Source organism: Anaerosphaera aminiphila DSM 21120, from assembly GCF_900129925.1.
Classification (GTDB): Bacteria; Bacillota; Clostridia; order Tissierellales; family Peptoniphilaceae; genus Anaerosphaera; species Anaerosphaera aminiphila.
This window is the reverse complement of the sequence record NZ_FQXI01000007.1, coordinates 57,672-98,061: the sequence shown is the minus strand read 5'-3', so window position 1 is coordinate 98,061 and position 40,390 is coordinate 57,672. Positions and strand designations below refer to the sequence as shown.

Genomic DNA, 40,390 nt, shown 5'->3' with positions numbered 1-40,390 from the left:
CTCTGCAATAACACAATCAGTAACAATAACATCAAGACCTAAAACATTAAAAACCTGCTCGATAGCAAAGTATTTATCCTCTGTATAAAGTAGCTCCATTTCCTTTGCTGATAAATCTGAAAAAGTTGTTTCTCGACCTCGTTGCCTTTTCAGCTCATCATAATAATCCCTTGCCTCATGTTTAAGTATCTTTTTGCAAAAGCTGTCAAAAGCATGTTGCTTGTCCTGCTCATGGCTGTTAGATTTCACATTCTCACCCCCTTTCGGGTGGTGACTCCGCTGTTTCCCTTTCACCACTATTACGGTGAGAATTGCAAAACTGCCAAACTTTTGAGAAACATTTTGAAATAATTTAAAAAAAGACATAAAAATGCCCGACTGAAAATACAGTCGAGCATTAGTTGAACTATTTACATTTATTAGATGATGTGTGTGATCATATCGAGAGCAATAATATTCCGTTGGGGGATATAGGCTTTTTTTAATGCATAGAATTTGTATTTCCTATGATAATTAAAAATAGACACGGCGATACCGCCGTATCCCTATAAAGAGTAATTTTAACAAACCTTCCGTTACTCTATTTTTAAAAAAGAAAAACGGCGGCTTTGAATTTTAATTTCAAAACCGCCGTTCGTTATTACGTACTTAATTTCCAAAACAACGGTTTTGCAGTCGTTGTAATTGTCAGAAATCACCTATAGTAGGTTATTATCACAAAGAACAAAGAAAAAACCGACAACTATGATTTCACTCACGGTTATCGGCTCTGCGTCTTAGCGTCTGGCTCATTGATAACTGACACATTTATTTTTAGTACATTGATTAAGGTTTCATGTTTGCACTTCGGACAGAATAACGGAAAGTTTTTAAGTATAGTATCTTCTCGAATTTTTAACCGAGTTTTATTACCGCATACTGGGCATAGTAACCATTCATATTCTCTCACTACATCACCTACCTAATTATAGCTTTCCTACAAATACCCACTGTAATAAATCTGTTTGTATTTTGCTGATTTATTACTTTTTTCGCAGATACCCCATTACACTAACCACATAGGATATTATAAAAATTATTACAACTGCAACCAAACTCACTAAAAAATAATATTGTGTAGAATCTATTAAAGAGGTCACGTTTGGACTGTCTTCAAAATAACTTATCAGATAGACAACAGGAACAATACCAATTAAACTCATTGTTTGAGCTGAACGGAAACCAAACCAATATGTGAGGGGTAGACATACACCTGTCAAAACCATCGGAAGGATAATTGCTGAAACGACAGATATCTGCAAAATAGTAATATCAAAAGTTTTGGATACAGCACTGGAAACTAAGAACAATATGATACTTACCAACACACTCACACCTAAAGTTAAAATAACGGAAATATACTTACTTGCAACTGAACGCCATTCATTTACAGGCATGGCTAATTGATATCTTTTCCAATTAACTTTTTCATCACTTGCAAAACTCATAACACTTTGCATGCCTATTACCATGGCGAGCATGAGGGTTGCCAACAAGCCTGCATATACTTCTAGTTTTATCATAAGAAAAGTAATCCCTGCACCTGCAATAATAATTAACTTTTTGTCTATACTCTTTAAAAAAAGTTGAAATTCTTTGTAAATTAGTCCCTTCACTGTGTCCCCCCCTTTATATAAAAAAGCATAATATCTTCCAAAGTAGCATTGTCAACAACAATATTCTTGTACTTTCTCCTAATAACATTTTTATCCCTCACCAAACATTCCATACTCACATTTGTTTCTCTATGAATAATATAATCATCTGGCAATATTTCAGCAAATTTCTCTTTTCCACATTTAATAATTCCATATTTATAAATTAAATCATCTTTTTGTTCCTCAAAAATTATTTTTCCCTGATGGATGAGTATTACATAGTCTGCAATTTTTTGGATATCTGATGTAATATGTGATGAAAAGAAAATAGAATGTTCCTCATTCTGAATAAATTCTAAAAACAAATCCAATATTTCTTCACGAACAATAGGGTCAAGACCAGTGGTCGCTTCATCCAGAATAAGTAGTTTGGGTTTATGGGACATGGCACAAATAATAGAAAGTTTCATTTTCATCCCCTTCGAAAATGAACCGATAGGTTTATTCAAAGGAAGATTGAATTTTCGCAGATAATTTAAATAAAGTGAATCGTCCCATGAGGAATACACTCCAGAAAGCATCTTCCCAATATTCTGCACTGTAAAAACCTCATGAAAATTACATTCATCAAAAACTACACCAATATTGTCTTTAATCGATTGAGTGGTATTATCAACTCCAAAAATTTTGATTTTCCCACCATCTTTCTTCAATTCGTTCAGTATGAGGTTAATTGTAGTGCTTTTTCCAGATCCATTTTCACCGATGAAGCCTACAATTCTTCCCGTTGGAATTTTGAATGAAATATGGTCTAATGAAAAATCGTTAAATTTTTTATATAAATTTTGAACTAAAATACTATTTTTATCCATTGCTCTACCCCTCTTTATTCTTCATAGAATATTTTAAGAATATTTGTCATTTGCCTAAATTCTATTCCATGTGCCCGGCCAATTTCAGCAACTTTCTGCAATAATTCTTCAGCTATTCGTAACTGCTCCTCTTGAATAAATTCTTTGTTTTGTGTAGCAACAAAACTGCCCTTACCAGAAACCGTTTCAATGAATCCATCACGCGTTAAATCTTCATATGCTCGTTGAACAGTTATGACACTTATATGTAAGTCTTTTGCTAAAGCTCGCATAGACGGCAACATTTCCCCAGTAGATAAAGTTCCATTCATAATTAAATTTTTTATCTGCAAACATATTTGTTCATATATGGGTTTATCACTACTATTACTAATTATTATTTCCATGTTTTCTCCCTCAATCGCGATTAGCGTACTTACTGTACTTAATTGATAAGTACAGTATATTGAATTATAACTTATTTGTCAATATATTTTTATAAGAACTTGTACATTTGCTATCTAGAAAAGCAAAGGGAATAGAAAAAATCAGTTAACAAATAAGATAAACATTACCCTTAATATATTACGTTCATTGAGAACAGAGGATAGTACTCAAGCCTACAAATCTTTTATATACTTGTCATCATTTTGGATGTATCGGTGGACCAATGTTTTCCCCCAAATAATAATAGAGTAATCCACGAAACGTAGACAACTTGAGAGTTTACTTGACGAAATGGATGACAAAGATTTAATTGTCATGACCGTTACTGCAAATGGAATACTGGAACCCAAATCAGAGGAGAGGGCGGATATCAATTAACCGTCATTTTTTTATATTATTAGAAAAAAATAGATAGCAAGTAATGGAAGGAGCGTACTTCTCTATAGATTTATCTATTAAGCCACTTTAAAAGTTAAGATTTTGGTAATCAACTTAGTTTCTAATCTACGGCGTAAAACATCATCTACACATAGTAGTAAAGAAATATCCGGGTAAGTTTGACTATTTTCCCACTTGCTTACTGCGGGTGTTGATACCTCTAATATTTCTGCAAGTTGTTCCTGTGTTACTCCCTTATTCTTTCTTAAAACTCTTATTGTTTCACCAATTTCTCTTTTCTCCATTATAGCTCCCTCCAATTTAAGTATAAAATAGATTTATTTGATTATCCATATAATGAAAGTTAACTTATTATTATTAAATGTTAACTATTAGTTAATTGTATCTGAAGCTTTACAGACTTTCAATTACAGATATATATAATTTTATGATCTATTTAAGTCATACATATGATATGTGTACTCATATTCAAAACCAAAGTATGAACAGTAAGATGTAGTAGGGTGAAATAAATTATGAAACGAAAAATTGAAAAATATGATTTTAAGGCTTTAGGTCAAGCAATAAAGGACGCAAGAAATTCCAAGGGAATGTCCAGAAATCAATTAGCAGATATGATGAACATTGCTCCTCGATATATTGCATCTATTGAAAATAGTGGACAGCACCCAAGCCTACAAATTTTTTATGAACTTGTTACTATTTTAGATGTATCAGTTGATCAATTCTTTTTTCCAAATAAGGTAGTAGATAAGTCTACTCAACGTAGACAACTTGAAAGTCTGCTTGATGAAATGGACGACAAGGATTTAATCATTATGACCGCTACTGCAAATGGAATAATGGAAGCCAAATCAGAGGGAAGAGCGGAAAATTAAACCGTTCTTTTTTCCTTTTATATATGTGGCAAGCAGGGCAAGGTGGTACACACCTTGCGATTTTGCATAAAATTCCCTTACGGAATTTTGCCAAATCTGCTTGTTGGGGAGTATCCCCAATCCCCATTGAACACACAATAAATTGTGTGGCTACGCTCCCTTTGGGAGCTGAAAAATCATAAGCAAGGTTACCTCCGTTCCTTATGTTTTTCTTTTTCTTTCTCCGATATATCCTCCCCTAAAAGACGGTCAACATTTGCCTTTGCAGTCAGTATGTTTTTCATTTCTTTTTTTATAGAATGGTACTTTGAATAAGCCTTTTTCTTTTCGGAAAGCAGTACAGAATATTCCGCTTGCAGAGCCTTAACTGCAGGCAATTTTTTTCCTTCTAATTCATCAAAAGCAGCCTTTGCAGCTTTGTGTAAAAGTAAATCAGCAGTGTGTTCTTCATAGAATTTTTTAGAATATCCTGCCTTACGATATGCAGTATAAGTATTACGGGTTTTTGAATAGTTTATTATATGAGTTTTAAGATTTCCTATCTCTTTCATACGCTTTTCAGCATCTTTAATTTGAATCGATAATTGATTAAAATTATCCGTTATAGTTTGTACTTTTTTCTCTAAATCCTTATAGTCAAGCAAGTTATTTTCAGTTAAGTAATTCATGGTCTGTGCCATCTGCTTTAAATTAAAAATCTTTGCCCATCGTTCATATCCGGCACCTTTTCCTGCTTGCAATTTTGCTTGTATATCCACCAAGAGATTAACAGGAGATTGCGATTTTACAGTTGCTCTTTTCCTATTAGCAAAAGCTTTTTCCTCATTAATAACTGCTCTGATTTCTTCCTCTGTATAACCCTCTCCAAGAGAACGTAAACGGATAAATTTCTTCTGATCATTGTTTTTAAAGGCAAGATATTTTCCTTGCTTAATAGAGTAACCTGCATGTTCCATTTGTGATAAAAAAACATCAAAATCTGTGGGATTTTTTGAAAGTATTCCATCTATAGTGTTTCGCAATTTCTCTGAATGAGTAATAGGTTTTTTATCTCCAAGCCATTTACCATAATGGTTTTTTCCACGCTTTGGATTTTCAATAATAGAAAGTCCATTTTCAAGGCAAAGACGGTCGGATATTTTTCGTACAGCTTTTCCAGAACCTAAGAAGTCCCTAAACTTTTTCGTACAGTCTAAAGAGGTAGAATTATATATAATATGATTATGAATATGAGATTTATCTATATGAGTAGTCACAATAAATCCATGATTTCCTTTGGTAAACTTTAAGGCTAAGTCATAACCGATTTTGTTAGCAAGCTCGGGGGTAATTTCTCCTGGTTTAAAAGACTGCCGTATCTGATAAGCTATTACATCATTTGCTTGCTTTCTACCTGTAATATCAGTATATATTCGCTTGGATAAAAGGAATTCTCCTAGTATTGTTTTAGGATCACATTCATAGGAACTAACGTATTCACCATCATTGGTTTTTTCAGGATTTAATGCATAATCTATGCGATCTGCAAGGCATTTAGCAAGGGACTTTCCTTTGTTTTTATGCATTGAAATTATACGTGTTGTTGCCATAAAAATCACTCCCTTTTATAGCGTAAAAAAAGAGCTACCATCTCTAGCAACTCTTTCTAAAAAATTGTATTTAATTTTTATAAAATTGGATTTATCGTTTAGAATAATACTACAATTGTATATTTATGATTTATCAATAGCATGTGTCTGGCCTATAAAAACAGGGTATCCATTCTCTACCTTTGCATTACCAAAATCTTTGCCTTCCAAATATATCGTATATGATTGGATATATTCATTTGTCATACAGTCAATATAACTAACTCCAAAGCTTATTTCGCCTCCACAGATGTCATTACCAGCATGAATCTTAAAACAAAATTCTCCACTGTCATTTACTTGAATTAATTCATTATAAGCTATCCCACCAAAAGTCTCACCAGTATAAATCACCAAAGTATTAGCAAATCCTTGACCTATATTCCACAGCTTCATTCTATAGTATAATATTTTTTCATTAGAAACATCATTATTTATCGTATTACTGTTTATTTCGTATAGATTTACTCCATTTGCAATTATTTCTTCGTCTGTACATCCAATTACTTCCATTTTTAGAAAAGGCATATGTATTACACGATTTTTGGTTGCATCTGAATCTCGGTAATATTTTATAGTCAATATAACACCTACAACTGTCAATAATCCCGATATTAAACCACCAATAATTCCACCCCAGTAAGAGGCTAACGAACTAATCCATGTTGCATTTAAATCATTAGTAACAGCCAAGTTTTTTATTGAACGCTGTATGAAAGTTTGCACAAGTATAGTCACTCCACAAAGAAATACTAACAAGAAAATAACTAATAATATTCTAAATACTATCTTACATTTCCTTTTTTCTTTTTTCTCAAAAGGAATGCCAAATCGTTGACTAGATATTATATTCTTCATAAATCCTCCTTTAAATTTATATTTATCTATTACATCCAATTATATCCACACACCGCTAAAACATCAACAAAAGAAAAATAGCAGGTGTCCCATCAAAAAGCAAGGGTCAAGATAAACGGCTACGCCGCCCTTGCTTTCCGCTGGCACTCCTGCTGTGTGTCAGTTAAGGGAGAAAGCCTTAAAATGCTTTCGCCCTTATTCCATTTCCTTTATATTGATTTCAGCATATCATTTAATCCCTCTATCTTTGCTATTAGCCATGCCGCAAACATGGGTATTCCATATGGACTTATTAGATATGCCAGCACAATAATTCTTATTCCCTCTGAAGTTTCTCTTAAAATAAAAATCGTTCCTAGTGCAATCATAAATACTACAAAGGACAATATTGACAGCACAGCAGTTGAGAACAAGCAAATAAAATCAAAAAACAATATAAGTACTGTAAGTATCAATGTAATTGGAAAAAACAAAATTTTAAGTAGTATTCGCATAACTTACCCCCTTAAAAATTTAACCGTTTTATATAATTAGAAGATACCACAAGTAACAAATATTGTCTATTTTGCAAATATATAAATTATATAATTTTTAAATAGAAGAAAGGCGGGAGAGTATTTCCCCCGTCATATCCCACAATTCATCGTAACTCTGTCTTAAATCTTCTATGTCGGCTTTATAAATATTTCCTGTTTCATGCGCCCGTTTTGTCAGTTGATTCAGATTATTGCCTGTACGTCTAAGGAGAGAAACAAGTTCTCTAATATCTGATAAATCAAGATGGATAACATATCCATCTATAGCCATTTTACGAAGATAAGCCCCCATGTTCTTTGTACCAAGCTGAGCCATCTTTTCATCTATTAAACTGCGTTCACGTTCCGTTACCATAAAATGTAACTGAACATTTCTTTTCCGATTTGCCATTATCTCACCTCCAGGTATTTACCTTGCTTTTCTTTTATCTCTCTACCTACCTGTGAGGGCTGTTTTAGACTATCTAACACAGAGTGGCGTTCTTCTTTGCTAAGCTCTGTATTAGGCTGTTCTTGTGGTACAGAAACACCTACACCCATGTTTAATTCGGCATCAAGGACAGTAAGTCGAGATATTTTATCCTTTAATTCCTGCTCTTGGGGGAATGGCTTACCAATCTCTGATTTTGCTGCCTTTTGCTGTTTATGAAGATTATCTAACTGATCCGTAACTACTTTTAACCTACTCTGCATATTAGCAAGGGCATTATCTATACGGGTAAAATTTCCTCTGGCATCTGTCCCTAGTTTTGCTATATGGCTCATTGCTCCTTTTAAGTTAAGATGAAATTCATTATAGAACCCATCATAAGACAGGTACATGGTAAAACCTCGGTAACTGCCAATTTCCATTGGATCTTTGCCTTTTACTTCTTTGCAAGTATCAAGGAGAGCAGTTCCTGCTTTATCCTTATCTGTAAAGGCATTGCCTTTAATCACCATTGGTAAAAATTCACCTTCAGCGGGCATATTTTCGGAAAGAGTCTTTGAGTCCTGTTCAAATCCTTTTATATATCCCTTATTCTTTTCAATGTTTTCGGGAAAATATTTTAGCAGATTATCTTCCAAGCGGTATTGATTACTTTGATGACTGGCTTTTAAAAGCTTTAGCTTTGCCACATCAATATCCAGATCCATCTTTTCCTTAATTTTGGGATTACCTGCACATAGGGCTTTAATTTCTGCATAGGATAGAGCCGCTTCATCAACATCTTCACAGGAGCGGACGGGACTTTTTGAGGTCATAATCTGTGAGATGAATTTCTGCTTGTTCTCTACGGTTTGCCACAAATAAGCATCGAAGGTTGCCTCTGTTACATATCTAAAAATATCTACTTCATCATTCATATTACCCTGTCTTTCAATTCTACCTGCACGCTGGGTTAAGTCCCCTGGTCGCCATGGACAATCTAAATCGTGAAGTGCTACAAGACGGTCCTGAATATTCGTTCCTGCCCCGCATTTTTGGGTACTACCAATAAGTACACGGACATCACCACTACGCACCTTTGCAAATAGTTCTTTCTTCCTGACTTCCGTATTTGCCTCATGGATAAAGGCTACTTCATTGACAGGTACGCCTTTTTTAATCAGTTTATCACGTATATCATCATAGACATTAAAGGTTGCTGTATAGGTATCTTCCTCTTGGTCTAAGCTGTCCTCCAAAGCATATAACTCTGTACCATTAATGGTTTTGTTTCCTGCCTCTGCCACTCTTTGCACTTGTGATGCTCCTCCTTTAGGAGTGGAAATATCGCAGAAAACAAGCTGTGTCAGTTTTTCTGCTGAACCTTTATCCCAAATATTGTAGATATTATTTACACAGGCATTTACCTTGCTGTTTTCATCATCAGGGAGTAGTGGATTAACGATTCGTTGGTCAAGTCCTAATTTCCTTCCATCAGAAGTTATCTTCAGCATATTATCCACAGAGGGGTCAACTTTATTTGCTTGAATGTCAGCGGCTCTATCTGATAGATCCTTAACCATTTCCTGTTGTATTTCTGTAGGCTTTACTGCAATGGTATGATAGTTTGCCTTTGGAGTAGGCAGATTTAACTGGTCAGCTGTTTTAATATCTGCAACCTCTTTAAACATTGCCATAAGTTCAGGTAAATTAAAGAATTTTGAAAATCTAGTCCTTGCTCGGTATCCCGTTCCTTCAGGAGCAAGTTCAATAGCTGTTGCCGTTTCTCCAAATGTACTTGCCCAGCTGTCGAAATGAACAAGTCCATTTCTTTGCAATGTGTTGTATTGAAGATATCTCATCATGGTATAAAGTTCAGTCATAGAATTTGAAACAGGGGTACCCGTGGCAAATACAATCCCCTTACCACCAGTTAGTTCATCCATATAACGACATTTCATAAACATATCGCTAGACTTTTTAGCATCAGTGGTGGATAATCCTGCTACATTACGCATTTTGGTATATAGAAATAGGTTTTTATAATTATGTGCCTCATCTACATAAAGTCTATCAACTCCCAGTTGTTCAAAGGTTACAACGTCATCTTTACGTTCCTGTGATTGTAATTTTTCCAGTCTTTGCTCCAAGCCCTTCTTCGTTCTTTCCAACTGCTTGACAGTAAATCGTTCACCGCCACTTGCTTTAACTTCTTCAATTCCTTCTAATATTTCATCAATCTGTTCACGAAGTAGGCGTTCCTGCCTTTCAAGGGACATAGGAATTCTCTCAAATTGACTATGTCCTATAATAACTGCATCATAATCACCTGTAGCTATTCTGGCACAGAATTTCTTACGGTTTTTCGTTTGGAAGTCCTTCTTTGTGGCCACCAAAATATTGGCGGCAGGATATAGCCTTAGAAATTCACTTGCCCATTGCTCTGTAAGATGATTTGGCACGGCAAAGAGTGGTTTTTGACAAAGTCCTAACCTTTTGCTTTCCATTGCAGCAGCTACCATTTCAAAGGTTTTTCCTGCACCTACTTCATGGGCAAGAAGAACATTATCTCCATAAAGAATATGGGCAATGGCATTTACTTGATGAGGTCTTAATGTAATTTCTGGGTTTATGCCAACAAAATTAATATGCTTTCCATCGTATTCACGGGGACGGATAGAGTTAAATTTTTCATTATATTTTTTAACTAATGTCTGACGTCTATCTGCATCTCTCCAAATCCAATCTTGAAATTCATCCTTAATAGCTTGTTGCTTTTGTTGTGCCAAGGTAGTAGCATCCTTATTTAGTACACGTTTTTCCTTGCCATCAGCATCAGTTATTGTGTCATAAATACGAACATCTCGAAGATTTAAACTGTCCTCCAAAATTTTATAAGCATTGGCACGATCTGTTCCATAAGTAACATATGCGACCACATTATTATAGCCAACAGCATTTTTATTGGTAATATTCCATTCAGCAGTAAAGGGAGCATACTTTACTTCTACCTCTCCTTGAAGTTTATAAGGGGTGTCAAATAACTCATACATAAACTGCTGAATATATTCTTTGTCAATCCAAGTAGCACCTAGACGGACATCTATTTCAGAGGCATCTAAGTCCTTTGGCTGTGCAGCTTCTAAAGCCTCCACATTAGGTATAAATATCTTGGAAGATTGGGCTGCCAGCTTTGCAGTATGAAGTTTTTCTCTTACATTGCCAGAAAGGTATTCATCTGCCGTAACATAATTTATAGGGCTACCATCATCAAGAGTAGAAGAAAGGGGGAAGATAACACCTCTTAAATCATCAGCAAGCTCTTCCTTAGTAAGTCCTGTAAGCTTTGCCATATACTCCATATCTACCTTTGCTTTTTCAGCTATGGAAAGTGCCAATGCCTCACTTGCAGTATCTACGGAATGAACTGTCATACGCTTTTTAATGGTACGCTTGGTAAACATATCTGCCTTAGCTTTTAGATTGCCGTTTTCGTCTACATCTTCAAGGGAGCAGAGGAGATAATAGGAGTTATCGTCACTAAAAGCAAGGCTGTTGCCACGATTATTAATGAGCCCATATTTGACAGTAAAACTATCGTAAAGTTGATTTAAAGTTTCCTGTTCTTCCTTAATAGTTTCCTCACTGTAATCCTCCAGTTGATAGTAAATAAGCTTATCTATACACTCCCTAAGTTCTATCATTCCTTTAATTCTTTCTTTTGCAGTTTCATTGGTATTTGGCTTTACCATACGGGAGTTTTCACGGTAATATACCTCACCGTCTACGAGGGTATAGGAGAAGTTTTTTACTGTAGGGTCAGCGGGAATAGAAACATTATTACTTAATTCTATATCAGGTAAATCTATTTCTGATATGCTACCTTCAATATTTAGAACAGCAGATTTTAATTGTTCTGAAAGGTCAGCATCAGGAAGGGGTGTACAAGTGCTTTCCATACCAAAGGGACCACTTTTCATTTCCATTGTTCCTAAAATCATTTCAGGATTGTCGGTAAAATAGCCATTTAGTGTAATTCCATCTTCATTGGTATCAAGATGTATCCAATCCCTATCCACATCAAGGGGTCTGTCACGCTTTTGTAAGAATATAATATCGCTTGTAACCTCAGTTCCTGCATTTTTAAAGGCATTGTTAGGAAGTCTGATTGCACCAAGTAATTCAGCTCTCTGTGCAAGATATCGGCGAACATCAGGATTTTGCTTATCCATTGTTCCCTTTGAGGTAATAAAGGCAACTACACCTCCTGGACGAACTTTGTCTAGTGCCTTTGCAAAGAAGTGGTCATGAATGAGGAAATTGTTGCTATCATAACGCTTTTCATTTATTTTATAGTTTCCAAAGGGTACATTACCAATAGCAAGGTCAAAAAAACTATCAGGTAGTTCTGTCTTTTCAAATCCTGTAATAGAAATGTTGGCATTAGGATAAAGCTGTTTTGCAATTCTACCAGTAAGGCCATCTAGTTCAATACCATATAGATTGGAGTTTTGCATACTATCAGGGAGCATCCCAAAAAAATGTCCAATTCCACAGGCAGGCTCTAAGATATTTCCTGTGGTAAATCCCATATTTTCTACTGCATCATAAATGGCTTTAATAACTGTAGGACTTGTGTAGTGGGCATTGAGGGTAGACGCTCTTGCCATGCTGTACTCATCTTCAGATAACAGGGATTTTAATTGTGAATATTCATTGCTAAAACTACTATTATCCTTATCAAAGACTTCGGATAAACCTCCCCAGCCAACATAGTGGGATAGGATTTCTTGTTCCTCTTTTGTAGCAAAGCGACCTTCTTTTTCTATAGTCTGCAAAGTAGTAATGGCTGCTACATTTTGTAAAAATTTCTCACGTTTATTTCCTTCACCTAAATGCTCATCAGTAATGCGAAAGTTTTCAGCTTTTTCTTGAGACATTTCTGATTGAGGATAAAGGTCTAAAAGCCTTAAAAAGCTTTCCTTACTTTCTGATCTTAATATGGGATATAGCAAAGATGGATCACGCAATGTTACATGATAATCTGTTATTTCCTCAACTAAAAAAGGCGTACCGTTTTCTAAATATACGGTATCGCCTTTGCTATAAGGAATAGGAATAGTTTCTTCTATAATCTCCTGTGTCATTTCTTGGGTTGTTTCTTCTCGTTTTACTCCTTCCTCCGGATTTACTATAGGGATAGGAGTGGAATCAACAATTTGTTCTATAGGCTCTGTTATATCAGATATAGGTGGTCTTATAATTCCAGCCTTTTCACGCTGTCGTTCTTCAAACCTTTCTTTTTCTTCAGAAGTCATATAGCGGTCAATGGAAATAAGGTAGTCAATTCGCTTGGCAACTTTACTCCAATTTAAAAGTAACTTATCATCATTTTCCCTGCGGCTATATACAATGCCCTTTGCATCGTGCATTTGATTACTATTGTCTGCCCCTGAAAGGGCATGACTTCTGCCTCCTGTACCATACTCTTGTTTTAAGAAATCAGCTTTTTCTTTTGGACTATGGGCTTGTGTGAAAAAGTCATAAATACGGTATTTCCCATCTTGAACACCACTTCCACTTGTAAGTTCCTTATCAACCTCGTCCTGTGTAATGAACATAGTTAATTCATCAATATTAGTAAGGGTGGAGAAAAATTCTCGTCTTGGTAAATCTAAATCCATCAAATCAGAGAGTAGCCTTTGTGGTTTATGAAAGTGAAAACGCAGAATTGTAGGGTCTTGTTTATAAGCAGAGTTAAACTCTTGTAATGATTTAATGATCATTTCTCTTTGATTGGGGTCACCTAGCAACTGTGCTATATGATTGGTGGAGTCAGGAAAGCCACCTTTAAATATGTCTTCATCAAAGAAATGATGCTTTGTATCATCAGAAAAGTCCTGATGTAGATACCAAAATCTTTCTGCTATCTGCTGTATTTCAAATCCAGCTGCATTATCTAATATATCCTGTGTTACAAATTGTCCATCCTTTAGAAGTTCCTCAATTCTTTCTGCAACATCTGTCCAGCTAATTACTTCCTTGGAAGGAGAGTAAAGGGCAGTTTCTCCCTTAGAAATATGAATACCATCACTATGAAACCATATAGATATTTTATGTCCTTCTATATAAAGTCCTTTTCCACCTTGATATTCCTTTTGTAAAAAGTCTGCCTTTTCTTCTAGTGATTTTTCCTTTTGATAGAATGAAATGATTCTTAATAAGCTATTATTACTATTACTTCCTGTCCTTAATATAGAATCCATCTGATTTTGTGGCATAGAAAAAGCGGAGTAAGCAAAAGGTTTGTTAATCCTTTCCTTCCCCGCTATTCTTTCTATCTGTTCTTCTTCCGTTGGAAATAGAGTTAACTGTATATAAGTTCCGTCAGTATGATTTCCTCCGACTGCGCTTTCAGATTGTTCATGTAGCCCACCCATTTCATCTGCTCTTTCATCTTGTCTGGTGGGGTCTGTGCTTTTTGTAAGTCTGTCATGATTTGTTCCATCCGTCTGTTTGCCGTCTTGTCTATCTCCAGTAGGTGGGGAAATAGTTTCTCCGATAGGAGTAGAGAATGGAATAATGGTTTCCTGTGTTCCTGAAGATATTGTTTCCTCATTCTGCCGTATTTGCCTAGTGGACTCTGTTCCTTGTTGTCCGTCTGCTCTGTCAACCCGATGTTGGGTATCAGATAATCCCCGTTCCTTGTGTAAGTGATTTCGTTCATATTCCTGACTCCTTTCACGTTCTGTTTTAATAATAGTAACTGCTATTTCTCTAAATATCTGCTCTGATTGTTCACTAACCGCTGTACCTAGTAGTGCAACGGTATCAGCAGTATTAAAGTCAAATATGGGTAGAAAATCTTCATGTTCAAAATATCCATCAGTATCTAATCCGCATCGTTTCATCAAAGTATATGCTGTACTGACGGTAGTGGCATCTTCAAAAGCCTTTCGGATATTATCCTCATCATATTCATCTAAAAAGCTGTTTTCTATGAGATAATTTATATCCCCTTTGTGATTATCATAATACTCCTTAGACATATTTCTTGCAATGTTATGAAAAGCATCGGCAAGATTATTATCCTCTGCGTCAAATTTATCCTTTAGCATTTCTAAAATCGGTTCTTTATGATGTTCCTGCATATTCCAAAGATAAGGATAACGGGAATTTTCTCTGCCTCCTGTATCGGAGACATCAAAAACATATCTTAATTTTAGAGTGTCGCCAGTGGGGTCGAGTAATGCAATTCCCTTTGAGCCACGGCGGACATATCTGTTCATTTTGTTGTTCCACAGATCATATTCAGCACAAGCCGTTGCATCAGGTCTTTGTGCATAAATCATGAGCTGTTCATGGTAGTTGTATCTGTAAAGCCTTCCCACAGTATTAAGAAAACCAGTCCAATCTTCAAGACTGCTTGTAAGACGTTTGGCGGTATCCTTAGATAGCTGTGCATAGGTTTGTACCTTATTATTCATGTTAGTCCTCCTTAAAAATAAAGAGGACGAAGTAACCTTCGCCCTCTCCTTACTAAATTTGATTAAGTTTTTTTCAATCTCTATACATTTATTGCTTTTTCCTCTTTGCCGTAATAAGTCCAACCCCTACACATAACATAGATACAGCGAGTAAAATCAAATAACTTTTTCTTTCTTCGCCAGTCTTCGGTATCAGTATTCGATCGGTCTTTGTCGGCTCTGTTGGCTCTGTTGGCTCTGTTGGCTCTGTTGGCTCTGTTGGCTCTGTTGGCTCTGTCGGCTCTGTTGGCTCTGTCGGCTCTGTTGGCTCTGGTTCTGGTTCTGGCTCTGGTTCTGGCTCTGGTTCTGGCTCTGGTTCTGGCTCCGGCTCTGGCTCTGGCTCTGGTTCTGGCTCTGGCTCTGGTTCTGGCTCTGGTTCTGGTTCTGGCTCTGGCTCTGGTTCTGGCTCTGGCTCTGGTTCTGGCTCTGGCTCTGGCTCTGGCTCTGGCTCTGTTGGTTTATAAGAATTGATTACATTGAAGCCAGTATCGACATCACCAGTAATTGCTGTCTGATAACCATCAACACTCACTTCCTTGACTATATATTCGATTTGAATGCCATCTTGGAATTTTGATAGATAATTAAACGTCGTTTCCCAACCGTTTTCTTCACTTAATATATCAGTATCTATAACATACTCTTTGTCATTCCAAACAACAATTAAATGCACCGTTACTGATGATGGACGCTGTTCAGACTCATTGTTGTTATCTTCCCATGTCTTGGTAACAGAAATATCTACGAGTTCATCATTCGTCCCAAACACAACCGTACCATTTGAACCGATTCCGCCACCTCTAGTCATTGAACTATTCCCACTAATAATGACCTTTCCAAGCTCTGCTGTTAGGTCATTTCCTTTTAAATCTGTATTTAAACTAAGCTCTTCATATGCTTTTTCTAACTTACCTATATATAATTCATCTGGTAGCAATGTACCATCGTCATATTTCCAATTATAAAGGATTCCACCTAGCATTCTTCGAGATAGCTCGTACTCTGGATACCCCGAGTGTAAACCAAACGCTTGACTGGAAAGTATATAGAGCTCATTACCCTTGTTTTTCTCCGAAGTATTCCCATAAATAGCAGTTCCATCAGTAACGTAGATCGTCGTTTTACTAATTGGGCAAGCTGCATAACCGCCACCTTCCCATTTAGACGTATTGTCAGTCATAATTAGATTTTTGATGTAGAGTTCTCCGTTTCCTCCATTAACACCATAATTTTGGTTTGCACCATTTACATAGATACCTCCACCTCCAAATGCATCATCTGTGTTACTTCCACCAAGCATTTGATTGTTTAGAATCTGACCGCTAGTTATATAAGCCTTCGAAGCTCCACCGGTGTAGTATTTTGCCTGTATAAAAATACCTCCGCCGGGTCCTCCTGATGTATTAGACTCTATAATTCCGCCATCCATATTTAAAATATTGGTAGGACCCCATTCTCTTGATCCTACACTAATGCCTCCTCCAACTGCATCGGAGTGATTCCCTTTGATACTTGATTCACCGGACATATTTAAGGTCGATCTATTATCTACAGTTATTCCACCACCTGATGTTTTTATGCCACCAAGATCTCTACCAAGTTGGGCAGTATTATTCTGAACTATTCCTCCTGTGAAATTCATGGTAGAACCATTTAGATAAATCCCACCCCCATTATTTGCAAGGTTTTCTTCAATTGTGCCACCAGTCATATTAATCGTAGCTGATCGAGCGTATATGGCCCCACCGTTGGTAATATTATCATAAACACTTTTAAGTTTGTTATTTCTTAAGACTGTCCCCTCTGTAATATTCATGGTTGAACCACTCTCTAAACGTATTAATGACGCTTTTGTATCTGGGTTCATTTCAGAGTTACCATCGATAACAATATTAGATAGAGTAGCTGTTTTATTAGCATTTACTTTTAACAAGTAATCATTAAATCCCTCACCTCTCACAAGTTTTGCCTGAGTTCCGTCGAGATTAATTTCACCCTCAACTGCAGTTGTTCCTATAACAATAATTTCCGTAATTTTCGGGTTTGCTGCAGCTATTTCTTTGGCTTTTTCAAAAGATCGAACCGCTGTTTCCGGACTGGCTCCATCTAAGTTATCATTTCCAGCAGTACCATTTAAATATATAACATTCTTGATTTCTTCCGTTTTTAGATTATTAACCAACATTACATCTTTATATGAGGTATCACCTTCGATATATGCAATTACTGTGTTTTCCAGTTTGGGAACACTCAATACGACTTTGTCTGCTTCCTTTCTCAAGAAGAGATCATATGCCAGTAAATGTGGTTTAACTAAACTGTCGTCATCATTGGTATAATACTGAACTTCTACCGAATCAGCAGGAATTCCGATGCCATCAAAGCGCACATTTCCCTGCCATTTATATTTTTCCCAAGGCATGGCGTTCGGGTCTGAATTAACAGTTAAAGACATTTCCCCAAGTAGAGGGTTTTCTTGCCCAGCAATGTGCAGTTTAACATCAACAGAGAAACTCTTTAGGTTCCAGTTTTCGTCGTGAATAGGACTCCCCCAGACCCACCAACCATCATCATAGGCTCTGGTTATGCCATCATGATTAGCGCCAGGTCTATTGACGTCAAAACTTAGCATAAATTTAGCATCTTCTGTTGCAATGGCATTATCAACACTATTATTTTTATCAAATTGCGACTTGTATGAAGTAGAGTTTGTACTTGTAGCCACTATGGAATTCATAGGCATCTCTTCCACTATACTTTCCACCTCTAGTTCCTTCTCATTTTTTTCCTTTTCATCTTTTGATTCAAAGATTACTTCCTCTGCTAGCTCTTGTGTAACAACTGCCTCCTTTTCATCTTTTGATTCAAAGATTACTTCCTCTGCTAGCTCTTGCGTAACAACTGCCTCCTTTTCATCTTTTGATTCAAAGATTACTTCCTCTGCTAGCTCTTGTGTAACAACTGCCTCTGACGATACACTTATATTCTCGGATAATTGCGTTTGAGTAGCCTCATTTACTACTCCGGTTTCTACCTCCATAGCTAATGCTACAACCGACGAAGAGATGCTACCTACAGTCAACATCATCGCCATTAAAAACACCAAAAATCTTCTTATCACTAAAATAAACCTCCCTCTTTTTCGTCCTTTCTCATTTTTATATTTTACTATATAATTGTAATTTTTAAAACCTTTATCTCCACAAATCTTATCCTTCCTTTGGATATAAAACTTCATGTGTTGTCCATTTGACTAACTTCTAAATATTTTTTATTTTATCATCTATGAGTTTATTTTTGGCTTGTTTGATGGTCAATCCTTTTGGCATGAACAACAAACCTGGCATTGTCAAACTCATACGTACATGTACTCAAAGTCAAGATATGATCTTCTGTTCCAACATGAACGTCACTTTCAAACATGGATCGTTCTCGAATGGATTTGATAAAATCAAGCTTTTTCTCTTTTGTCGGAAAATTTGTATCGATGTAATAAAATCCTACATCTGTTACATATACACTGAAAATTTCCCACTCCCATTCTCTGTTTAAAACATCAAAATTAATAGTAGGATGTTCTATGAAAAATTTTTCGTCTTTGTACTTAATCAAATCTCCAAACATGAATCCGTTCGCCATATGATGCGCATAAAGTATGGTGTTGAACCCTTTCGCATCTGAACTATTTCTGTAATCCATAAACACAGAACCAGCTTTGCTTTTGTTGCCATGGTAATCTTTGTTTAAATAATAGTCATTATCAATGAACTGCAAAACAGGGTAATCTACGGTCGTACCAGGGATGCGAATCCAACCAACCAAATCGTTGTTTTCTATAAATAATTGTTCAAATTTAAGTAGCATTGCCCCTTCTCCTGACTGTTCTGGGTTAATGCCCTTTGACTCTGACATCTGAGTATCTATTCGCATTTCTTCAATCTGCATTTTTGTACGCAATTCTTTTATCAACTGCTTTTCCCTATAATGGTTAAATCCATTGATACCCAATACTAACAAGGCAAAAAGCACCAACAATGTCCCCAAAAATGATCTAAACTCCAACTTCTATCGCTCTCCCCATTGTGTAATTATTAAACATTATTCATCCTAAATTTACATGATTTTACGAAGATAATTAAAAATGATTTTTTTGCAGAACCTACAAAAGTTACTCACGCATATAGTCTTTTATAATCTAGTCCAAAAGAAATCCATATTTAAATCGGATTGTTTTGACTTGCTGTTTATATTTTGAAACGTCCAATTAGTAAAACAGTCGTCTTCGGTATACTTATTCTCTAGCTACTTTCTATCTTTATAGCACTCATCTCAGGTAAAATAAATGCCTGCTCAAACTTGACACAAAGCACATCTGCAATGGCTTTCAACTCATCCAAGGTTACCGTTTCACGTTTTAATTTTTTATTGAAATTCTGTGGAGTCTGTCCAATACGTCTGGCAAGCTCTGATACACTTATATTCATTTGCTCACACAGTTCTTTAATCATTTCTGCCGTAGTCATACAGCACCTCCAAGTTTACGCTAATAATATTATAAACCATTTGGTGTATTTTTCAAGTGAAAAATGGTCCAAATATTATTTCAAAAACGGTCCACTATTTTTTACTATTCAACCAAGAAATTGTTTCCTCATATCGATAACTGGTTTCTCTAGATATATCCATGATATGAGCCTTATGTGCTAACCTATCCACAATAGCACCGGTCAGCATAGGGTCTTTGAATATTTCTTCCCATCTATCAAAAGCGAGGTTGGTTGTAATAATTATGGAACCTTTATCAGTGCGATTAGAAAGTAAGTTGAATATAATTTCGCAACCTTCTTGTTCAAAAGAGACGTAACCAAGTTCATCTAGAATAACAAGATCATACTTTTCAAACTTCTTTTTATAGTTGTTTAATTGATTAAGGCTCATGGCTTCTTTTAATTCTATAATTAAATTGGGTACAGATATAAATAAGACTTTCATTCCCTCCATACAAGCTCTTATGCCAAGTCCTATGCTATAGTGAGATTTTCCACTGCCAGGACTTCCTATCAAAATTATATTTTCTTTTTCCTTAATAAAGTTCAAAGTATTTAATTCATTAAATTTACTTCTTATTTCTGGTTCATATTTACTTACATCAAAATCTTCAAGATATTTTCTATAAGGGAATTTAGCGTACCTCAGCCGATTCTTAACACCATTTTCTCTTCGTAATTCAAGCTCACCTTCAAGAAGCCTCGTTAGAAATTCTTCATGGCCCATTTGCACATGTTTTGCTTCATCTAATAGCATTTGGCTATTATTACGTGTATAGGGTAATCTTAATTCAGCTGCTATTTCTACAATCGTCATAACGGTATCCTTCCTTTTATGCAAAGTTCATTGTATTTATTCGTCTGTGAGCGTGTTATATCACCTAAATTAATATGATTTTTTGTTGTGCTAAATGCGATTATATTTGATGATAAATCAGGAGATAGAATTTCAACTATCTCATCTATATTTTTGTTTTGATTTTTTCTGATTAGGTCTATGAATTCTTTTGGTTTTTTGCTAAAATAAGTATCATAGATGGATTTGAGCTTTGGTAGGCTTTTTAAAGCATAGGAGTTTTTAATAGCTCCTGGCTTTTTAGCGAGTGTATCTAGGTAATGCCTGGTATCAGTACTTATTTCATTCGCTCCATCTATTTTTTTATGCTCACATACATGATGGAGATTGGAATATATAATTATGTCATCATAATAAACTTTTGCTGTAACTTCTTTACCTACAAGATATTCTGGAACAGAATAATAATTATTATCAATGCGTACAAAACTGTACTTATTAACTTTAACAGATTTTATATTTGCTAGCTCTAGTTTAGGCTTGTAAGGAAGCAGATAATCCCTTTCTTCTTTTATTTTGCTTTTTTCATTTAATACTATTAGCTCTTGTTGCAAGTAGTTTACTGCTTCCTCAAATGTTTTGAATTTATAGTGCATTGCATACACTTTGTTTCTGATGATTTTAACACTACTTTCCACATGACCCTTTTCATTACCCTTAAAACAATTCGTTACGTTAATATCAAAACCATAATAAAGGGATAGTTTTATTAGATCACTATTCAATTCTTTTTCATTCCTTCCAATAAAGCGTGTTACAACATTTTTTATGTTATCATAAACTACTTCTTTGTATGTACCACCCATCATTTCAAAAAATCTTACATGAGAATCCATAAAGACTTCTTTCTTTTGATTTTTATAAAGAAAAGCCCATCTGAAATCACCTGCAGGTGATGATAATACAGCCATATGGTAGGTTCCTAATTCTCCATCAATCACTAATTTCACTTCCACAAAATCATACTCTAATCGGTCACCGTAATCGTATTCTTGACGAATAAAACACTCTTTTGGTTTGTTCCTTTTTTCCCTGATTTTATTAGTTATAGTAGAAAGACTTATATCAAAGCCTTTTGCCACAATTAAGTCATAAATTTGAACCTGAGTTAATTGTTGCTTATTTCTGCCTAAAAGTTTGCCTTTTTCAACTTCATCAGCAAGAATTTCATCTAAATACATATCCATTTCTTTGGTGTATTTGCGACATTTCCTACCAGAAGTATCATATGTAGGTTCTGAACAGATTTCTTCTTGGATGCCCTTTACATTAGCACCCTCATCAGTTAATCCCTCCATTTGCTCCAGATATTCATTCCAATACTTAGCCACTGTTTTCGGTCAATATGAAGTATTCCTGCTACTTTTCTATTTGAATGACCCTCCTTTTTTAATCTAATAATTGCGTGCTTGTCCATTAATACTATCACTCCCTGCTACCTCCGATATACTGTTTTTGTATATGGAGATTGTATTATTTTTTGGACCAGTTTTCAATTAATATTCGATTGATTATTGGACCACTTTTAGATTACCATAAACATTCCTTAGTTTCGATAATTTTTTCAACATCAAATTCCAGATCTTCTAAATTTTCTTCAAAATTACCATCATGATCATAGGAACAAAAAAAGAAACAGTTATTTAACCTGTCTCTTCTCATTTGATATTTCTCTTTATTCAATTCACTATGATAAGCAAGATACACTTCCTTGCTAACAACCACTTTCTTTCCTTCTAAAAATAAATAGTATTCTTTGTCCATTAATTTTTCCTCCTTGTTGACATGAATTTCTTTTGTTTGAAAATGAAATTCACACAAGGAGGGCTTCTAATTCTTTGCATATATTCTCCTAGGCATAAATAAGTGTCTTCGACACTTCAACACCCCTGCCCCTCAATCTTGAGGGGATTTGGGTCTTTATTTTTTTGTTGCTTTGCTACATAATGGAAGTATGAATATATTACAAAAGATTTTTACTAACCATTATGAAGAAATGTTATATATTTTGCATCCTCGCGATTCAGTAGTTGAAAACGTCGACAAGATGCTAAACTGTGGCGATCCTTCCTATGGTGGTGCAATGTACGGCTGTACTGAATGTGGTGAACTAAAATTTGTTCCTTTTCGCTGCCACAGTCGCTTCTGCCCTACCTGTGGAAATAAATACTCCATAGACCGCACTACAGCTATGTCTTTTAAAATAATTAATGTTCAGCATCGTCATTGTGTCTTTACTATTGCTGAAGAATTGCGTCCTTTTTTTCTTAAAGACCGTGAACTTCTTAACTGTTTATTTTCTGCTGTTCGAAGCATTATGCTGCGAATGTTTCATAAAGATAACAAAACTGAATGTTTTACTCCTGGCTTCATCCTTGTTCTTCACACTTTTGGAAGAGATTTAAAGTGGAATCCTCATATTCATTGTCTAGTCTCTGAAGGTGGACTTGGTAACAGCGGACTTTGGCGAAGCAAAACCCATTTCAACTATACTTTCTTACGTAATGCCTTCCAAACCGCCTTACTAAATGAAATATCAAAACATTTAGACACATCTTTTAAAAAAGTAAAAGCTTCTGTTTACAAAAATCAGAAAAATGGTTTTTATGTCTATGCTAAACCTAATAGATGTAAACCAAGTGCTGTCATCAAATATATTGGTCGCTATCTCGGTAGGCCTGTTATTGCAACATCCCGAATTGATAAATATGATGGTGAAAATATCACTTTTCACTATCATCGTCATGAAGATAACGAACTAATCACAGAGACCATTCCGGCTCTTGAATTCATCAATCGACTTATTAGGCACATCCCAGAAAAACATTTTAAAATGATCAGGTACTACGGAATCTATGCAAGACATCGTAAATCTGACAAAAAACTAAATCATGCTATATCAAAAGAAAAACATGGTATTCTTCTTTCTTTTAATAGCTGGAGAGAATGTATCTTAACTTCTTTTGGATATGATCCTCTCACATGCCCTAAATGCGGCAACACTATGGTATTTTTAGAACTCTACCATAACCACAAAAGAGTTCCTCTGGATGAAATGTATGAAAAGGTAATGGCTAAAGCCAAAGGGTGCAGGTCTCCTGCTTTTAATTAACGATTCACAGTTTTCTCCTTATGTGATAAAATAATGTTAAAAACGGAGGACAATGTTTTGAATAATCGTACAGAGGAACTAAGAAAAAAATATATTCAAAATCCCCCTGAAGGTATGACAGCTAATGATATAAGAAACATGAGCGACAGTGACCTTTTGGATATGGATTATTTTCTACATGAAGACGATGACCTTGAAGACGATTTTGGTGAAGAAGGCTTTTATATCTTTTAACCTACTCGTCTAATTTTCCTATGCCTGCCTTTCGAGCAGGCATTATTTTTTTACCTAGGAAATTTGGAGCAATTTCCTATAAAGTCAAAAAACACCTAATACGGATGGTGCCATGTATTAGGTGTTTAATCTTATTTTAAAATTTTATTTGTTACAGTCTTTATAAATAATGTTCATTATTTAAAACTGTTCTCGTATATATCAAAAAATTGTGTTATTTGACTTCCCTGCTTTCGTACATCCTCATTATCAGTATTTAATTGCCATCCATAAGTTTTGTATTCTTCCCAATTTTTCTTACTGATTGGTTTTAAATCATACTCTTCTTCAATAGCTGTAAATCCTTCTGTATAATCAATAATGGCTTGGTTAAAAGCTTTGTCAGTATCTTTAAAAATTGGCATTCCGTCCTTATTAGTCCCTATGGCATAAGCTTCGTTACCACTTTTTAAAAAATCACCACCAAGCTTACTTATATCATATTCTCCTACTACTTCACTCTTGGAATTCCCACAAGCAGTTAACATTAAAATCATACATATTGTAAGTATCATAATAAAATACTTTTTCATATTTTACCTCCATAATTTCAAGTTGTTATTACGCATTAATATACGGCTATGACGTTAAATATAAACTATGTGTCGTTACTAAATCCCAAATTCTTTAAATCATCCTTACAAATTGGAATTCGTTTGATATGGAATACGCTCATTAGCTTTAGCGTAAATGTTTTGAAACATCTACTGATTGTCTGAATTGATTTGAATCAATCCATTACTATTAGCGCAGTAGAAATAAATAAAAACTAGTATAATTCCAATTGTTCCATATATAGCATCAACGATATCTACAGTATTAATAAAGCTCATTAAAGTCTCGCAAATAAAATTAGCCACAATCATAAACGCCCCCAAAATAGATACAAAACGAAATTTCACTCCAAATGTCAGCCACGAAGAACCTATCGCGAGATAAGCTAAGAGACTTAATGAAAAATTTGATATATGAGATGTTATTTCAGGATTTATTACTACAAAATTACTGTTAAAAACATTCAACCATCTTATGAGAGTCAACACAAAGCCAAAGCAAACTAATAGTAATTGTACAATTCTATATGACTTTTTCATTTTATACTTCATTTTCAATAGTACACCTCAAAAGAAATATAAATAATCCGCCGTTCAATATATTTTAGCAAATTCCCATTTATAGTTTTGTTCATAAATATTTCTTGTGACGCAATATTCTACAAATACGACATAAACTTCTATTATCCTTCACATTGAAAAACGTCCACTCTCCATATTATTGGATATCCTTTAGCCCACATCTGAATAACATTGACTTGCTCTATACTATCAACTGTAATCAATGTTTCATCTCCATAATTAGCACTAGAAAAAACATATTCGCTACCTTTTTTTAAGTTCAAAGTAAACCATTTGATATGTCCTTCTTTAGTTAAATAATTAGTTAAAATCTCTTGTTCTAGTTCAGGAGTCAGCTTACCTTTAAAAACTATTTCCATTGTGTTATTATTAGGAACTTGTTTTCCAAATCTTTGCCCAGATTGAATACCTTCCACATCATCTTTCCAAAGTCTCATTTCAAATTCATCTGTATTTTTTAGAACTTTTGAGACTAACCCTAGCCACCATTCATAACTTTCAAAAATTGGCGCTATATTATTTTTTGCAACTTTACCATATTTAACCATAAATGTTATATTATATTCCACACATATACTCACTTTCTTAAAATACTATCACTTGGATATAAACTTAACGGCAAATTTATATACTCTAACATGATGCAAATTACAAAAATTCCTTCACTACATAAGTGTTGGATCTGCTTGAAACCATGTTTGAATTTCATTTATTTCGTTATATTCTTTAATCCAAGCTACACCAAAAATAAGTATTTTCGACTTAGTTACAGGAAATATAGAATATCCTATGCCATTATTTAAATATACACTATCATAATCATAGCTGCTTATCCTTTTTCCGTCTAGATAATATGTATCACACTCAATTCCAATAGACAGCTTGATATTGTCTTGATAAATTGATCTACATTCTAATCTTTCTCCTGATTCATTTCTATACTCTACCTTACGATAATCAATTCCTTGTAAAGTACAATAAATTAAATGTGGAAATTTATCATTTTCATACTCTACCATTATTTTAAACCTACCGTTAATATCCGGAAATCTAACTGGATCAACATCTAGTTTAACTGCTTTATATTCTAGCTCAACAGCATTATCAAATATCCTAAAAACTCCCAATGGAGTTATCAATTTTGACACTCTATCACCTTCATTTTTTACATTTTTTCTATAAAAGTTTACTTAAACTATTGATGTGTCTTTTAGCTTCTTCTAAACTTTCCCCTGTTAAATTCATAAATAGTTCTATTGCTTCTGCACTTTTATCCTTTGAAATTAATTCTTTTAAATCAGTATCTAAAACATGCTCACCTTTTGTCCCATCTTGATTAATATAGAATCCATCAATAATTTCTCTAATCCCTCCACCAAACCACCAATTATTAGATTCAATGAAGCTGATGAATTTATCTACAAATTCTTCTTCCGTTACTTCACTTGGAACCTCTACAGCCCCTTGAATTTCAAATTCTTTTCTCATCACCTATTCCTCCACTTATAACTAAATGTACTATACCTATTTTTTATTATAATAGTTTAAGTCTTCGCTTAATGGGAAACTTTCCTTAAAGTCATCGACTATTTTTCTCTCTCTACTAATAATTAATGTAAGTGAACTGTCCCAAGGAATAATTTCAACAGTTGCCAAAGGATGTTGTATAGAAATTGGATTTTCCCAAAATCCTGTATATTCCTCTGCATAGGGTAGAGGATACTCTAATACTTCATCTAATGTTATGCTCTTATCAAATCCCGATAAAACTGCCCAAATCCACTGAAAGTTTTCCTTTTCAACAATTCTAGTTAATTCGCTACCGCTTAACCAACAATATTCATTAGATAAAATTTCAGCAAATTGTTTTGTAGATGGATAGCATACGCAATCAGTGATTAGCCAATTATAATTTTTCTGAACATTATTAATTGCATTAAAAACTTTATATAAATCAGTATAATATTGTTCTCCTTTGTTTATGATTGCCCCATACATTCTTACATTCACCCTCTACAATATAATTCATCCATATATTATATTCTCCAATAAACTCCATCAGGTAATCTGCATAGATAGCCTGGTTGTTTTTCTTTTATCTTTCCTGTTTTTAAATCTCTAACAATTACATTTTCATTATACTCTGGATTCTCATGCCATTCTGATAAATACAAATCATCTCCATCACGAAACAATAATGTCTCAGTTGGTCCTACTTGAATTTCTCTATTATTGGGCCAGATAATTTCAAGGATACCCTCATTTTCATCCCTCGTAAGAGTGATAGGTGATACCTTTAACATAAGATTGTAACAGTCTTTAACAATTCCAAGTGGTAACTCTTTTATCAGTTCAATTATTTCTACATTTGGTAAATAGCTATATATTTGTATTCTCTGAATATTAAAATCAACAGACAGAAAATATAGCTTACCATTATCCCAGACTGGTCCCTCAATATATCTGTTTTCTTGAAGCTTAAATGGACTGTATACAGTTCCTTCTGGATAATGAATTAAGTGACAAGTCATGCCCGAAAAGTCCTTTCCAGATTTGACTATTTCCTCTGCTTCATACAAATCACAGAAATAGTCTTTGCTCCCTTTACAATAATACCACTCTGATGTACCTTCTATTGGTTCGGGATATAATTCTGATATACCCTCTATTTTTATTATATTCATCTGTTTTCTCCTATTTTATAAGTGCAAATAAATCTAACAACTTAAATTATTTTTTTCCCATACAAAGATATCTACTCTACATCTTCATCCAAAATCCATGGCAACCTAATTTCAGATATCTCTATAATTAAATAAGGTTCTCCCATTTTAGGATTAGGACAAGGATTATTTAAATCTGAACCTTTAAACACTCTTACCTCAATTCCATCCGAGTTTAATATCAACTCATCTTTATCCATAGTACCTTTAACTGGATAATAGGATGTATATCCCATCTCATTGTCCATCTTGTCATATTCTAATGGCATAATTTCTAATGGAAACCCTATGTCTAAACCAAATTCTTCTAAGAACTTAGATGTTTTAGGATACTTTTCTTTGAAAGTTTTATAATAGTTTATACAATAAGCACAGTCACATTGGCTTTCGTACTTGAATCTATATTCTTTTGTAAAATCATAATCAAAATTTATATCTAAGCCGTACAAATATGTCCCCCCTATATAATACAAAAATACTAATATAACAACTTATAGAGAACACTTGCTTAGCTTTAGTATATTAAAAACCTTGTTTAGTGTCCATAGTTATATACTAGCACCAATCCGCTCCATACCATATTTGAATTTTGTTCTATTCTTTATCTTATAAATACCAATTTAATCTTGTCTTATCATCACAAACAACTGCCTCCCAATTCAAAGTTTGAACAGTACTAGCAATATTCTTTTCCCTTGTAAGAAATAGAGTACTAAATGAGTCATATAAACTTAAAAAAGCAAATTCAAAATTTTCATCAACTAGCATTAATTCACCATTACTTATATCACATATATCTAGAGTAGTTGTTGTTTTAATTTGCAGTATACCACTCTTGTTCTGAGTAGGTGCTGAGAAGTAAAGATTATTAGCGCCCTTTGAAGAAATCACATTTAAAAAATCTTTAATTAAAAGTGGCGACAGACTGTCTTCAGATGGATAATATATGTTTCTTTTTAGGTTTATCTTTTCCATTAAATCAATTCTTGAATATTCAGGTTCTAGTGCTAAAATTGAAGTTTTTAAAGCCACAGCAAGTTCTTTATGATTACTAAAACTACTTTCTTGCTCAATAGTTTTCCATGAGATAGCCTTACCATATCTTAATATTTCCTCGTCAGATGGATATTTTACTTCAAACCAATTTTTCTGTTTGAAACTCACCCAATTTGATGGCATTTGAATGAATGGGCTAAGTATTATTGCTGCTGACTTAAAATTCCTCGGGAGTTGATTTATAATCGAACTCTTATCATCAAACCAAATATAATCCATATCATATCTCCCCTTTTTATTCTCTTGGTTCATATAAATTTACTGATGCGACACCTAATTCTACCCAAATATATTATATCATATTAATCCCTTAATATTTCTTTAATAAGATTACTATATAATCAACAAAACTACCCAATACAGAATAATCCCTATACTGGGTAGTTTCGTCTTATTCTTTTACTTTATTTACTGCATACTTTATAAACTCTTCAGGTGTAGGTATGTCTCCTTTTGATGGTACTTGTTTTTGATAAGCTACTATAACTCCATCATCAGCTGTATTGCTATATGCATGGTCTAAAGCTTTCTGCATCTCTTCTTTTACAGAAACGCCGTGTTTCTTTGCTACTTCACGGTAAATCTTTCTCATACTCATTTGTTTCTCCCTTCTTTTTTATCGATTAACAAAAGTTATCCCTTAAAATCAGCAATTAATTCTGCTGTAATGCAGTTAAACTCTCCATCATTCATAACAGTTATCTTATCCATAACTGATTGTGTAAGCTCCAAAAGTTCAGTTTCAACTTTTCCCAAATGAGTTTTCATTTCTGCAAGTTCTGAAAGCAAATCCGTTCTTGTGCCTGTGTTGTAGATACATATTAAATTCCTTTCTTCTACGGTAAATTTACTCATTAATCATCGCTCCTTTTCAGTACCTATTTGAGGTATTTTTTTCTGTTTATCTTTTTCTATGAAAGGCTTTGTTTTAAGTTGTTCCACTACAGAAGATTTCTTTTCCTTTCTTTCTGCTACAGTAGGCTTATTATTGATAATACCGTCCAGTTGGTTATAATTTTGCTCTACTGATTTTTCAGCTGTTTCTAAGTAGTTTCTTTGAGGAAGAAAGTGTGGTTGTTCAACAAAACCAAAGCTATCAACGTAATGAAAAGATATCCTATCATTCACCTTTAAGGCAATGATGTCGCTAACAGAAAGGGAATGTCCCTTAAAATCAGTAGGGTGGTTTATATTAAATTGTTCATAGAGCTTGTTAAGGGTTTGATTTTGATTTCTGTTATAATTTGTTAAGGGTGCGGTATAGATAATTTCATAGTTATCATGGTCTACAGAATTACCATCACTTTGTAATCGCTCTAATCCTTCAAAGCGATAATCCCTAAATTCCTCGCCACCTTTAAGCTGATAAATTGCAAAGGAGTCAGTTGGAGTTTCTAAAAATCTCTGTTCAAGTTCCGATACAGAAGATTTTTCTTTGTCTTTCATGGTCTCATAATCTTGTAATTCTATCCAGTCAGTACGATGAATCCCAAATATCCCACTGTGATTATCAATATCCTCACGGTCAAAAGCCATTGCCTCAGTATCATCTTCATAAAGTAGGTACACTGACAAATCTTGTTCAAATAATTCTGCGGCACGTTCTCTTGATAGTGGTAGCATCTCATCATCTAAATATCCGTAAGAATTGCGGTCTTTAATGCTTATGTCAGGGTCAGGCAAAGGATAGGTATGTTCTTGTATTGGTATCATAAAATCAGATTCTTGTTCCTTTTCTGTCCCAGTAAAACCATTTTCCCCTTCTTTTATTGATTGTGATGCGTTAATATCATAAGTTTCTACTGTTTCCAGTACTCCCTTTGCCTTAAAGGAATATAGCTCTTTATGATTAATGCCATTAATAATTAAGTGATCTAAAACTTTAATCCCTAATAGTTTTCCAGTATCCTCTAAGCGTCTGGTAATGTTAATGTCCTCTGTACTTGGAGTTAAATCTCCAGATGGGTGGTTATGGCATAAAATAACCGAATTCGCTTTGTTAATGATGGCATTTCTAAATACTTCCCTTGGGTGTACCAGTGAGCTATTAATCGTCCCAACGGACACAACTTCATGGTCAATAACACGATTCTTGGTATTGAGAAATGCTACGACAAATGCTTCCTTATCATAAATATTATCCATCACCGAATGAAAAAAGGCAGATGCACTTTCAGGTGAATTAATTACAGGGTTTCGAGTATTGATACCACGGCTCATTCTATATAAATCGAGAAAGGCTTGATGTTTTTCCCGTTGAACTGGAGTAGCAAGGAGCTGTGTAGCATTGTCCACCAACGCATTTAATCCCTTTCTCTGGGCATATTCTATAGCGTCATCCTCCTTTACGCCGATAATTCTTGAAAAGGCTTGAATATATCGAAGTTCATCAGTAGTTGCCATCTTCATCCACCTCCTGTCTATCCGCTAAATCCATAAGCAAGAACAATTCCTTTAACTTTTCAGCATCCTCTTCACTATTAGTATATTTTTGTGGGTTTTCATGTAACTTTAGTATATCTTCCGTACTTACTTCAATGTCTAAAATCGTCTTAACCAGGTTTTTAATACTCATGCTTTACCTTCCTTTCTTTGTAGGAAACTCCATTTTAAAATTCACATATTTACCACCATTATCATTGAGAATGATAATGGCATCATAGGTTTTACCTGTTCTTTCAGAGTAACAGCCTTTTAATACTACTTTGCCATTTTTCAAAAGTTCTCTTGCTATGGTCTTGGTTAATTTCTTTTTCTTGGCAGTAAAAAACTTATTTTCTTTCCATAGAGCAAAACCACAGGCTCTGTTTTCACAGCAAAATCCTTTCTTGTTTTCTTTTACATGACTACCACAGCGAGGACATTTGCCAATAGATTCTCCTTTGGATTTTGAAGAAAAAAGAGTATTTGCACCATCAATTATCTTATAAGTGGATACAAGGTCTTTTGTCATATGGGATATACCATCTAAAAAGGTCATTGGAGAGAGTGTTCCATGTTCAATTTGCTTTAGCTGTTCCTCCCATTCAGCGGTAAGTTGTGCTGATTTTATGACTTCCGGTAAAACTGTAATCAAAGCAATTCCCTTATGAGTAGGAATAAAGTGCTTTGTCTTTTTCTGCCCCTTACGCTCTGCTAATCCTGTTTTAATGAGTTTTTCTAAAATTCCTGCACGGGTGGCTGGAGTACCAATGCCTTTACGCTCTGTATCATCTACTGCATTGTTTGAATTTTCCATAGCAGAAAGTAGGGTATCATCGGTAAAATGCTTTGGTGGACTGGTCTTTCCTTCCTTAATTGTAGCCTTTGCAGTAAATAATTCACCTTGGGTAATAGGTGGCAGGGTAGTATCTTTTTCTTCTTGATGTTGTTCCTTTTTAGTATCAAGATATATTTTCTGAACTGACTTCCAACCATCCTCAAGTATGGTTTTTCCCTTTGCTGTAAATATTGCACCACTATATTTTGCAGTTATAAGGGTTTCTGCATAGCGACAGTTGTCTTCAACTGCACAAACTAAACGTACGGCGATAAGGAGTAAGACTTCTCTTTCACCGAAGGGAAGGGAGTGAATATCATAGTTTTCTACACCCAGAGTAGTAATAATCCCATGATGGTCACTTACCTTGCTATTATCAATTATTTGTCCTGTATTGATAGATAGTTGTACATCTTCAGGCATAAAAAATCCTGCTGTCATTTTTACCAAAGCAGGGATACTGTCTTTCATATCCTCAGTAACATAACGGCTGTCTGTTCGAGGATAGGTTACTAATTTCTTTTCATAAAGACTTTGAACATATTCAAGGGTCTGCTCTGCTGTAAAGCCCAGCTGTCTGTTTGCATCTCTCTGCAAGGTAGTAAGGTCATAGAGTTTAGGTGGCTTTTCTGATTTTTCCTTTCGTTCCACCGATTCAATGGTTATATTCTGACCATCACAGGCATTGCGTAAAGTTTCTGCCTCCTGTTTTTCTTGAAGTCTTTCTCCTGATAGAGTAAGATTGCCTAAATCAAGCTGTACGATATAGAAAGGCGTTGCTTTAAAGTTGGTGATATTTTCCTCACGCTCCACCATCATGGCAAGGGTAGGAGACATGACCCTACCTACATTTAAGGTCTGCCCATAGAGAAGGGAAAACAGTCTGGTGGCATTAATGCCTACAATCCAGTCTGCTTTGGCTCGGCAAAGGGCAGATTGGTAAAGCAGTTCATAATCTGATCCATTACGAAGATTTTTAAAACCCTCAGCAATGGCACTTTCCTCCATTGATGATATCCAAAGCCTTTTAATAGGCTTTTTACAAGAGAGCTTTTCATATACCAATCGGAAGATGAGTTCTCCTTCACGGCCTGAATCTGTTGCAGCAATAATTTCATTAACATCACTGCGTTTCATCAGTTCTCCGATAATTTTCATCTGCTTTTCTTTTCCCTTTGAAATGACATATTTCCAATTAGAGGGTAAGATAGGCAAATCTTCATACTGCCACTTGGCATACTTGTCATCATAGCAATCAGCAGAGGCAAGTTCCACCAAATGCCCCACACACCATGACACAAGATAGCCCTTGCCTTCCATATATCCATCTTTTCTGCTATCAGCACCGATTACAGTGGCAATACTTTGAGCTACAGAAGGTTTTTCCGCTATAATTAATTTCATTATTTTTTCTTCCTTTCTTTATGGGTAGGGGTAGGCTCTTTTTTATTTATAGAACCATCTCTTTTTTTACGCCTTTTATTATTAGGGGCAGGAGATGTTTTCTCCCGCCCGTATATAGGTTTTTGTACCATCATTTTTTCATAAACACTATCTGTAAAGTAGGTCATTAAATATCCTCGCTTTCATCTCCTTCATCCTCATCCTCAATTTCGTATTCATACTCATCGTCATCATCTTCTTCAAAATCATATTCATCAAGTAATGTATTGCCTTTGGTATTTCCTTTATTTTTCAGAACCTTGAAATAGTAAAATCCACCACCTGCTATACCTACAATCAGTAAGATAAGCAATGTACTTCCTGCAGTATTACCTTTCTCTTCCTTAATTTCAGGTTCAGAAGTAGAGGTTGTAGCCTTTCCTGTACATTTAGTAGGGTCATTCCTGCAAAGAGGACAATTTGGGTCTACCTTTCCATCTTCACAAAGTTCGGTACAGTTACATACTTGTGATATTTGAGGCTGTTCTGGGGTTTCTCCTTCAATAAGTGCAAGTAAATCTGCCTCATCCACAAGGTTGAGGAAGTAGACATTTTCTTTGTCTTCAGCCCGGTCGATTACTAAGTAAAAATAGTTTCCGTTCTTGGAAACAAGGGTCACGAATTGCTTATCCTCGGCTTCTTCCTCTGAAATATCGTCTACAAGGGTGAGATTACCATCGGGAGTGAGAGGAGCAGGGTCAGTTTTTGATGTTTCAGTTTCTTCAGAAATATGTGGAATTTCTTCACCACCACCTGCAAAAGCTGTTATTGGAAATGCTAGTAAGCAAAGAAATACTGCAAATAAAGTAGCAAAGATACGAATCTTAATTTTCTTCATGGTTTATTTCCTCCTGTTTTTGAATGAAAAAAGACGCATCGTTTTTTTCTCGATACGCCTTTAAAAATTCAGATAGTTCACTGGTGTTCATTTTGGTACTGCGAACAAGTTCTACAATCTCCGTATTTTCAAGTTCTGTTTTCTTTCGCTCCAATTCTCGTAGCTTACTCTGTAAAACAGATATTTTTTCCTTTGTTTTTGCTATTTCTAAAATAACTTTTTCTTTCTTTTTACTCATTGAATCCCTCCTAATCCAAACGCCCATAGGCATAGAAATGTTGTGTCCAATAGGTGCTATTTACAGAGGCATACTGTATGGGGTTTCCGCAGTGGATCATCATGCCATTTCCAACGTAAATACCAACATGAGATACTGCACCACTGCTTGCATAAGTCCCTGTAAAGAAGATAATATCTCCGGGTCTTGCTTCACCTGGTGGTATTATGGCACATTGATTAAAAATACCTTGTGCCGTTGTCCTGCTAATATTATAAACTCCTGATTCTCTCAGTACCCAACATACAAAGCCAGAACAGTCAAAACTGGTAGAGGGGGAACTGCCACCCCATACATAGGGATAGCCTAAATACTTTTCCGCCTCATGAATAAGAGCAGCAAAAGCAGGGTCAGTCAGTGCATCTGGTGGTATATCATAATCTGTATATTCACCCATATTAGGAGCATAAATATTACCCTCAAACAAGTAAGACTTATTACCTTGGGTTTCCATATACACACTGAACATTTCATACTGCTCCCCAGTTAAATGACTGTCAGCAATAATACTGATGTCTTTATTCTTCAGAGTAATATGAAGAATGTAATAGTCATAGGGAACTTCTACCGTATAAGTGTCACTGTGGGTATTCCCCTCCTCATCTGTCCATGTATCAGTACGTGTTTCTGTTCGATAACGTACTTCTATTTCTTCATGGGTAGTAATGGAGTATTGTTCATCAAACAAGGCTCTAAGTTCATCCTGTACCTCGGACCTTTTATATACCTGTAACTTTGCCGTCAGATAAGAGGCTAGGGTAAAGGGATTGTGTCCGATTTCATCTAAATGGTATTGGTATTCGTCATAACCTGGATATTCGGTTTCTATATTGTCAATGCGTGCCTGTAATGCCCTTTCCAGTAGGGTATAATCATCATCTACTGCTATTATGTCCTCGTCCTCAGAAGTGTAAGAAGTACCTACTATACTTTGAAAACCGCCCTCCATCATTATGGAGCAGGAAGATATTGTACTTATTAAAAACATAAGGACTGCCCCAATGCCAAGGGCAATCAAAATGCCCTTTTTATTTCTGACAACAAACTGTGTAATTTTTTCAGTGGTACTTGTTGTCTTTTTTACTGCTGTTTTTGTATTCTTAGCTGTTTGGTGAGGTGACTTAGCACCTTTTCCATACCGATTTGCCATGTATTGTTTTTTAATTGCCTGCTTTTGCTGCCAACGGGATATTGGATTGGTGCTAACTTTGGGATTATCTCGTAAACTCTTTTTATAAAGATAATTCACCTCTACTTTAACTGTCTGATTTTCTACTTTGGCAAGATTCCGGTAGGGTTTCAGCTTATGACTGCGATAGGCACTGTGTATTCGTCTTGCTCCAAACTCCATGCCTTGCTCTGTCTTATGAGCTGCCTCCACTCCTACATTGTCCTGTTCACCTTCACGGATCTCCTTATGAATTTTATTAAGCAACTCCCTCTGTGGAATTGTCTTAAAAGAATGGGATAGTTTAGAGGGTGGCTTTGGTTTATCTGTCTCTTCAAAATATAAACGCACCTTTGCTTTGCCTGTTTTGACATCAAAAGTACGTTCCTTATTGATATGTTTTTTCTTTGGGATTTTTTCCTGTGCCTTTTCTAATTTATCCGCTGCCTTTTCTGCTTTCTTCAAAGGCTTTTCAAGTTCAGGGTCGGCACGTTCTTCATCAGTAAAGGTAAGCCTTGATACCTTTCCAGCAGGACGGAATGGCCTTTTACTCTTTTTACTCATAAAATACCTCCTAATCCTTTCCCATTTCAGTTGGCTTAGTGGTCATAATACGGTAGAGTTCCGTATCTTTTGGGAATTTATCGGTAAAGGGTAGTATCACATTGCCGTAAAACAATAGTCCTTCACCTTCTCCTGATTGGGTTACATAGGAAAGCTGATGAGGGGAGATGTTAAGCTGTTTTGCTAAGATTTGTCTATCTCCTGATGCTTGGTTAAGCATATAGATGAAGTCGGAGTTTTCAAAGATATTTTCCACCTCACGAGAGGATAACAGGTCTTTTACATTTTGGGTAATACCTGTAGGAATTCCTCCCCATTTTCTAAATCTTTTCCATATCTCCACAGAATAGGCGGCAGTCTGTTCCTCTTTTAATAGTAAGTGAAACTCATCCATATAGTAACGAGTAGCACGTTTTTCTGCTCTGTTTACTGTTACTCTATTCCAAACTTGGTCTTGCACCACAAGCATTCCTAGTTTCTTTAATTGCTTTCCTAACTCCTTTATATCAAAGCAGACAAGGCGGTTTGTAATATCCACATTGGTACGGTGATTAAATACATTTAATGATCCAGTTACATAGATTTCAAGGGCAGCTCTAATATGCTGTGCCTCCTTTTCCTGCTGATTTTCAAGAGCATTAAATAAATCTTCCAAAATAGGCATCTTTTCTGCTACAGGGTCAGCAAGGTAATCGGTATAAATAAGTCGGACGCAACGGTCTATAATACTTTTTTCCACAGGCTGTAATCCTTCTTTACCACCTACAATAAGCTCACATAAAGATAATATAAAGTCCGATTTTAAGGATAAAGGACTTTCATCATCGGAATAATTAAGGTTAATATCCATAGGGTTGATATAGTCTCCAGATGTAGGGGAAATCTTAATTACCTGCCCTCCTAATCGGTCTACAAGGGGATAATACTCCGCCTCCGGGTCACAAATAATAATGTCATCACCAGTAATTAGAAAGATATTGGTAATCTCACGCTTTGCAGAGAAAGATTTACCACTGCCGGGTGTTCCTAAGATTAACCCATTAGGGTTTTTCAGCCTTTTTCGGTCTACCATAATAAGATTGTTACTTAGGGCATTCAGACCGTAATACAATGACTCTCCCCTTGATTGAAAGAGTTCCTGCGTTGTAAAGGGAACGAAAATCGCTGTAGCGGAAGTGGTTAGACTTCTTTGTATGCTAATCTGATTTAGTCCAAGGGGTAAAGAGGACATAAAGCCTTGTTCTTGCTGAAAGTCCAGCCTTATCAATGAACAGTTATGTTTTTGTGCAATTCCTGATGCCTGAAATGCAATATTTTCAAGCTGTTGTTTATTATCAGCAGTGTTCATTACAAGAAATGTCATAAGGAACATTCTCTCATTTCTGCTTTGTAAATCTGCAAGTAGTTTTTTAGCCTCTCCCCCATAGGTAGCAAGGTCAGAGGGTATAATATCCATGTCGTAGCCGGAACGGACTGCCTTTTTTTGTTCCTCAATTTTCATTTTATCGAGGTCGGTAATTTTACGTTTAATAGTCTTAATTGCCTTTACTTGGTCGAGAGACTGAATGTGCATGGTAATTAAAAGATTGCTTTCCATATCAAGAAAATCAGCAAGTACCCTGTCATTGAGTTCGGGAGCCAGTATCTGTAAAAAGGAAACTGCACCATATTTATTACCTGTTTTAAAAGTTCTGCCCTCACGGAATTCAAAAGATGAGGGGGCAATAAAATCCTTAGTAGATAATCCTGATGGCACAAGCCATTTCCAATCAAAATTAAACTGCTCATTGCCATCCATTCTAATAATATTATGGCAAAGTTTTAGTCGTTCTTTTCCATCAAGGGATTCTACCGATACTCCCATTCGCTTTAGTCCATTCCATAGGTCATTTTCAATTCTCTCTAACCTCGGCTTTGCAATCCTAATGTTATCAGCCTCAATACCAAAGGTTAGATACTTGGTTTTCGTTAAACCGTTGTTTCCCTTTGCAAGCTGATTATGGAGCATATCTGCATATTCAGTACGGATACTGTCAAAATCATCCTCCTGTGGCTTGATAGCAATACTGCTTTCATAATCTTTAGCATTGGCAGTCATATTGAGAAAGGAAAATTGAAAGTAAATAGAGCTATCAAAATAGTTTAGGAAGTCGCACCAGCTTTCAAAGATAGCTGTCTTATCCTCATTTTGAGCCAGTTGATAGTTGATGTCTTGAAAGCCTATAGTCTTTGTATAGAGCTGATCCCTAACATGACAAATTCCATCGGGAAACATACGTAGATAGGGAATACTGTCCTGTGCTGACTTTTCCTTTTTATTAGTATTCCTTGCCCGTAAAATAGCGACGTTAATTTCTTTCCTATCTGCTCTTGTCAGTTTTGCGTTTGAGCGAGTTACTTTGTTTGCCTGTGACAATGTGTTTTACCTCCTTATCCAGCCTTGCTTGCCGCATGATAACAGCATAGAAGTTATTTGTTCTATAGGGTCTTTGTTTTGGATTTAAGAAACGCACAGCAAGGTAATGTTTTAAAATAACCTCAAGTGGCTGCCCATGTTTTTCATACATAGCGAACATAAAAAAAGGCAACATGGAAAATATCATTACCAGGGATGCAAGGCTTGTATTTGTTCTATCCTTTAGCAGGAAGAACAAAGGCAATCCAACCACAAGAGCCATAGAAAAGCAGATAAGCTGCCTTTTAGTAAGATTAAACATAACCTTTGTTTTTACATTACTTAAATCCTTTGGTACAGGTACATAAGCCATAAAATTCTCCTTTCATTTTGTTAATGGGCACTGAAAATACTCTTTGACAATGAGCCTGTCTTAAATAGGGTAAAACATAGGAGTACCGTGTATCCTACACAAGTCCAAATAGCTCCCATAATGTCGCTGTCCTTGGCAATAGATTGTACTAATACTGCATATATGCCTACACATACCATAATGAGAAAGGCTTGAAAGCCAAGAGCCAACATTGATTTCAGGTAGTTTTGTCCCATGCCTCCCCATTCACGGTTTACCATAGTGGCAAAGGGGATTGCTCCAAGGGAAGTCATAAGATAAATCTCAATCATACGTCCATAGATGACTACGAAAATGCAGATAGTCAATGCACGCATGGTCATTCCTACAAACATACTTTGCAGCCATATTCCAAGCAGTGGACCAAGTTCCATTTCCATAAGTCTGGTTTCCATATCTGCTATAGAGGCAGTTATATCTATACTGGTATCTGAAATAATTACTCCCGCCGCATTGGATACCACATGCTGTGACATATCAAAAATCCCCATAATGATGTTAAAGGTATTGGTTACTATCATTACAGCTACAAAGGTTTTGAAAATCCATTTGAAGAACATGAAAGTTTCAATATCGTGAAGATTATTTTTCTCAATGACCATTTGTATCAGCTCGTAGCACATGACAAAGGTCAAGATGATGCCGGCAATTGGTATAATTACGGTTTCGGAAAGGGATTGTATCATAGAGAAGACACCGCCATTCCATGCTGACGGCGTCATTCCTACTTCCCCTGCGATTTCGCCAACCTTTTGGTTGACGTTATCAAACATTCCCGATAAGTTTTCCGTAATACCACCGACTAACATCTCTTTGAGCCACTGGGTAATGCTGTCGATGATGCTTTGCATAATTTAACCGAACAATCCGGAAAGCAAGGGTACAAGGGTCATGCCGATCAGTGCTACGCCACCGCCAGCCATGAGTTGTTTCATACCTTGTGATTTTGCACCTGGATTATCATTTCCATATCCTTCAAGCAAGTTGATAACGCCCCAAATTCCAAGCCCTGCTCCAAGGGCAATAACAAGTGTCTGTAATACATCTACTGCTGAATTAAAAAATGCCATAATCATATCCTCCTAATTTCTTTGTTTTATTTTTAGGTAAAAAAATAACCGCTACTATGCGGTTTAAGTCTCATCTGTAAGGTCTATTTCAT

At 35.4% G+C, this 40,390-nt stretch carries 42 protein-coding genes and 2 pseudogenes (1 of these 44 running past the window's edge); 4 read left to right on the top strand and 40 right to left on the bottom strand.

The features are described 5' to 3' along the window. From BUB47_RS06045 to BUB47_RS06025, 5 genes are all read right to left on the bottom strand, one after another. On the bottom strand, window positions 1-249 hold a 249-nt coding region (locus BUB47_RS06045; protein ID WP_456059105.1), incomplete at its 3' end, for a hypothetical protein. Window positions 250-760: 511 nt separating this feature from the next. Beyond that, window positions 761-949: a cysteine-rich KTR domain-containing protein gene (locus tag BUB47_RS06040; RefSeq protein ID WP_073184709.1), complete on the bottom strand. Its 189-nt coding sequence runs from the start codon at window positions 947-949 to the stop codon at window positions 761-763. 73 nt (window positions 950-1,022) lie between these two features. Then, window positions 1,023-1,655, bottom strand: coding sequence for an ABC-2 transporter permease (locus BUB47_RS06035; protein ID WP_073184707.1), 633 nt, complete (start codon window positions 1,653-1,655; stop codon window positions 1,023-1,025). Further along, complete coding sequence (locus tag BUB47_RS06030; RefSeq protein WP_073184705.1) at window positions 1,652-2,509, bottom strand: ABC transporter ATP-binding protein; 858 nt, start codon at window positions 2,507-2,509, stop codon at window positions 1,652-1,654. Before BUB47_RS06030 ends, BUB47_RS06035 begins: the two co-directional genes overlap by 4 nt. A gap of 14 nt (window positions 2,510-2,523) precedes the next feature. After that, window positions 2,524-2,895, bottom strand: coding sequence for a GntR family transcriptional regulator (locus BUB47_RS06025; protein ID WP_073184703.1), 372 nt, complete (start codon window positions 2,893-2,895; stop codon window positions 2,524-2,526). A gap of 304 nt (window positions 2,896-3,199) precedes the next feature. On the opposite strand from BUB47_RS06025, the pseudogene BUB47_RS10225 reads away from it, so the two are divergent. Continuing rightward, a pseudogene (locus tag BUB47_RS10225) lies at window positions 3,200-3,313 on the top strand (hypothetical protein); the annotation flags it as partial. Between the two features lie 77 nt (window positions 3,314-3,390). Here the strand turns inward: BUB47_RS10225 and BUB47_RS06020 are convergent. Next, window positions 3,391-3,618 (bottom strand): helix-turn-helix domain-containing protein, encoded by a 228-nt coding sequence (locus tag BUB47_RS06020; protein WP_073184701.1) that lies wholly within the window; start codon window positions 3,616-3,618, stop codon window positions 3,391-3,393. Window positions 3,619-3,849: 231 nt separating this feature from the next. Between BUB47_RS06020 and BUB47_RS06015 the strand changes: the two genes are divergently transcribed. Continuing rightward, a complete protein-coding gene (locus BUB47_RS06015) occupies window positions 3,850-4,212 on the top strand; it encodes a helix-turn-helix transcriptional regulator (protein WP_073184699.1) in 363 nt (120 codons plus the stop codon). A 188-nt stretch (window positions 4,213-4,400) separates the two neighbouring features. On the opposite strand, the gene BUB47_RS06010 is transcribed toward BUB47_RS06015, so the two are convergent. The 12 genes and pseudogenes from BUB47_RS06010 to BUB47_RS05960 form a co-directional block, all read right to left on the bottom strand. After that, entirely contained in the window at window positions 4,401-5,801 is a 1,401-nt protein-coding gene (locus BUB47_RS06010; protein WP_073184698.1) for a relaxase/mobilization nuclease domain-containing protein, read from the bottom strand. Window positions 5,802-5,924: 123 nt separating this feature from the next. Then, window positions 5,925-6,698, bottom strand: coding sequence for a hypothetical protein (locus BUB47_RS06005; RefSeq protein WP_073184696.1), 774 nt, complete (start codon window positions 6,696-6,698; stop codon window positions 5,925-5,927). A 209-nt stretch (window positions 6,699-6,907) separates the two neighbouring features. Next, on the bottom strand, window positions 6,908-7,192 hold the full coding sequence (locus tag BUB47_RS06000) for a CD1845 family protein (RefSeq protein WP_073184694.1): 285 nt from the start codon (window positions 7,190-7,192) through the stop codon (window positions 6,908-6,910). 97 nt (window positions 7,193-7,289) lie between these two features. After that, window positions 7,290-7,625 carry a plasmid mobilization protein gene (locus BUB47_RS05995; protein WP_073184693.1) on the bottom strand — a complete coding sequence of 112 codons (336 nt, stop codon included), beginning with the start codon at window positions 7,623-7,625 and terminating at the stop codon, window positions 7,290-7,292. Continuing rightward, the gene (locus tag BUB47_RS10255) at window positions 7,625-15,130 is read right to left on the bottom strand and encodes an SNF2-related protein (RefSeq protein ID WP_073184691.1); all 7,506 of its coding nucleotides are present in this window, start codon (window positions 15,128-15,130) and stop codon (window positions 7,625-7,627) included. The genes BUB47_RS05995 and BUB47_RS10255 overlap by 1 nt, the downstream gene beginning before the upstream one ends. An 88-nt stretch (window positions 15,131-15,218) precedes the next feature. After that, entirely contained in the window at window positions 15,219-18,407 is a 3,189-nt protein-coding gene (locus BUB47_RS10060; RefSeq protein WP_083529087.1) for a Cna B-type domain-containing protein, read from the bottom strand. A gap of 53 nt (window positions 18,408-18,460) precedes the next feature. Then, complete coding sequence (srtB, locus tag BUB47_RS05980; protein ID WP_073184689.1) at window positions 18,461-19,231, bottom strand: class B sortase; 771 nt, start codon at window positions 19,229-19,231, stop codon at window positions 18,461-18,463. Window positions 19,232-19,467: 236 nt separating this feature from the next. Next, window positions 19,468-19,692: a helix-turn-helix domain-containing protein gene (locus BUB47_RS05975; RefSeq protein ID WP_073184687.1), complete on the bottom strand. Its 225-nt coding sequence runs from the start codon at window positions 19,690-19,692 to the stop codon at window positions 19,468-19,470. Between the two features lie 94 nt (window positions 19,693-19,786). Next, window positions 19,787-20,533 (bottom strand): IS21-like element helper ATPase IstB, encoded by a 747-nt coding sequence (gene istB, locus BUB47_RS05970; RefSeq protein ID WP_073184685.1) that lies wholly within the window; start codon window positions 20,531-20,533, stop codon window positions 19,787-19,789. Beyond that, entirely contained in the window at window positions 20,530-21,870 is a 1,341-nt protein-coding gene (locus tag BUB47_RS05965; protein ID WP_073184684.1) for a Mu transposase domain-containing protein, read from the bottom strand. Before BUB47_RS05965 ends, istB begins: the two co-directional genes overlap by 4 nt. After that, a complete protein-coding gene (locus BUB47_RS09995; protein ID WP_159430539.1) occupies window positions 21,858-22,001 on the bottom strand; it encodes a hypothetical protein in 144 nt (47 codons plus the stop codon). The genes BUB47_RS05965 and BUB47_RS09995 overlap by 13 nt, the downstream gene beginning before the upstream one ends. Before the next feature lie 107 nt (window positions 22,002-22,108). Next, a pseudogene (locus BUB47_RS05960) lies at window positions 22,109-22,336 on the bottom strand (sigma-70 family RNA polymerase sigma factor); the annotation flags it as partial. A 190-nt stretch (window positions 22,337-22,526) separates the two neighbouring features. On the opposite strand from BUB47_RS05960, the gene BUB47_RS05955 reads away from it, so the two are divergent. Both BUB47_RS05955 and BUB47_RS05950 read left to right on the top strand, forming a co-directional pair. Beyond that, complete coding sequence (locus tag BUB47_RS05955; RefSeq protein WP_073184721.1) at window positions 22,527-23,684, top strand: IS91 family transposase; 1,158 nt, start codon at window positions 22,527-22,529, stop codon at window positions 23,682-23,684. Between the two features lie 57 nt (window positions 23,685-23,741). Continuing rightward, entirely contained in the window at window positions 23,742-23,918 is a 177-nt protein-coding gene (locus BUB47_RS05950) for a hypothetical protein (protein ID WP_234945641.1), read from the top strand. 176 nt (window positions 23,919-24,094) lie between these two features. Here BUB47_RS05950 and BUB47_RS05945 read toward each other — a convergent pair whose 3' ends face one another. From BUB47_RS05945 to BUB47_RS05840, 22 genes are all read right to left on the bottom strand, one after another. After that, a complete protein-coding gene (locus tag BUB47_RS05945; protein ID WP_073184682.1) occupies window positions 24,095-24,490 on the bottom strand; it encodes a hypothetical protein in 396 nt (131 codons plus the stop codon). A gap of 704 nt (window positions 24,491-25,194) precedes the next feature. Beyond that, window positions 25,195-25,662 carry a hypothetical protein gene (locus BUB47_RS05935; protein ID WP_073184681.1) on the bottom strand — a complete coding sequence of 156 codons (468 nt, stop codon included), beginning with the start codon at window positions 25,660-25,662 and terminating at the stop codon, window positions 25,195-25,197. A 96-nt stretch (window positions 25,663-25,758) separates the two neighbouring features. Further along, entirely contained in the window at window positions 25,759-26,241 is a 483-nt protein-coding gene (locus tag BUB47_RS05930) for a hypothetical protein (protein WP_073184680.1), read from the bottom strand. Between the two features lie 28 nt (window positions 26,242-26,269). Next, window positions 26,270-26,581: a hypothetical protein gene (locus BUB47_RS05925; RefSeq protein WP_073184679.1), complete on the bottom strand. Its 312-nt coding sequence runs from the start codon at window positions 26,579-26,581 to the stop codon at window positions 26,270-26,272. A 36-nt stretch (window positions 26,582-26,617) separates the two neighbouring features. After that, entirely contained in the window at window positions 26,618-27,091 is a 474-nt protein-coding gene (locus BUB47_RS05920) for a hypothetical protein (protein ID WP_073184678.1), read from the bottom strand. A 38-nt stretch (window positions 27,092-27,129) separates the two neighbouring features. Continuing rightward, window positions 27,130-27,777 carry a hypothetical protein gene (locus BUB47_RS05915; protein ID WP_073184677.1) on the bottom strand — a complete coding sequence of 216 codons (648 nt, stop codon included), beginning with the start codon at window positions 27,775-27,777 and terminating at the stop codon, window positions 27,130-27,132. A 71-nt stretch (window positions 27,778-27,848) separates the two neighbouring features. Then, on the bottom strand, window positions 27,849-28,265 hold the full coding sequence (locus BUB47_RS05910) for a hypothetical protein (protein ID WP_073184676.1): 417 nt from the start codon (window positions 28,263-28,265) through the stop codon (window positions 27,849-27,851). Window positions 28,266-28,422: 157 nt separating this feature from the next. Continuing rightward, complete coding sequence (locus BUB47_RS05905; protein WP_073184675.1) at window positions 28,423-29,091, bottom strand: DUF2711 family protein; 669 nt, start codon at window positions 29,089-29,091, stop codon at window positions 28,423-28,425. A gap of 172 nt (window positions 29,092-29,263) precedes the next feature. Then, entirely contained in the window at window positions 29,264-29,470 is a 207-nt protein-coding gene (locus BUB47_RS05900; RefSeq protein WP_073184673.1) for a sporulation initiation factor Spo0A C-terminal domain-containing protein, read from the bottom strand. A gap of 35 nt (window positions 29,471-29,505) precedes the next feature. Then, on the bottom strand, window positions 29,506-29,727 hold the full coding sequence (locus BUB47_RS05895) for a transposon-transfer assisting family protein (RefSeq protein WP_073184672.1): 222 nt from the start codon (window positions 29,725-29,727) through the stop codon (window positions 29,506-29,508). A 3-nt stretch (window positions 29,728-29,730) separates the two neighbouring features. Beyond that, window positions 29,731-31,275 (bottom strand): RadC family protein, encoded by a 1,545-nt coding sequence (gene radC, locus BUB47_RS05890; RefSeq protein ID WP_073184670.1) that lies wholly within the window; start codon window positions 31,273-31,275, stop codon window positions 29,731-29,733. Continuing rightward, entirely contained in the window at window positions 31,262-31,447 is a 186-nt protein-coding gene (locus tag BUB47_RS05885) for a hypothetical protein (RefSeq protein WP_073184668.1), read from the bottom strand. The genes radC and BUB47_RS05885 overlap by 14 nt, the downstream gene beginning before the upstream one ends. Before the next feature lie 3 nt (window positions 31,448-31,450). Next, window positions 31,451-33,535 carry a DNA topoisomerase 3 gene (locus BUB47_RS05880; protein WP_073184666.1) on the bottom strand — a complete coding sequence of 695 codons (2,085 nt, stop codon included), beginning with the start codon at window positions 33,533-33,535 and terminating at the stop codon, window positions 31,451-31,453. Then, window positions 33,535-33,702: a hypothetical protein gene (locus BUB47_RS09990; protein ID WP_159430538.1), complete on the bottom strand. Its 168-nt coding sequence runs from the start codon at window positions 33,700-33,702 to the stop codon at window positions 33,535-33,537. Before BUB47_RS09990 ends, BUB47_RS05880 begins: the two co-directional genes overlap by 1 nt. Next, a complete protein-coding gene (locus BUB47_RS05875; RefSeq protein WP_073184664.1) occupies window positions 33,702-34,412 on the bottom strand; it encodes a DUF4366 domain-containing protein in 711 nt (236 codons plus the stop codon). The genes BUB47_RS09990 and BUB47_RS05875 overlap by 1 nt, the downstream gene beginning before the upstream one ends. Continuing rightward, window positions 34,399-34,650, bottom strand: coding sequence for a DUF4315 family protein (locus BUB47_RS05870; protein WP_073184663.1), 252 nt, complete (start codon window positions 34,648-34,650; stop codon window positions 34,399-34,401). The genes BUB47_RS05875 and BUB47_RS05870 overlap by 14 nt, the downstream gene beginning before the upstream one ends. A 10-nt stretch (window positions 34,651-34,660) precedes the next feature. Next, window positions 34,661-36,421, bottom strand: a complete 1,761-nt coding sequence (locus BUB47_RS05865) for a C40 family peptidase (RefSeq protein WP_073184661.1) — start codon at window positions 36,419-36,421, stop codon at window positions 34,661-34,663. Window positions 36,422-36,431: 10 nt separating this feature from the next. Further along, on the bottom strand, window positions 36,432-38,837 hold the full coding sequence (locus BUB47_RS05860; RefSeq protein ID WP_073184659.1) for a VirB4-like conjugal transfer ATPase, CD1110 family: 2,406 nt from the start codon (window positions 38,835-38,837) through the stop codon (window positions 36,432-36,434). Continuing rightward, complete coding sequence (locus BUB47_RS05855) at window positions 38,782-39,189, bottom strand: PrgI family protein (RefSeq protein WP_073184657.1); 408 nt, start codon at window positions 39,187-39,189, stop codon at window positions 38,782-38,784. Before BUB47_RS05855 ends, BUB47_RS05860 begins: the two co-directional genes overlap by 56 nt. A 20-nt stretch (window positions 39,190-39,209) precedes the next feature. Continuing rightward, window positions 39,210-40,001: a VirB6/TrbL-like conjugal transfer protein, CD1112 family gene (locus tag BUB47_RS05850; protein ID WP_456059106.1), complete on the bottom strand. Its 792-nt coding sequence runs from the start codon at window positions 39,999-40,001 to the stop codon at window positions 39,210-39,212. 81 nt (window positions 40,002-40,082) lie between these two features. After that, entirely contained in the window at window positions 40,083-40,298 is a 216-nt protein-coding gene (locus BUB47_RS05845) for a Maff2 family mobile element protein (protein WP_073184654.1), read from the bottom strand. Window positions 40,299-40,361: 63 nt separating this feature from the next. Next, on the bottom strand, window positions 40,362-40,390 hold the final stretch of the coding sequence (locus BUB47_RS05840) for a TraM recognition domain-containing protein (protein ID WP_407639559.1). It continues 403 nt past the right edge of the window; the window shows 29 of its 432 coding nt (coding positions 404-432); its start codon lies beyond the right edge, outside the window; the stop codon is at window positions 40,362-40,364.

Coding starts and splice junctions, on each gene's coding strand:
- BUB47_RS06030 (WP_073184705.1), bottom strand. CDS start 2,509: ATGGATAAAAATAGTATTTTAGTTCAAAATTTATATAAAAAATTTAAC.
- BUB47_RS06025 (WP_073184703.1), bottom strand. CDS start 2,895: ATGGAAATAATAATTAGTAATAGTAGTGATAAACCCATATATGAACAA.
- BUB47_RS06020 (WP_073184701.1), bottom strand. CDS start 3,618: ATGGAGAAAAGAGAAATTGGTGAAACAATAAGAGTTTTAAGAAAGAAT.
- BUB47_RS06015 (WP_073184699.1), top strand. CDS start 3,850: ATGAAACGAAAAATTGAAAAATATGATTTTAAGGCTTTAGGTCAAGCA.
- BUB47_RS06010 (WP_073184698.1), bottom strand. CDS start 5,801: ATGGCAACAACACGTATAATTTCAATGCATAAAAACAAAGGAAAGTCC.
- BUB47_RS06005 (WP_073184696.1), bottom strand. CDS start 6,698: ATGAAGAATATAATATCTAGTCAACGATTTGGCATTCCTTTTGAGAAA.
- BUB47_RS06000 (WP_073184694.1), bottom strand. CDS start 7,192: ATGCGAATACTACTTAAAATTTTGTTTTTTCCAATTACATTGATACTT.
- BUB47_RS05995 (WP_073184693.1), bottom strand. CDS start 7,625: ATGGCAAATCGGAAAAGAAATGTTCAGTTACATTTTATGGTAACGGAA.
- BUB47_RS10255 (WP_073184691.1), bottom strand. CDS start 15,130: ATGAATAATAAGGTACAAACCTATGCACAGCTATCTAAGGATACCGCC.
- BUB47_RS10060 (WP_083529087.1), bottom strand. CDS start 18,407: ATGAAGTTTTATATCCAAAGGAAGGATAAGATTTGTGGAGATAAAGGT.
- BUB47_RS05975 (WP_073184687.1), bottom strand. CDS start 19,692: ATGACTACGGCAGAAATGATTAAAGAACTGTGTGAGCAAATGAATATA.
- istB (WP_073184685.1), bottom strand. CDS start 20,533: ATGACGATTGTAGAAATAGCAGCTGAATTAAGATTACCCTATACACGT.
- BUB47_RS05965 (WP_073184684.1), bottom strand. CDS start 21,870: ATGGAGGGATTAACTGATGAGGGTGCTAATGTAAAGGGCATCCAAGAA.
- BUB47_RS05955 (WP_073184721.1), top strand. CDS start 22,527: ATGAATATATTACAAAAGATTTTTACTAACCATTATGAAGAAATGTTA.
- BUB47_RS05945 (WP_073184682.1), bottom strand. CDS start 24,490: ATGAAAAAGTATTTTATTATGATACTTACAATATGTATGATTTTAATG.
- BUB47_RS05925 (WP_073184679.1), bottom strand. CDS start 26,581: ATGAGAAAAGAATTTGAAATTCAAGGGGCTGTAGAGGTTCCAAGTGAA.
- BUB47_RS05920 (WP_073184678.1), bottom strand. CDS start 27,091: ATGTATGGGGCAATCATAAACAAAGGAGAACAATATTATACTGATTTA.
- BUB47_RS05915 (WP_073184677.1), bottom strand. CDS start 27,777: ATGAATATAATAAAAATAGAGGGTATATCAGAATTATATCCCGAACCA.
- BUB47_RS05905 (WP_073184675.1), bottom strand. CDS start 29,091: ATGGATTATATTTGGTTTGATGATAAGAGTTCGATTATAAATCAACTC.
- BUB47_RS05900 (WP_073184673.1), bottom strand. CDS start 29,470: ATGAGTATGAGAAAGATTTACCGTGAAGTAGCAAAGAAACACGGCGTT.
- BUB47_RS05895 (WP_073184672.1), bottom strand. CDS start 29,727: ATGAGTAAATTTACCGTAGAAGAAAGGAATTTAATATGTATCTACAAC.
- radC (WP_073184670.1), bottom strand. CDS start 31,275: ATGGCAACTACTGATGAACTTCGATATATTCAAGCCTTTTCAAGAATT.
- BUB47_RS05885 (WP_073184668.1), bottom strand. CDS start 31,447: ATGAGTATTAAAAACCTGGTTAAGACGATTTTAGACATTGAAGTAAGT.
- BUB47_RS05880 (WP_073184666.1), bottom strand. CDS start 33,535: ATGAAATTAATTATAGCGGAAAAACCTTCTGTAGCTCAAAGTATTGCC.
- BUB47_RS09990 (WP_159430538.1), bottom strand. CDS start 33,702: ATGACCTACTTTACAGATAGTGTTTATGAAAAAATGATGGTACAAAAA.
- BUB47_RS05875 (WP_073184664.1), bottom strand. CDS start 34,412: ATGAAGAAAATTAAGATTCGTATCTTTGCTACTTTATTTGCAGTATTT.
- BUB47_RS05870 (WP_073184663.1), bottom strand. CDS start 34,650: ATGAGTAAAAAGAAAGAAAAAGTTATTTTAGAAATAGCAAAAACAAAG.
- BUB47_RS05865 (WP_073184661.1), bottom strand. CDS start 36,421: ATGAGTAAAAAGAGTAAAAGGCCATTCCGTCCTGCTGGAAAGGTATCA.
- BUB47_RS05855 (WP_073184657.1), bottom strand. CDS start 39,189: ATGGCTTATGTACCTGTACCAAAGGATTTAAGTAATGTAAAAACAAAG.
- BUB47_RS05850 (WP_456059106.1), bottom strand. CDS start 40,001: ATGTTTGATAACGTCAACCAAAAGGTTGGCGAAATCGCAGGGGAAGTA.
- BUB47_RS05845 (WP_073184654.1), bottom strand. CDS start 40,298: ATGGCATTTTTTAATTCAGCAGTAGATGTATTACAGACACTTGTTATT.